This window comes from Rhizobium sp. Leaf311 (genome assembly GCF_001423445.1).
Taxonomy (GTDB): domain Bacteria; phylum Pseudomonadota; class Alphaproteobacteria; order Rhizobiales; family Rhizobiaceae; genus Agrobacterium.
The window spans coordinates 709,416-766,809 of record NZ_LMNZ01000001.1; the positions used below are offsets into that span (position 1 = coordinate 709,416).

50 protein-coding genes, 1 tRNA gene and 1 other RNA gene (1 of these 52 running past the window's edge) are annotated in these 57,394 nt (G+C 57.7%); 29 read left to right on the forward strand and 23 right to left on the reverse strand.

The window, feature by feature from the left end; genetic code table 11:
• Positions 1-5: 5 nt before the first annotated feature.
• Entirely contained in the window at positions 6-344 is a 339-nt protein-coding gene (locus ASF69_RS03350) for a hypothetical protein (RefSeq protein ID WP_062585656.1), read from the forward strand.
• Positions 345-454: 110 nt separating this feature from the next.
• Here ASF69_RS03350 and ASF69_RS03355 read toward each other — a convergent pair whose 3' ends face one another.
• Entirely contained in the window at positions 455-1,129 is a 675-nt protein-coding gene (locus ASF69_RS03355) for an SIMPL domain-containing protein (protein WP_156461984.1), read from the reverse strand.
• 350 nt (positions 1,130-1,479) lie between these two features.
• Here ASF69_RS03355 and ASF69_RS03360 point away from each other — a divergent pair.
• From ASF69_RS03360 to ASF69_RS03375, 4 genes are all read left to right on the forward strand, one after another.
• Positions 1,480-1,555: transfer RNA gene (locus tag ASF69_RS03360), tRNA-Ile, on the forward strand.
• 213 nt (positions 1,556-1,768) lie between these two features.
• Positions 1,769-2,851: a hypothetical protein gene (locus ASF69_RS03365; RefSeq protein ID WP_156461972.1), complete on the forward strand. Its 1,083-nt coding sequence runs from the start codon at positions 1,769-1,771 to the stop codon at positions 2,849-2,851.
• A 176-nt stretch (positions 2,852-3,027) separates the two neighbouring features.
• Positions 3,028-3,480, forward strand: coding sequence for a hypothetical protein (locus ASF69_RS03370; RefSeq protein WP_062585256.1), 453 nt, complete (start codon positions 3,028-3,030; stop codon positions 3,478-3,480).
• A gap of 308 nt (positions 3,481-3,788) precedes the next feature.
• The gene (locus ASF69_RS03375; RefSeq protein WP_082469621.1) at positions 3,789-4,274 is read left to right on the forward strand and encodes a dual specificity protein phosphatase family protein; all 486 of its coding nucleotides are present in this window, start codon (positions 3,789-3,791) and stop codon (positions 4,272-4,274) included.
• 28 nt (positions 4,275-4,302) lie between these two features.
• Here the strand turns inward: ASF69_RS03375 and ASF69_RS03380 are convergent, their stop codons facing one another.
• Positions 4,303-5,550: an AGE family epimerase/isomerase gene (locus ASF69_RS03380; protein WP_062585260.1), complete on the reverse strand. Its 1,248-nt coding sequence runs from the start codon at positions 5,548-5,550 to the stop codon at positions 4,303-4,305.
• Positions 5,551-5,743: 193 nt separating this feature from the next.
• On the opposite strand from ASF69_RS03380, the gene metH reads away from it, so the two are divergent.
• A complete protein-coding gene (gene metH, locus ASF69_RS03385) occupies positions 5,744-9,517 on the forward strand; it encodes a methionine synthase (protein ID WP_062585262.1) in 3,774 nt (1,257 codons plus the stop codon).
• Positions 9,518-9,645: 128 nt separating this feature from the next.
• Here the strand turns inward: metH and ASF69_RS03390 are convergent, their stop codons facing one another.
• From ASF69_RS03390 to ASF69_RS03415, 6 genes are all read right to left on the reverse strand, one after another.
• On the reverse strand, positions 9,646-10,689 hold the full coding sequence (locus ASF69_RS03390; protein ID WP_062585263.1) for a zinc-dependent alcohol dehydrogenase family protein: 1,044 nt from the start codon (positions 10,687-10,689) through the stop codon (positions 9,646-9,648).
• A gap of 82 nt (positions 10,690-10,771) precedes the next feature.
• A complete protein-coding gene (locus tag ASF69_RS03395) occupies positions 10,772-11,830 on the reverse strand; it encodes an ABC transporter ATP-binding protein (RefSeq protein ID WP_062585264.1) in 1,059 nt (352 codons plus the stop codon).
• 11 nt (positions 11,831-11,841) lie between these two features.
• Positions 11,842-12,624 carry an ABC transporter permease gene (locus tag ASF69_RS03400; RefSeq protein WP_062585266.1) on the reverse strand — a complete coding sequence of 261 codons (783 nt, stop codon included), beginning with the start codon at positions 12,622-12,624 and terminating at the stop codon, positions 11,842-11,844.
• Entirely contained in the window at positions 12,621-13,511 is an 891-nt protein-coding gene (locus ASF69_RS03405; protein WP_062585659.1) for an ABC transporter permease subunit, read from the reverse strand. The genes ASF69_RS03400 and ASF69_RS03405 overlap by 4 nt, the downstream gene beginning before the upstream one ends.
• A 93-nt stretch (positions 13,512-13,604) precedes the next feature.
• A complete protein-coding gene (locus ASF69_RS03410) occupies positions 13,605-14,711 on the reverse strand; it encodes an ABC transporter substrate-binding protein (protein WP_062585268.1) in 1,107 nt (368 codons plus the stop codon).
• A gap of 214 nt (positions 14,712-14,925) precedes the next feature.
• Entirely contained in the window at positions 14,926-15,810 is an 885-nt protein-coding gene (locus ASF69_RS03415; RefSeq protein WP_062585269.1) for a MurR/RpiR family transcriptional regulator, read from the reverse strand.
• 177 nt (positions 15,811-15,987) lie between these two features.
• Here ASF69_RS03415 and ASF69_RS03420 point away from each other — a divergent pair, with 177 nt between their 5' ends.
• The 8 genes from ASF69_RS03420 to ASF69_RS03455 all read left to right on the forward strand — a co-directional run bounded on the left by ASF69_RS03420 (position 15,988) and on the right by ASF69_RS03455 (position 25,337).
• Positions 15,988-16,749: an N-formylglutamate amidohydrolase gene (locus tag ASF69_RS03420; RefSeq protein ID WP_062585271.1), complete on the forward strand. Its 762-nt coding sequence runs from the start codon at positions 15,988-15,990 to the stop codon at positions 16,747-16,749.
• Between the two features lie 190 nt (positions 16,750-16,939).
• A complete protein-coding gene (locus tag ASF69_RS03425; RefSeq protein ID WP_062585273.1) occupies positions 16,940-18,454 on the forward strand; it encodes an amino acid permease in 1,515 nt (504 codons plus the stop codon).
• A gap of 62 nt (positions 18,455-18,516) precedes the next feature.
• Positions 18,517-19,884, forward strand: a complete 1,368-nt coding sequence (locus ASF69_RS03430; protein WP_062585274.1) for a glutamine synthetase family protein — start codon at positions 18,517-18,519, stop codon at positions 19,882-19,884.
• 32 nt (positions 19,885-19,916) lie between these two features.
• Complete coding sequence (locus ASF69_RS03435; RefSeq protein ID WP_062585276.1) at positions 19,917-21,305, forward strand: aldehyde dehydrogenase family protein; 1,389 nt, start codon at positions 19,917-19,919, stop codon at positions 21,303-21,305.
• Positions 21,302-22,447, forward strand: a complete 1,146-nt coding sequence (locus tag ASF69_RS03440) for an iron-containing alcohol dehydrogenase (protein ID WP_062585278.1) — start codon at positions 21,302-21,304, stop codon at positions 22,445-22,447. The genes ASF69_RS03435 and ASF69_RS03440 overlap by 4 nt, the downstream gene beginning before the upstream one ends.
• A 196-nt stretch (positions 22,448-22,643) precedes the next feature.
• Positions 22,644-23,357 (forward strand): ParA family protein, encoded by a 714-nt coding sequence (locus ASF69_RS03445; RefSeq protein ID WP_062585280.1) that lies wholly within the window; start codon positions 22,644-22,646, stop codon positions 23,355-23,357.
• Positions 23,358-23,441: 84 nt separating this feature from the next.
• Entirely contained in the window at positions 23,442-24,062 is a 621-nt protein-coding gene (locus ASF69_RS03450) for a TetR/AcrR family transcriptional regulator (RefSeq protein ID WP_062585661.1), read from the forward strand.
• 45 nt (positions 24,063-24,107) lie between these two features.
• Positions 24,108-25,337, forward strand: coding sequence for an MFS transporter (locus tag ASF69_RS03455; protein WP_062585663.1), 1,230 nt, complete (start codon positions 24,108-24,110; stop codon positions 25,335-25,337).
• Between the two features lie 103 nt (positions 25,338-25,440).
• Here ASF69_RS03455 and ASF69_RS03460 read toward each other — a convergent pair whose 3' ends face one another.
• Entirely contained in the window at positions 25,441-26,073 is a 633-nt protein-coding gene (locus ASF69_RS03460; protein ID WP_062585282.1) for a histidine phosphatase family protein, read from the reverse strand.
• A 121-nt stretch (positions 26,074-26,194) separates the two neighbouring features.
• Entirely contained in the window at positions 26,195-27,616 is a 1,422-nt protein-coding gene (locus ASF69_RS03465; protein ID WP_062585665.1) for a L,D-transpeptidase, read from the reverse strand.
• A 155-nt stretch (positions 27,617-27,771) separates the two neighbouring features.
• Here ASF69_RS03465 and ASF69_RS03470 point away from each other — a divergent pair, with 155 nt between their 5' ends.
• From ASF69_RS03470 to ASF69_RS03480, 3 genes are all read left to right on the forward strand, one after another.
• Complete coding sequence (locus ASF69_RS03470; protein ID WP_062585284.1) at positions 27,772-28,620, forward strand: aldose 1-epimerase family protein; 849 nt, start codon at positions 27,772-27,774, stop codon at positions 28,618-28,620.
• Between the two features lie 122 nt (positions 28,621-28,742).
• Positions 28,743-29,081, forward strand: coding sequence for a TIGR01244 family sulfur transferase (locus ASF69_RS03475; protein WP_062585667.1), 339 nt, complete (start codon positions 28,743-28,745; stop codon positions 29,079-29,081).
• Positions 29,082-29,126: 45 nt separating this feature from the next.
• The gene (locus ASF69_RS03480) at positions 29,127-29,468 is read left to right on the forward strand and encodes a RidA family protein (protein ID WP_062450148.1); all 342 of its coding nucleotides are present in this window, start codon (positions 29,127-29,129) and stop codon (positions 29,466-29,468) included.
• A gap of 116 nt (positions 29,469-29,584) precedes the next feature.
• On the opposite strand, the gene ASF69_RS03485 is transcribed toward ASF69_RS03480, so the two are convergent.
• The 6 genes from ASF69_RS03485 to ASF69_RS03510 all read right to left on the reverse strand — a co-directional run bounded on the left by ASF69_RS03485 (position 29,585) and on the right by ASF69_RS03510 (position 34,997).
• Positions 29,585-30,334: a pyridoxamine 5'-phosphate oxidase family protein gene (locus ASF69_RS03485; RefSeq protein ID WP_062585286.1), complete on the reverse strand. Its 750-nt coding sequence runs from the start codon at positions 30,332-30,334 to the stop codon at positions 29,585-29,587.
• 64 nt (positions 30,335-30,398) lie between these two features.
• Entirely contained in the window at positions 30,399-32,051 is a 1,653-nt protein-coding gene (locus ASF69_RS03490; RefSeq protein ID WP_062585288.1) for a thiamine pyrophosphate-binding protein, read from the reverse strand.
• The gene (locus ASF69_RS03495; RefSeq protein WP_062585290.1) at positions 32,048-33,253 is read right to left on the reverse strand and encodes a CaiB/BaiF CoA-transferase family protein; all 1,206 of its coding nucleotides are present in this window, start codon (positions 33,251-33,253) and stop codon (positions 32,048-32,050) included. Before ASF69_RS03495 ends, ASF69_RS03490 begins: the two co-directional genes overlap by 4 nt.
• A gap of 102 nt (positions 33,254-33,355) precedes the next feature.
• Positions 33,356-33,667 (reverse strand): hypothetical protein, encoded by a 312-nt coding sequence (locus ASF69_RS03500; protein ID WP_062585292.1) that lies wholly within the window; start codon positions 33,665-33,667, stop codon positions 33,356-33,358.
• Positions 33,668-33,678: 11 nt separating this feature from the next.
• Positions 33,679-34,002 (reverse strand): type II toxin-antitoxin system RelE/ParE family toxin, encoded by a 324-nt coding sequence (locus ASF69_RS03505; RefSeq protein ID WP_062585294.1) that lies wholly within the window; start codon positions 34,000-34,002, stop codon positions 33,679-33,681.
• Positions 34,003-34,055: 53 nt separating this feature from the next.
• On the reverse strand, positions 34,056-34,997 hold the full coding sequence (locus tag ASF69_RS03510; protein ID WP_062585295.1) for an alpha/beta hydrolase: 942 nt from the start codon (positions 34,995-34,997) through the stop codon (positions 34,056-34,058).
• Positions 34,998-35,101: 104 nt separating this feature from the next.
• Here ASF69_RS03510 and ettA point away from each other — a divergent pair, with 104 nt between their 5' ends.
• The 4 genes from ettA to metF all read left to right on the forward strand — a co-directional run bounded on the left by ettA (position 35,102) and on the right by metF (position 41,607).
• Entirely contained in the window at positions 35,102-36,751 is a 1,650-nt protein-coding gene (ettA, locus tag ASF69_RS03515; protein ID WP_062585297.1) for an energy-dependent translational throttle protein EttA, read from the forward strand.
• Between the two features lie 430 nt (positions 36,752-37,181).
• Positions 37,182-39,443, forward strand: a complete 2,262-nt coding sequence (locus ASF69_RS03520; protein WP_062585299.1) for a methyl-accepting chemotaxis protein — start codon at positions 37,182-37,184, stop codon at positions 39,441-39,443.
• A gap of 252 nt (positions 39,444-39,695) precedes the next feature.
• Positions 39,696-40,709, forward strand: coding sequence for a metalloregulator ArsR/SmtB family transcription factor (locus tag ASF69_RS03525; protein ID WP_062585301.1), 1,014 nt, complete (start codon positions 39,696-39,698; stop codon positions 40,707-40,709).
• A gap of 1 nt (position 40,710) precedes the next feature.
• Positions 40,711-41,607, forward strand: a complete 897-nt coding sequence (gene metF / locus ASF69_RS03530) for a methylenetetrahydrofolate reductase [NAD(P)H] (protein ID WP_062585303.1) — start codon at positions 40,711-40,713, stop codon at positions 41,605-41,607.
• A gap of 432 nt (positions 41,608-42,039) precedes the next feature.
• Here metF and ASF69_RS03540 read toward each other — a convergent pair whose 3' ends face one another.
• From ASF69_RS03540 to ASF69_RS03570, 7 genes are all read right to left on the reverse strand, one after another.
• A complete protein-coding gene (locus ASF69_RS03540) occupies positions 42,040-43,266 on the reverse strand; it encodes a lytic murein transglycosylase (protein ID WP_062585307.1) in 1,227 nt (408 codons plus the stop codon).
• 165 nt (positions 43,267-43,431) lie between these two features.
• Positions 43,432-44,223 carry a GH25 family lysozyme gene (locus ASF69_RS03545; RefSeq protein ID WP_062585309.1) on the reverse strand — a complete coding sequence of 264 codons (792 nt, stop codon included), beginning with the start codon at positions 44,221-44,223 and terminating at the stop codon, positions 43,432-43,434.
• A gap of 142 nt (positions 44,224-44,365) precedes the next feature.
• Positions 44,366-45,043 (reverse strand): class I SAM-dependent methyltransferase, encoded by a 678-nt coding sequence (locus ASF69_RS03550; protein WP_062585310.1) that lies wholly within the window; start codon positions 45,041-45,043, stop codon positions 44,366-44,368.
• A complete protein-coding gene (locus ASF69_RS03555) occupies positions 45,040-46,290 on the reverse strand; it encodes a DUF3419 family protein (RefSeq protein ID WP_062585311.1) in 1,251 nt (416 codons plus the stop codon). Before ASF69_RS03555 ends, ASF69_RS03550 begins: the two co-directional genes overlap by 4 nt.
• 198 nt (positions 46,291-46,488) lie before the next feature.
• The gene (locus ASF69_RS03560; RefSeq protein ID WP_062585312.1) at positions 46,489-47,613 is read right to left on the reverse strand and encodes a lytic transglycosylase domain-containing protein; all 1,125 of its coding nucleotides are present in this window, start codon (positions 47,611-47,613) and stop codon (positions 46,489-46,491) included.
• A gap of 228 nt (positions 47,614-47,841) precedes the next feature.
• Entirely contained in the window at positions 47,842-48,477 is a 636-nt protein-coding gene (locus ASF69_RS03565) for a hypothetical protein (RefSeq protein ID WP_062585314.1), read from the reverse strand.
• 173 nt (positions 48,478-48,650) lie between these two features.
• Complete coding sequence (locus tag ASF69_RS03570; RefSeq protein ID WP_062585315.1) at positions 48,651-49,862, reverse strand: pyrophosphate--fructose-6-phosphate 1-phosphotransferase; 1,212 nt, start codon at positions 49,860-49,862, stop codon at positions 48,651-48,653.
• Positions 49,863-50,182: 320 nt separating this feature from the next.
• Here ASF69_RS03570 and ASF69_RS03575 point away from each other — a divergent pair, with 320 nt between their 5' ends.
• The 8 genes from ASF69_RS03575 to rsmH form a co-directional block, all read left to right on the forward strand.
• Entirely contained in the window at positions 50,183-50,923 is a 741-nt protein-coding gene (locus ASF69_RS03575) for a DnaJ family molecular chaperone (protein ID WP_062585668.1), read from the forward strand.
• Positions 50,920-51,687, forward strand: a complete 768-nt coding sequence (locus tag ASF69_RS03580; RefSeq protein ID WP_062585316.1) for an N-acetylmuramoyl-L-alanine amidase — start codon at positions 50,920-50,922, stop codon at positions 51,685-51,687. Before ASF69_RS03575 ends, ASF69_RS03580 begins: the two co-directional genes overlap by 4 nt.
• Positions 51,688-51,932: 245 nt before the next feature.
• Positions 51,933-52,469: a lytic transglycosylase domain-containing protein gene (locus tag ASF69_RS03585; RefSeq protein WP_062585317.1), complete on the forward strand. Its 537-nt coding sequence runs from the start codon at positions 51,933-51,935 to the stop codon at positions 52,467-52,469.
• A gap of 158 nt (positions 52,470-52,627) precedes the next feature.
• The gene (locus ASF69_RS03590; protein ID WP_062585319.1) at positions 52,628-53,815 is read left to right on the forward strand and encodes an FAD-dependent oxidoreductase; all 1,188 of its coding nucleotides are present in this window, start codon (positions 52,628-52,630) and stop codon (positions 53,813-53,815) included.
• A 96-nt stretch (positions 53,816-53,911) separates the two neighbouring features.
• Positions 53,912-55,108, forward strand: coding sequence for an FAD-binding oxidoreductase (locus ASF69_RS03595; protein ID WP_062585321.1), 1,197 nt, complete (start codon positions 53,912-53,914; stop codon positions 55,106-55,108).
• A 56-nt stretch (positions 55,109-55,164) separates the two neighbouring features.
• Positions 55,165-55,566: RNase P RNA component class A (gene rnpB, locus ASF69_RS03600), an RNA gene on the forward strand.
• 394 nt (positions 55,567-55,960) lie between these two features.
• A complete protein-coding gene (gene mraZ / locus ASF69_RS03605; protein WP_062585324.1) occupies positions 55,961-56,401 on the forward strand; it encodes a division/cell wall cluster transcriptional repressor MraZ in 441 nt (146 codons plus the stop codon).
• Positions 56,402-56,415: 14 nt separating this feature from the next.
• Positions 56,416-57,394 carry the 5' portion of a 16S rRNA (cytosine(1402)-N(4))-methyltransferase RsmH gene (gene rsmH, locus ASF69_RS03610; RefSeq protein WP_062585327.1) on the forward strand. 47 nt of this gene lie beyond the right edge of the window, so the window shows 979 of its 1,026 coding nt (coding positions 1-979); it begins with the start codon at positions 56,416-56,418; the stop codon falls past the right edge of the window.

Below are 57,394 nucleotides of genomic sequence, written 5' to 3' on the forward strand. Positions count from 1 at the left end.
TGATCATGATTGGCACATTTGCAAAAGCTGGCCTTGCGGCCCTTATCGCCCTTGGCGGCATTTCTGCGACAGCTTCAACGGCTTCGGCCGGACCTGACGTTCGCTACGGCATCTACGTTCAGGACGGTTATCGCCATGGTGGTCCGGGCTGGGGTCGTCCCGGTCGTGATCGCGACCGTTGTGCTCCCTGGCTTGCAGAAGAAAAAGCCAGCCGCATGGGCCTGCGCCGGGCGCGCGTAGTAGACGTTTCCCCACGCCGCGTTGTTGTCGCCGGTTTTGACCGCCGCGGCCGTGACCGCGTCGTTTTCGCCAATGTCCGCGGCTGCCCTGTCATCCGCCGCTAACGGTAAACCAGACCGACGTCTAGAAAAATCAATCCCCTCGCCGTGGACTTGCGGCGAGGGGATTTTTGCATTCGCTGGCGCAGGCGCCGCCGGGGCGCCTGCTTAGTCTTTTATTGCTCCAGCGCGAATGTCACATTCACATTGATCTTGTAGCTGTTTTCGCCTGCTGCGACGGGAACGCTGTCAGCTTTCTCCATGGCAGCGGCGCGCATCATGGTCTGTGGCACCGGCATAGGGCGTTGCATGTTTTCGTTGATCTCCAGAATGCGGCCAAGCTTGACGCCGGCGGCTTCTGCCAATGTCTTGGCCTTGGAGATGGCGTCTGCCACCGCTGCCTTGCGGGCCTCAGTTACCGTCGCTGCCGGGTCGTCATTGGTAAAGGCTATGTCGCCGCCCTGGTTGATGCCGAGCTTTACCGAGCTGTCCATGATATCGCCAAGCTTGGCAAGATCGCGAACCCGCACGGTCAGGCCATTCGTAACCTGATAGCCGGTGATTTCTGGCGGAACGTATACGCCATCCTTGGGCTCGAACTGCTTGTAGATGGGCTGGACGGAGAAGTTGGATGTCTGCAGATCCCTGTCTGCGATGCCTGACGATTTCAACGCAGCCTGAACTTCGGTCATCGCCTTGTTGTTCTCAGCAAGAGCCGCCGCAGCCGTATCAGCCTGCTTCATGACGCTGAAAGTCAGAACAGCCATATCGGGCGCAACCGCCGCATCGCCCTCACCGGAAACACTGATGACCGGGTCCCGTCTGGCATTTTCCTGTGCTGAAGCGGCCATCGGCAAAGCCGTCAATGCCACGAAAGCGCACAAGGCCAGAGAATGGGAGCGGGTGCCTGCACCCTTTTTCGAACCACGAGAAAACAGCGAAGAAACGCCGCCTCCCGCGGCGGGGCCTTCAATTATTTCACATTTGCGGTGATTTGGCCCTGATTTTGAAGTCATTGAGTTTCCTCTTATTTAGCGTCAACGAGGCATATGTCGCAGCAGATTATGTAGCTAATGCGGCATAGTGCACAGCTCCAACGCATCGATGGCTTGTCGCCTTCAAAAAATTGCGTTAAAGCCAGTTCCGCGCCGGGTTGAACCATTGCAACCGCGCATTCCAAACAGCGTTCACGCTTCTGGAAGGGCCTGTAGCTCAATGGTTAGAGCCGGCGGCTCATAACCGCTTGGTTGGGAGTTCGAGTCTCTCCGGGCCCACCATTTATCTTGTCGGCGACTTGGTTTTTCCAGCTTTTCATGCTCTGGACGGAAAAAAGATCTCCCCGCGGACGCGAGCCTTCCTTCTTCGATGCGTAAGCTTCTCCCTCGTGTTCGAAGTGACAGCACGTCTTGGTTGAGCTAAGGCGTATGGTTCCACAGGCGCCTTACCGTGGTCGGTAGAGGTTAGATGCAAGTGTATCTAGGAGTTTCTCGATGAGTGTGATGGTTGGTAGGCGCAAGGTCCGGTCCGATGCGGTCGGGATTTTGATCGGGGTCGCCCTGGTTTCGCTCGTGGCTGTTGCCGGACGGAACATTCCGTTGCCGGGGCTCGATGGGGCATTGTTGACGTCATGGGTTGGGCAGGGTGGGCTTCCCTCGCAGCTTTCCATTCTTGCGCTGGGTGTCACGCCTATCCTTTCAGCTTTTGCACTAGGGCAGGTGATCCGCCTGCTTTTTCCCAGTACGGATGGGAGCATTAGTCTTGCCGTCTGCGAGGCTGTGCTGGCAATGTTGATTGCGGTAGGGCAAGCCTACAGCGCCGCGCGTGGTCTGGATGCCATGGGGTACCTGGGAGACCAAGGCTCTTACGACTTTTTCAGCGTTATCGCAGCTTTGGTCGGGGGAGTGGCCGTGCTGCTGTTCCTGTCGAGACAGGTGGTTTTGCCGGGGTTGCTAGCGGGATTGTGGATTTTGTGGCTTCTGCCCGCCTTCCTTGACCTTCCATCCAATATTTTGGCCAGCGTTGACATGGCAAGGACGGGTGCTGCATCCGGTACGCAGTTTTTTGAGGTGCTGCTTTTCACGATTGCTGTCGCTGCTCTGAGCGCGTTTGTCGTCATGGCGGTGTTACGCCACTACCGGCATTGGGTAGCTGGTCACACGGATGCAAAGCGCTTGTTTCCTTTGGCAATTGTCGTGTGGCCACCACTTCTGGCCGCGATTGTCGGGAGCTATCTTCTTGTCCCGCTTGCCTTGTTTGCTCCGAACGCTGTTCTGCAGAGTTCGCATATGGGCGCCTATTTCACAGGTGTGACCGCAATCCTCGTGCCGCTCCTTGTCCTTGGCTACGGGTGTCTGTTTGACAGACGCGGTCTTTCTCTGCCGTCGTCATTACTGCTGCTGATTGCCGCGACGCAGATTGTCGCCATACTCGGCACCGAGTTTGCGATAAACAAGATGCTGCTGGTGTTGCCGCTGAATGGTACCACAATTCTGGTCGCTGTGGCGGTCTGCTGCGCGCTTATCGATGCCTGTTTGTCTGCACCTCATGCGGAGCGGACCGACAATCCTGCCTGATCACAGGAAGGTGTGCAAAGTTGAGGTGGGGAGGTGTCGGCAGCCGCTGCCCGCTCAGTCTTGACGTGACGCCTTGACATGACCTCTGGCCAACCGCATCTGTGAATAGAGCGCGACTGCTGGGAGGGTATCAGCTTGAAAAGACTTTTTGGCGACATAATCAGGCCGCGCCACACATGATTGTCGGCGTTGTCCTCTCCGTAGCTTTGCTTGTCTTTCTGATCATTTACCCCAGACATTTGAAGCCGGTTGTGATTGGTTTCGCTGTTATCTGGTCTGCCACGGCTGCCTGGGTGTTGTTCGACTGGCTCCGCTCCGGCGAGAGACTTGAAGCTATCGTTGCCACAGCAGCCTATGATGCCACCTGCACCGAGGAGGGCGCTCCGCTACGGGTTACGTTCCAGAACACAAATGACGTTGCAGTTAGACGGCTGACCTACACGCTCGAGGGTTTTGAAGCGGCCTTCCGTGCCTCGGTGTCATTCGATCCTTATCAGGTCAGCGAGCGGCGGTTGGAAGCGCATGAAAGCTATGGGGCGTGTCGGCCTTTTCGGCTGCGCAACAACGAAAATGTGGACCCGAAAACGCTGGAATGGCGCGTAACGATCAATTCCGCGGAATTTGATTAATCTGACGTAAGGCCCAAAAGCGTAGTCTTTGAGGGTGGCTTCACGGTTTTTTGAAGCGCCACGGTTGATACAGAACACGCGCTTATAGGAACGGGTTTGCAGCGGCTTAAGGGGAAAGCGTACGGATTTTCCTTATTTACGACAGCGCTCTTACAACCTTGGAGCCATTGCATCGGTTGGATCGTAGTGCCATTTGAACAGCAATTCTTGAAATTTTCCAGAAGGTTTGCGTTTTGTTATCTGCGTCCAAAGTCCTGAAAATTGCCTTGCTTTGCTTCCTGGCGGTTCCCGCCACGGTCGGCGCGCACATGGGTATCAACCAGTTGACCGGCAACTTCCATGAAGTCCTGCCCGGGGAGCTTTACCGATCCGGCCAGCCGAGCGGCGCAGACATTTCCAAATATGCGCAGCAATTCGGCATCAAGACCATCATCAATCTGCGCGATGAAAAGCGTGAGAGCTGGTACAGGGAAGAGGCGGCTGCCGCCCAATCGAGCGGTGTGCAGATGATCGATTTCCCGATGAGCTCCAGCAAGAAGATGCGTCAGGATCAGGCCGAAGCGCTTGTCCGCATCATGAAGGATGCGCCCAAGCCCGTGCTGATTCATTGCGAACATGGGGCCAACCGCACAGGGCTGGCGTCCGCCATGTATGTTGGGGCCGTGGCCAACAAAAGCGAGAATGCAGCGGAATTCCAGCTGTCACCATTTTACGGCCATGTGCCGATCCGGGGCGTGGGCCGTTACGAAATGTATCAGTCCTGGGACGATTTTGAGGAAACGCTGGGCTTCTGATTAAGCCAAGCGTCTCCTACGGATGTGTTTAGAAACGTCCGCCCTTGTCGCCAATCACTTTCGTCAGGCTGCCATCTGCCGGGAAAAGCGGAATGAGGCAGGCCTGAAGCGCGTGGTAGATGTCGCCCTTGCCGGGGAAGATCGTGTTGGCGGGAACCAGATCGTCCGTCAATTCCTCATGCCAGCCGCCATTCTCATGGTCGAGGAAGCTGTTCGCAATGGTGCTCCAGACGCGCCGATAGCTGTCTTCATAGAATTCGTCAGCGGGAAGATGTTCGTTAAGGAAGTGGGCGGCACCAGCCGCTTCGCACATCGGCCACCAGAGTTTCTCGCGCTTGGCAGGCACATTGTCCCAGCCCAGCGTGTAGAAGAAACCACCTTTTTCCCTGTCCCAGCCGACCGACATTGACTGAACGAACAGCGATTTTGCGGCTGTCGGCATCCATTCGTGCTTGCGATCACCGAGAACCCAGAGCTGCAGGATGAGGCGCGCCCACTCCAGCCAGTGCCCGGGCGTTGAGCCAGACGGGCGGAACATTTCGTTGCCGCGATAATCCTTGTCCAGCACCCAGTTTTCATCGAAATGTTCCGGCACCCGGAAATCCAGCGCCGCTGCGGCTCTTCTGATGATGAGATCAGCGATGCGTTCTGCCTTCTGCAGGTATTCTCTGTCGCCAGTGGCTTCAAAAGCGGCCATCAACGCTTCGGTCAGATGCATGTTGGAATTCTGGCCGCGATAATTTTCGATAGGCGACCAGTCTCGATAGAATTCCTCATTGATCGCGCCGAATTTCTCTTCCCAGAACTTCGTTTCGATAATCTCGGTAATATCGGCAAGCATCTTGTCGGCCAGCGGATGGCCGACGCTTTTCGCCGAGGAGGCGGCGAGCAGAACAAAGGCGTGGCCATATCCCTGCTTGCTGGCATCCACCGGACCGGTTTCATCCACCTGCCAGAAATAGCCGCCATGCTCGCCGTCACGGTGGTTGTTCCACAGATAGGTCATTCCGTGGTCGATGATATCGCCGCAGCCGGGACGGCCGAGCAGATGACCGATGGAAAAGCAATGCACCATGCGCGCTGACATATGAATGCCGCGCACGGGGTTGTCGGGTTTCAGCGGCGCGCCTTGCCGGTCGAGGTCGAAAAAACCGCCTTTGGGGTTGATGGCGCGATACTGGAAGAAGTCAAACAGACCTTCTGCCTGCTTTGCCAGCCACTGGCGATGCCAGGGCAGGGTGCTCCAGCTGGTTTTAGGGTGGTCCGCCTCGGTCATTTCAACCTCCTCATGAATGCACTGCGATGAATTCTCTATATCTTTAGGTCGTAACGGTGTCATCCATAACGAAAATTTCGTACCCTTGCGGTAGAAAGTTGTAACGCCATGGCGTCGCGGCCATATATTGACATAAAGATATCTTTATGTGACTTGGATTTGCAAATCAGCAAAGAGAATGAGGAGTGTGCCGATGTTGGATAATCTGTTTGGTCCTGTAGGGGACAAGCAAGACGGCGCTGAAATTCTGAAGGCGCTTCGTGCGGCCGCGCAGGAACGTATCCTCATTCTCGATGGCGCCATGGGCACGCAGATCCAGGGGCTTGGTTTCAACGAAGACCATTTCCGGGGAGATCGCTTTCTTGGATGCGCCTGTCATCAGCAGGGCAACAATGACTTGCTGATCCTGACCCAGCCGAATGCCATTGAAGAAATCCATTATCGCTATGCCATGGCAGGGGCCGATATTCTCGAAACCAATACCTTCTCGTCCACGCGCATTGCGCAGGCTGATTACGAGATGGAAGGCGCTGTCTATGACATGAACCGCGAAGGTGCGCTGGTCGTTCGTCGTGCCGCCCAGCGCGCGGAGCGCGAGGATGGCCGTCGGCGCTTCGTGGCAGGCGCCATTGGGCCGACCAACCGCACAGCCTCCATTTCGCCAGATGTGAACAATCCCGGTTATCGCGCCGTCAGCTTCGATGATCTGCGGGTGGCCTATGGCGAACAGATCGATGGTCTGATCGACGGCGGTGCCGACCTTATCCTGATCGAAACCATTTTCGATACGCTGAACGCCAAGGCAGCGATCTTCGCCTGCGAAGAGCGTTTCGCTGCCAAGGGCATTCATCTGCCTGTGATGATTTCGGGCACGATTACCGACCTTTCGGGCCGCACGCTGTCTGGACAGACGCCGACTGCTTTCTGGAATTCCGTGCGCCACGCCAACCCCTTCACCATCGGCCTCAACTGTGCGCTGGGTGCCAGCGCGATGCGACCGCACCTTCAGGAATTGTCCGAGGTTGCCGATACATTCATCTGTGCTTACCCCAATGCGGGCCTGCCGAACGAATTTGGTCAGTACGACGAGACGCCCGATATGATGGCAGCGCAGGTGGAGGAATTCGCCCGCGAAGGTCTCGTCAACATCGTTGGCGGCTGCTGTGGTTCCACGCCGGAGCATATCCGCGCTATTGCCGATGCCGTTGCCGGCCACGCGCCGCGCAAGGTGCCGGAGCACCGCTCTTTCATGTCGCTGTCTGGCCTTGAGCCCTTCACGCTGACCAAGGACATTCCCTTCGTCAACGTGGGCGAGCGCACCAACGTCACCGGCTCTGCCAAGTTCCGCAAGCTCATCACGGCTGGCGACTATACGGCAGCACTTGCGGTTGCCCGCGATCAGGTGGAAAACGGCGCGCAGATCATCGACATCAACATGGATGAAGGCCTGATCGACAGCCAGAAGGCGATGGTCGAATTCCTCAACCTCATTGCCGCCGAGCCGGATATCGCCCGCGTGCCTGTGATGATCGATAGTTCCAAATGGGAGATCATCGAGGCTGGCCTGAAATGCGTTCAGGGCAAATCCATCGTCAACTCCATCTCGCTGAAGGAAGGCGAGGAGAAGTTTCTGGAGCAGGCGAGCCTCGTGCGCAATTATGGCGCGGCTGTCGTCGTCATGGCGTTTGATGAAGTGGGTCAGGCCGACACCTATGAGCGCAAGGTGGAAATCTGCACCCGCGCCTACAAGCTGTTGACCGAAAAGGCAGGCATTCTGCCCGAAGACATCATCTTCGACCCCAACGTCTTTGCCGTCGCCACCGGCATCGAGGAACACAATAATTACGGCGTGGATTTCATCAATGCCACCCGCACCATCCGCGAAACCATGCCGCTGGTGCATATTTCCGGCGGCGTTTCCAACCTGTCCTTCTCCTTCCGCGGCAATGAGCCGGTGCGCGAAGCCATGCACGCCGTGTTCCTTTACCACGCCATTCAGGCGGGCATGGATATGGGCATCGTCAATGCAGGCCAACTGGCTGTCTATGAAAGCATCGACCCGGAACTGCGCGAAGCCTGCGAAGACGTGGTGCTGAACCGCCGTGCCGATGGCACCGAACGGCTGCTTGAAGTGGCGGAGAAATTCCGGGGCGGTCCGGGCCGTGAAGCCAAGGTGCAGGATCTGGCCTGGCGCGAATTGCCGGTTGAAAAGCGTCTCGAACATGCGCTGGTCAACGGCATCACCGAATATATCGATGCAGACACGGAAGAAGCGCGCCTTCAGGCGGCCCGCCCGTTGCATGTCATCGAGGGACCGTTGATGGCGGGCATGAATGTCGTGGGCGATCTCTTCGGCTCCGGCAAGATGTTCCTGCCGCAGGTGGTCAAATCCGCCCGTGTCATGAAACAGGCCGTGGCCGTTCTTCTGCCCTACATGGAAGAAGAAAAGCGCCTGAACGGCGGCGACCAGCGTCAGGCCGCAGGCAAGGTGCTGATGGCGACCGTCAAGGGTGACGTGCACGATATCGGCAAGAACATTGTCGGCGTTGTTCTCGCCTGCAACAATTACGAGATCATTGATCTCGGCGTCATGGTGCCCGCCACGAAAATTCTGGAGACGGCCATTGCGGAAAAGGTCGATGTGATCGGCCTGTCCGGCCTCATCACACCATCTCTGGACGAGATGGTGCATATGGCCACCGAGATGGAGCGTCAGGGCTTCAATATTCCGCTTCTTATCGGTGGCGCGACGACCAGCCGCGTCCACACAGCGGTCAAGATCCATCCGCGTTACGAGAAGGGTCAGGCGATTTACGTCACCGATGCATCGCGTGCGGTTGGCGTGGTTTCGGCCTTGCTGTCGGAAGATCAGAAGCCAGCCTATATCGAGGGCATCAGGGCAGAATATGCCAAGGTGGCCGATGCCCATGCGCGTAATGAACGTGAAAAGCTGCGTTTGCCTTTGGCACGTGCGCGCGCCAATGCACAGAAGGTTGATTGGTCAGGATATCAGCCGGTCAAGCCGCAGTTCCTGGGCACTAAGACCTTTGAGACATACGACCTTGAGGAATTGGCCAAGTACATCGACTGGACACCATTCTTCCAGACATGGGAAATGAAGGGCCGTTACCCTGCCATTCTAGAGGATGAAAAACAGGGTGAGGCGGCGCGTCAGCTCTTTGCCGATGCACAGGCCATGCTGAAGAAAATCATTGACGAACAGTGGTTCCGCCCACGTGCCGTCATCGGCTTCTGGCCCGCCAATGCTGTCGGAGATGATATCCGCCTGTTTACCGATGAAACTCGCGCGGAAGAACTGGCAACCTTCTTCACGCTTCGCCAGCAACTGTCCAAGCGCGATGGCCGCCCCAATGTTGCGCTGTCGGATTTCGTCATGCCGCAGGATGCTGGCACCACTGACTATGTCGGCGGCTTCGTCGTCACGGCCGGTATCGAGGAAGTGGCAATCGCCGAACGCTTCGAGCGCGCCAATGACGACTACTCCTCCATTCTCGTCAAGGCCTTGGCAGACCGCTTCGCCGAAGCCTTTGCCGAGCGTATGCATGAGCGGGTGCGCAAGGAATTCTGGGGCTATGCATCCGACGAGAGCTTCGGTCCGGATGACCTGATCGGCGAGGCCTATGCCGGCATTCGCCCGGCCCCGGGATATCCGGCCCAGCCCGATCACACCGAAAAAGAAACGCTTTTCCGCCTGCTGGATGCAACGGAGCAGACGGGCGTTGTGCTGACGGAAAGCTATGCCATGTGGCCCGGCTCTTCCGTCTCCGGCCTCTATATCGGCCACCCCGAAAGCTACTATTTCGGCGTCGCCAAGGTGGAGCGCGATCAGGTTGAGGACTACGCGCAGCGTAAGGGCATGGCCGTCACGGAGATCGAACGCTGGCTGGGACCGGTGCTCAATTACGTTCCGACCGAGGCGGCGAAAGAGGTCGAGACGGCTGCCTGATACTCCACGCGAGGTCGTTACCGGTCTGATTCCGGTATGGGCCTTTAGTTATTAATATAAAAAAGAAAAAGCGCGGCTCGTTCCGCGCTTTTTTTGTTTCCAGCTGGCCAGAGGCCTCTCGCCTGACCTCACTCAAACCGGTCGATAATGCTGATGCCGCTATCGGTAAACGTGTTCATCGCGGGCAGGGCGGTGACGGCGTCTTTGAGGGTGATGTGGCGGCCGATCAGCTTCTCAGGCGAGAGCTTGCCGCTGCGGATCATGGCCAGCATGTCGTCATAGCGCCAGGCCTGCATGCCGTGGCTGCCGTAGATTTCCAGCTCGTGGGCGATGACCCGCGCCATAGGGATCTGCGGCATGGAGTGATCCGCCAACATCAACCCGACCTGCACGTGGCGGCCGCGACGGCGCAGATTGCTGATGGAGTTGCAGCAGGTCTGGGGATGGCCGAGCGCATCGACCGAAACATGCGCGCCGCCGCCGGTGATTTCGCGCACGGCCTCGCTCACATCGGCGACTTCGCGGCTGTTGATGGTGGCGGTTGCGCCCAGTTGCCGCGCCAGCGCCAGCTTGTCCTGTGCAATATCGATGGCGATGACCTGCGCGCCAAGCCCCGCGCCAATCATGATGGCGGAAAGGCCAACGCCGCCGCAGCCGTGCACGGCCAGCCATTCGCCACCCTTCAAGCGGCCTTGATCGACTACGGCGCGGAAGGATGTGGCAAAGCGGCAACCGAGGCTCGCCGCCGTATCGAAACCCATGTCTTCTGGCAGATGCACGAGGTTCTGATCTGCGTATTCGATGGCGACATATTGCGCGTAGGAACCCCAATGGGTGAAGCCGGGCTGGAACTGCGTTTCGCAAACCTGCTGGTTGCCGGAGCGGCACTCCTGGCAATGGCCACAGCCGGACACAAAGGGAACGGTGACGCGATCACCCACCTTGAACCGCATGACATTTTTGCCAACGGCTGAAATCACGCCCGCAAATTCATGGCCCGGCACATGCGGCAGCTGGATATCGGTGTCATGGCCCATCCAGCCATGCCAGTCGCTGCGGCAAAGACCCGTTGCCTTCACCTCGACCACCACGCCGCCCGGTGTCGGTTCCGGGTCCGGCAGGTTGGCTATGCGAGGTGCCTCACCGAAGGTTTCGTAAAACAGTGCGCGCATGACTATTCTCCTGAGACGGCTTGAGATCGCGTCCTTTTAGCTGGAAACGATCTAGCCGGATTTCGGAGGACGAAACAGTGCGTCACTCTGCTACAATCATCAAATCTTCTGATGCAAATTTCAGGGTGATGCGCTCGCCAATCGCTGGCGGTGTCTTGCCGGGATCATTGAACATATCGAAGGACAGCGTCGCGCCGCCCACATCCATTCGCGTGCGGATGACCGAGCCGAGGAAGTGGCTGGACGTCACGATGCCAGAAATCGCGACATCGCCGATGCTGGCTTCGCCCAGCGAACCCGCCTCGGGGCGCAGCGCCACCGTTACCTTTTCGCCATCGGCCTTGTTCAGAGGCTTCTTCAGCGAAACCTGCTGGTCGCCAATCCGAATGGTGCTGGTGGAAGCATCCACCACGGTCGCATCGATCAGGTTCAGCGTGCCGACGAAGGACGCCACGAACCGCGTTGCCGGCTTGTTGTAGATATCGAAAGGCGATCCGATCTGGTCGGCGCGTCCGGCATTCATCACCACGATGCGATCGGAAATGGTCAGCGCCTCTTCCTGATCGTGGGTCACGAAAATGGTGGTGATCCCCAGCTTGCGCTGAATGCTGCGAATTTCCTCGCGAAGCGACACGCGGATCTTGGCGTCCAGCGCCGAAAGCGGCTCGTCCAAAAGCAGAACCTGCGGCTTTGGTGCCAGCGCCCGTGCCAGCGCCACGCGCTGCTGCTGCCCGCCAGACATCTGGTAGGGGTAGCGGTCCGCCAGATGTTCGAGATGAATGATGCCGAGCATCTCCTTCACCCGTGCATCGATTTCAGCTTTCGGCTTGCCCGCTATCTTGAGGCCAAAGGCGACGTTCTCATACACATTCATGTTGGGAAACAGCGCGTAGGCCTGAAACACCATGCCGATATTGCGCTGGTTGGGCTTGAGTGTCGTCTGGTTTTTGCCGTTGATAACGATGGAGCCATCGCTCGGCGTTTCGAAACCGGCAATCATGCGCAGGATTGTGGTCTTGCCGCAGCCCGATGGTCCGAGGAAGGAGACGAATTCTCCCTGCTCGATCGCCATGTTGAAATCATGGACGACCTGCACCGAGCCGAAGGATTTTCTGATGTTCTGGAGTGTCAAAAAGCTCATAAAATAAGTCCTCAGGCCTTGGGAGGCGCGCCTTTTTGATAGCGCGAGACGAGTTGGATAAGGCCCAGGCAGCCCCATGTGATGCCGAAGGAAATAACGGCGAGCGCGGCGGGCTCATAGGCGCGGTTGGCACCCAGAAGCTGCATGTAAGGTCCGAAGGCCGGGCGGTTTAGAAGCGCTGCCATGGTGAATTCACCGATGACGATGGCAAAGGTCAAAAACGCGCCCGAGAGAACGGCGACCAGTACATTCGGCAGAATGATGCGGGCAAGAATAGTTGTCCATCCAGCGCCGAGGCTTTGCGCAGCCTCCGTCAGCGTCGTGATGTCGATGGTGCGAAGCCCGGTGTCGACCGCGCGATACATGTAGGGCAGGGCAAGGATTGTATAACCGAACATCAACAGCAGATTGGTGCCTGATGTCGTCCCCGTCAGCGGCAGCCAGCTGGAGGTGTTATAGAGCCTGATATAGCCGAAGACGATGACGATAGCGGGAATGACGAGCGGCAGCAGCGTGATGAACTCGATGACGGGGCGCAGGCCGGGCAGTTTCAGCCGCACCCAATAGGCCGTTGGTACCACAAGCACGACGCCGAAGACGATTGTGACCAGCGCCATCAGGACGGAAAAGCCGAAGGTTTCCTGAAAACGCGGATCGCTGAGAACGACGGCGTAGGCGTCGAACGAATAGACGCCGCGCCGCATCTTCAATGAAAAGTTGGTCATGCCGATGAGCGGCAGGGCGAAATAGAGCAGGCCGAACAGCAGCGCGCCCCATGCGAAGATCCGCTTCATTTCAGCCACCTTTCGCTGCGCGTGCGCATCCAGATGTAAAGCATATTGGCAATGCAGGTCACAAGGATCATGCCGAAGGCCAGCGCGTAACCGAGGTGGGGGTTGCCCAGCACGTCACCACGGATTTGCGCAAACAGCAGAATGGGCACGATGTTGAGCGACGAGCCCGTCAGCGCTATCGCCGTTGCAACAGCACCGAAGGCATTGGCAAACAGCAGCGAGAATGTGCCGAGAATGGAGGGCAGCAGAATGGGGAAGGCCACCATGCGCCAATACTGAAAGCCGCTGGCGCCCAGAATTTCGGCAGCTTCGCGCCATTCGCGCTTCAGGCCATCCAGAGCGGGCGTGATGATGAGGATCATCAGCGGGATTTGAAAGAAGAGGTAGGTAACGGTCAGGCCCCAGAAGGACAGGATGTTGAAGCCCAGAAGGCGCAGATCAAGCCCAACCTGTGTTTTCAAAAACACGGTGACGAGACCGACAGGGCCAAGTGTGGCGATGAAGGCAAAGGCCAGCGGCACGCCAGCAAATTGTGAGGCAACACCGGAGAAGGTCAAAAGCGGCGCGCGAATTCTCTCCGGCAGGCCGCCCAGCACCACGGCGGTCGCCACGCCAAAGCCGATCAGACAGCCAAGGGCTGCAGAGGCGACGCTGATCTTGATGGAAATCCAATAAGCCGAGAGAATGGAGGCGGTGAAAAGCCCCGCAATATTTTCCAGCGTGAAGCCACCTTCCGGCGTCTGAAATGCGCCGATGACGATTTTCATCGTCGGCATGATCAAAAAGAGAAGAATAAAAATAGCAAATGGCAGAACGCCCAGCCACTCCAGCTTCAGGCGACGCCCGGCTGCTGGTCGCGATGGCGCGCCACTAATGTTTGATGACATATCATGTTCCCAAACGCCGCGATCATTGCGGTCTTGTGTCTTATAGACCATCCGCCCCGCTCTTAAGAGAAACGGGGCGGATGGTTCTATGTGTTACTTGACGTTTGCGCCGACGACCTTGTCCCAACCGCCGGTGACGGCAGCCTTGTTGGCATCGACGTCTTCCAGTGTCGGGAAGACAGCCTTTTCATAGGCTGCTGCTGGTGGCAGGGCGTCCAGAAGATCCTTCGGGATCTTGTTTGCCTTTGCCATCGCGTTGAAGCGGATCGGGTGGCAGAAGCCCTTCAACCAGCCAAGCTGACCATCGTCGGAATAGAGGTGCTCCATCCACAGCTTCGCAGCATTTGGATGCGGAGCATAGGCGGAGATGCCCTGCACGTAAACGCCAGCCAGAACGCCCGAGGAAGGCACGACGACTTCTGTCGGCGGGTTGCCGTTCAGCGTCTTTGCCCACGAAAGCGCGTTATAGTCCCAAGCAACGACGATCGGGGTTGCACCCTGTGCCAGCGTACCGGCCTTGCCAATGACGGGAACGAAGTTTCCAGCCTTGTTGAGGTCAGCGAAATATTTCAGGCCAGCTTCGCCAGCAGCCTTGCCGTCCTTGGCGCCAGTGGAAAGACCGGCAGCGAGAACACCCAGAATAGCCTGGTTGGAGGCGCGTGGATCGCCAGCAAGAGCAACCTGACCGGCATATTCGGGCTTCAGAAGGTCGGCCCAATCCTTTGGCGTGTTGGTGACCAGATCCTTGTTCACGAACAGGGACATGACGCCGTAATAATCGCCGTACCAGTAGCCTTCGGCATCCTTCACATTGTCAGGAATTTCGGCCCAGGTGGAAACCTTGTAAGGCTGCAGAAGACCTTCCTTCTTGGCCTGTGGGCCGAAGGCGAGACCAACGTCGATCACGTCAGGTGCCTGTGGGCCCTTATTGTCCTTGTTGGCCTTGATGGCTTCGATTTCGTCAGCAGAGCCGGCGTCCGGGTTCAGCTCATTGACCTTGATTTCAGGATACTTGGCCTTGAAGGAGGCGATAACGTCGCCATAGCCGCACCAGTCGTGGGGCAGGGCGATGGTCGTCAACATGCCTTCCTTCTTGGCGGCAGCGATGAGTTCTTCGCTTGGGGCTGCGGAGGCAATCGCTGTCGAAGCGATGACCAAGGCTGTTGTGAGCGATAGCAGTCGGCGGCTGTGCGAGATCACGGTAGTTCTCCTCTGGTGTCTCATGCGTCTGACGACGCTGTACGTGGGTTGCATGAATGTTATGTGACGGATTTTTCCAGGTGGTTTCCCACCATCGTCATGGTCCCTGCCGTTTTCTTGCCATCATTGCGCCCTCTCGTCGCCATGATATTCGATAAACGACATAAAAAATTCCGCTTGCGCCGTTGCCGGTCTTTCCTGGCGGTACGGATTTCTAGTTTTCTCCCTTTCCCGGCTTTCTGAAAAGCCGCGTCTGTTCGAACAGGTCTTCGAGAGAGTTCATGCGCTGGCGGGTCTCGTCCCAGCCGTTGTTCTGAACTGCCTCAATGAGAGCTTCCACGACAAACAGCGTCACGACAGAGCTGTCCCACGCCGATGGTGCCTCGATGCGCACGCGAAACGTATGTTCTGCGAAGCGCGAAACAGGTGATGTCCACTGGTCGGTAAACAGGAGGATGCGCACATTGTTGTCATGCGCCACCTGCGCCAGCGTTACCATGTCCTGCTCATAGCGGCGGATATCGAACATCACGAGCACGTCGCCCGCATTCATGTTGAGCATGAATTGCGGCCAGGAACTGGAATTGGAGGACATCAGCGCCGTCTTGGGACGGATGACCTGCATATGCGTGAAAAAATATTCCGCAATCGCCCCGGTTATGCGCCCACCGACGAAATAGATGCTTCGCTTGCGGTCCGACAGAAGGGCGGCGGCATTGTCGAAGTCGGCCGTATCGAGGTCGCTCAGCGTGTCGCGCAGATTGTTGGTGATGGCATCGGCAAAGCGGTTAAGGATGTGCAGGCCCGGTGCGTTGCTGGCCCAGCGATCATGCTTGGCAATGGGGTTGGAAATGGTGGCTTCGAGTTCCTGATGCAGCCGCGCCTGAAAATCTGGGTAGCCCTTGAAGCCAAGCTTTTGCACCATGCGTGCCACGGTCGGCGTCGAAACGCCTGCATTTTCTGCAACCGTGGTGATGCTGCCGAGGCCTGAAACCGGATAATTGCCAAGAAGGCTTTCCGCCAGGCGCTTTTCCGAACGCGTCAGGCTCTCATAATGAGCCTGTATCACGTCCGAAACGGTCGCTGCCGAACTGTGCAAATTTTTCCCCTTTCCGGTCTTTTCGCCGGTCTGTTAGCGCTGATTAAGATACGGCGTGCAGACGGAGTCAATCGAAAAAATGAAGAGAAAATTTCAAAATACCGTTTGACACTTTGGGCTATGTGAAGAATTCTCTTCGGGCTGTTGGGGAGCAGCACTTGCATAGGGGATTGGGCCATGACGGTGCTTTCGCAGTTTTTCACCGGTAACGAGGCGGAGCCTGTTGCGGTGGAAAACAGCTCAGGAAAAGGCAGTGTGCTGCTTGTTTGTGAACATGCTTCGCAAACATTGCCCGCTCGTTTCGGCACATTGGGTCTGGGTAGCGATGTCCTGCAAAGCCATATCGCCTGGGATCCCGGCGCGCTGGCTGTTTCCCGACTTCTGTCTGAGAGCCTGGATGCAACGCTGGTTTATCAGCGATATTCCCGCCTGGTCTATGATTGCAATCGTCCGCCGGAATCGCCTTCGGCCATGCCTGTTGTGAGCGAAATCTATGATATTCCCGGCAATGCGGATTTAAGCGATGCGGACCGTTATGCCCGCACTTCGGCTCTTTACATTCCGTTTCATGATCGCATCAGCCAGCTGATCGCAGCGCGGGATCAAACGGTTCTAGTAACGATACACAGCTTTACGCCCGTCTATCACGGTAAGCCCCGCACGGTTGAAATAGGCATTCTGCACGATGCGGATACACGGCTGGCCGATACCATGCTGGCCCATGCAGGGGGCTCATCGTTCAAGGTCGAGCGCAACGCGCCCTATGGCCCTGAGGATGGTGTCACCCATACGCTGCGCCTGCATGCACTGCCGAGCGGGCTGTTGAACGTGATGATCGAGGTCAGAAACGACCTCATACAGGATGAAAAGGGGCAGCGCGCCGCTGCCGATTTTCTACACGGGCTTCTGGTGGCGGGGATTGCCGCTGAGGCCGAATAATTCGTTTCGCGGTGTTTGTTCGCGGAACAGGAATGGCGCTGCACCGTCAAGAATGCCGAATAATCGGCACGGGTGCAGCGTGGGAACAGCAGATGAGCATGGCGTGGTCGGGTGTTCCATCACGCCGAAACTGGGGCAAAATCGGCCATTCCGGCTGACAGCCTGTTTTTCTTGATCAGGAGAGAACGGCATAGACAGTTCATCATCAGGCGTCAGCTACAAGAAGGCTGATGCATCCTATTTCGAAAAAAGAGGGCTCTCGCGTTACGCGGGCGTCTGGTCGCTCTGGGCGCTCGGCGTCGGTGCGGTCATTTCTGGCCATTTTTCCGGCTGGAACTTCGGCTTTGCCACCGGCGGCTGGGGCGGCATGCTGGTTGCGGGCATCATCATCGCCATCATGTATCTGGGGCTCACATTTTCCATCGCGGAAATGAGCCCGGCACTGCCGCACACCGGTGCGGCCTATTCCTTTGCCCGCACGGCCATGGGCCCATGGGGCGGCTTTATCACCGGGCTTTGCGAGAACGTCGAATATGTTCTCACCCCCGCCGTCATCGTCACCTTCATCACGGCCTATGTGAACTCCATTCTGGGGCTTGATCCCGTTTATTCGCCGCTCTTATGGGTGCTGTTCTACGCCATCTTCCTCGCGCTAAACGTCTACGGGCTTGAACTATCCTTCAAGGTAACGCTGGTTATCACGCTGATATCGCTTGCTGTTCTCGTCTTCTTCTGGATCAGCGCCATCCCCAACATGGATTTCTCCCGCTGGGCGCTCAATATCGGCGTCGGCCCGGATGGTGCGGCGGTGGAACTTCCCGAAGGCAACGGCTCCTTCTTCCCCTTCGGCATCTCCGGCGTTCTGGCCACGCTGCCCTTTGCAGTCTGGCTGTTCCTCGCCATCGAGCAGCTTCCGCTGGCGGCGGAAGAATCTGTCGATCCCAAGCGCGATATGCCCAAGGGCATCATTCTCGGCATCATCACGCTGATGATTTCGGCCTTCATGATCGTGCTGCTCAACCCATCGCTGCCCGGCATCGGCGCGTTCCATCTCGGCTCGTCGTTGGAGCCGCTGCTGTATGGTTTCAAGGCTGTCTATGGTGATGGTGGCGTGGTTCTGCTTGGCTTTGTTGCTCTTACCGGCCTCATCGCGAGCTTCCACACCATCCTTTATGCGCAGGGTCGCCAGATCTACTCGCTCTCGCGGGCGGGCTATTTCCCGACGGTTCTGTCTGTCACGCACCCCAAGTTCAAGACGCCGCATGTGGCGATGCTCACAGGCGCGCTCATCGGTCTTGCCGTGATGATGATCATCTGGTTTGCGCTGGGTGCGACGGAAGGCGGCAGCATCATCGGCAGCGTGTTGCTCAACATGGCCGTGTTCGGCGCGATGTTCTCATACATCATGCAGGCCATCTCCTTCATCATGCTGCGCCGTAATCTGCCGGATATCGAGCGGCCTTTCCGCTCGCCGCTCGGCATTCCCGGCGCGGTGCTCACCATCATCATTGCCGTCATAACCTTGCTCTATCAGGTGCAGGACCCGAACTTCACCAAGGGCGTCATCTGGGTGGCGTTGTGGTTTGCCGTCGCGATTGCCTATTTCGCGCTGGTCGGCCGTCACCGCCTCATTCTTTCGCCGGAAGAGGAATTTGCGCTGGAGCACAAGCAGGCCGCACTCAATGCGGCGGCATCGAAGGCTTGAACCAACTCCAAAGGGCGACCGGCAACGGTCGCCCCATTTGAACAACAGGGAACGAAAACATCATGACGACCTACACATTCGACGAATTGAAAAAGGATGTCGCTGAGCGGCGCATAGACACGGTTCTGGCATGTGTCGTGGATATGCAGGGTCGTCTGATGGGTAAACGGTTTCAGGCTGAGTTCTTCGTGGAAAGCGCCTATGAAGAAACCCATTGCTGTAACTATCTTCTGGCAACCGATATGGAGATGGAAACCGTTCCCGGTTACAAATCCGCCGGTTGGGACAAGGGCTATGGCGATTATACGCTGAAACCAGACCTCTCCACGCTGCGGCGGGTGCCGTGGCTGGAAGGTACGGCACTTGTGCTGTGCGATGCCTATGACCACCACACCCATGCGGAAGTGGCCCATTCGCCCCGTGCCATTCTGAAAAAGCAGGTCGCACGTCTGGAGGCCATGGGCCTCAAGGCTTTCATGGCAACAGAACTGGAATTCTTCCTGTTCGACCAGAGTTTCGAGAACGCCCGTGCTGGCGGCTACCGCGATCTCAACGTCGCAAGCCCCTATAATGAGGACTACCACATCTTCCAGACCAGCAAGGAAGAAGAGGTGATGCGCGCTATCAGAAACAATCTGCAAGCCGCTGGTATTCCGATTGAAAATTCCAAGGGCGAAGCGTCTGCCGGTCAGGTTGAACTGAATGTCCGCTACGCCGATGCCCTCACCATGGCCGACCGCCACGCCATCATCAAGAATGCCTGCAAGGAAATTGCCTGGTCCAAGGGCAAGGCCGTGACCTTCCTTGCCAAGTGGAATTACGAGGCCGCGGGCAGCTCCTCCCACATCCACCAGTCGCTATGGAGCGTGGATGGCAAGACGCCCATGTTCCTTGATAAAAACGGCGAATACGGCATGTCGGATATGATGCGGCATTACGTGGCGGGGCTTCTGGCCCATGCCAGCGAAACGACCTATTTCCTGGCGCCCTATATCAACTCCTACAAGCGTTATATGGCTGGCACCTTCGCGCCGACCAAGGCCGTGTGGAGCCTGGATAACCGCACGGCGGGCTACCGCCTCTGCGGTGCCGATAGCAAGGGCATCCGCATCGAGTGTCGCATTGGCGGGTCGGATATCAATCCGCATCTTGCCATGGCGGCCTTGATTGCGGCAGGTATTGACGGCATCGAGAACAAGTTGGAACTTGAGGCCCAGTTTGAAGGCGATGCCTATGGCGGCAAGAACATCAGGGAGATTCCTAAGACGCTGCGCGATGCGACCGAACACCTCAATGGTTCAAAGATGCTGCGCAGCGCGTTCGGGGATGATGTCGTTGATCACTATGTTCGCGCCGCAAAGTGGGAGCAGGAAGAATATGACCGCCGCATCACCGATTGGGAAGTCGCGCGCGGTTTTGAACGGGCATAACAAAATTTAAAGATATAGAAAGAACCACCATCATGGTCATGATCCAGAATATTTCGCCGATCGACGGTTCGGTCTATGCCGAGCGCGAGGCGATGTCGCTGGACGCGGCACGGGCTGCCGTATCGAAAGTGCGCGCCGCGCAAAAGTCATGGGCGCGCCGCCCCTTGGAAGATCGCGTTCAGCTGGTGTTGAAAGGCGTAGCACGGCTGAATGAGATGGCCGCAGAGGTCGTGCCGGAACTGGCCCATATGATGGGCCGTCCGGTGCGCTATGGCGGTGAGTTCAAGGGCTTCAACGAACGCTCCAACTATGTCGCCTCTATTGCAGCCGATGCGCTGGCGCCTCTGGTCATCGAGGAAAGCGGCAATTTCGAGCGTCGCATCGAGCGTGAAGCCCATGGCGTCGTCTTTGTCATCGCGCCCTGGAACTACCCCTATATGACGGCCATCAACACCATTGCGCCCGCGCTTATGGCTGGCAACACGGTTGCCATCAAGCACGCCGCACAGACGCTGCTGGTGGGTGAGCGCATGGTACGCGCCTTCGTGGAAGCGGGCGTGCCTGAAGATGTGTTCATCAACCTCTTCCTCGATCACCAGACCACCTCGGCGCTGATTTCCGAAGCCCTGTTCAACTTCGTCAACTTCACCGGCTCCGTCGAGGGAGGTCGCGCCATCGAGCGTGCCGCTGCGGGCACTTTCACCGGGCTCGGTCTCGAGCTTGGCGGCAAGGACCCGGGCTATGTCATGGAAGATGCGGATCTGGATGCAGCGGTCGATACGCTGATGGACGGCGCAACGTTCAATTCCGGGCAATGCTGCTGCGGCATCGAGCGTATCTATGTCAATGAAACGCTGTATGACGCTTTCGTTGAAAAGTCCGTCGCCTGGGTTTCCAACTACAAGCTCGGCAATCCGCTTGAGCAGGAAACGACGCTGGGGCCAATGGCCAATAAGCGTTTTGCCAAGGTGGTGCGCCAGCAGGTGGCGGATGCCGTTGCCAAGGGCGCGAAGGCGCTGGTCGATCCAAAACTCTTTGCCGCAGATGATGGCGAAAGCGCCTATGTCGCGCCGCAGATCCTCGTTGATGTCGATCATTCCATGGAGTTCATGATGGAAGAAACCTTCGGCCCTGCCGTTGGCATCATGAAGGTGAAGAGTGACGACGAAGCCATCGCGCGGATGAACGACAGCAAATACGGCCTCACAGCTTCGCTGTGGACGCAGGACGCGGAAAGGGCAGGGCGCATCGGCCGCGAGATTGAAACCGGCACCGTGTTCATGAACCGTGCGGATTATCTTGACCCTGCTCTGTGCTGGACCGGCGTCAAGGAAACCGGTCGCGGCGGCTCGCTTTCGGTCATCGGCTTCCAGAACCTGACCCGTCCAAAATCCTACCATCTGAAGAAAGTCACGAAATGAATATCGTCGCAAACTGGAGCTATCCAACCCCGATCAAGATGGGACGCGGCCGCATCAAGGAACTGGCCGACGCCTGCAAGACGCTGGGCATGAAAAAGCCGTTGCTGGTCACAGACCGGGGCTTGGCCACCATGGCCATCACCGGCCACGCACTGGATATTCTGGAAGAGGCAGGCCTTGGCCGCGCTCTCTTTTCCGATGTCGATCCCAACCCCAACGAGATCAATCTTGAGGCGGGCGTGAAAGCCTTCAAGGATGGCGGCCATGATGGCGTCGTCGCTTTCGGCGGCGGTTCGGGTCTGGATCTGGGCAAGGCCGTTGCCTTCATGGCGGGCCAGACGCGCCCTGTCTGGGATTTCGAGGATATTGGTGACTGGTGGACCCGCGCCAATTCAGATGGCATTGCGCCCATCGTGGCCGTGCCCACCACCGCAGGCACAGGCTCGGAAGTGGGACGCGCCAGCGTCATCACCAATTCCAAGACGCATGTGAAGAAGATCATTTTCCACCCGAAATTCCTGCCCGGCGTCGTGATTTGCGATCCGGAGCTGACGGTTGGAATGCCGAAGGCGATCACCGTCGGCACCGGCATGGATGCCTTTGCCCATTGCCTGGAAGCCTATTCCTCGCCCTTCTTTCACCCGATGAGTGCCGGTATCGCGCTTGAAGGCATGCGTCTCGTCAAGGAATACCTGCCGCGCGCGCATAAGGACGGAACCGACATCGAAGCCCGCTCCAACATGATGGCAGCCGCTGCCATGGGCGCGGTGGCCTTCCAGAAGGGGCTCGGCGCCATTCATTCGCTCTCGCATCCGATCGGAGCGGTCTATAACACCCATCACGGCATGACCAACGCCGTCGTCATGCCCGCCGTCCTGCGCTTCAACCGTCCGGCAATTGAAGAAAAGATCGCCCGCGCCGCCGCCTATCTCGGCATCGAAGGCGGCTTTGATGGCTTCTATAATTATGTGCTGGAGCTGCGCCACGAACTGGGCGTTCCTGAAAACCTGACCGCACTCGGCATCAAGCCCGACCGCGTGGACGAGCTGGCGGCAGAAGCCATCAAGGACCCAAGCTGCGGCGGCAACCCGGTGCCTATGACGCTCGAGAATACCAAGGCGCTGTTTCTGGAGTGCTTCTGAGTTTTTTGAGCGAAGCTAAGAGCGCTCTGCCCACACAATAAAGCCTGGTCCCGCGCGGAAGCGGGGCCACAACCGGCAATAAGTTGCTCCGAATATTCTCAATTCGTTAACCATATTTGTTAACAATGAGGGTGCACCATGATAGTCGCGGTGCGTTGAAGAGCGATGAATTCAGGCTCTGCATATGGGGGGCCACATGCCAGTCATTACTTTTGCAAATACCAAGGGCGGTGCGGGAAAAACGACGGCAGTTCTGCTGCTGGCGACCGAGCTTGCCCGGACCGGTCACCGCGTAACAGTGCTGGATGCCGATCCACAATTGTGGATTTCGCGCTGGTCGGACATGTCCGGCCGCGTCCGCAATCTTTCCATCATCTCGAACGTCACCATGGCATCGCTGGAGACCCACATCCGGGAAAACCGATCCAGCACGGACTGTTTTATCATTGACCTGCCCGGTACAAAAAACCCGCTTCTAACGATGGCGCTGGGAATTTCGGACCATGTCATTATCCCGGTGCAGGGCTCCGCCATGGATGCGCGCGGCGCCGCAGAGGTGCTGGAACATATCGAATATCTGAACGCGAAAATGGGAACGACTATCGATCATTCCGTTGTTCTGACACGCGTCAATCCCATGGTCAGCACGCGCTCCATGTTGCTCGTAAAAGCCCTGTTGGCTGAGAAGAACGTTCGAGTTCTCAACACACCCATTGCAGAGCGTTCAGCTTTCCGTGACATTTTCAATGCTGGCGGCACCCTTGCCCAGCAGGATTGTCACAAGGTCAGCAATATCGACAAGGCAATGGAAAATGTTCGATGCTTCGCCGATGAGGTGATGCGCCTGATGCCTGCGCGCGTCGTGCGCTCGGGTAACATCTTTAGAATGTTCAACCGTCGCGCTGCGTAATCTTCCAACGAGAGATGACGCCCGGTCAAAAACCGGGCGTATTTTTCGCTTGATTTGGAAACGAATGTTTTCTATATCGTAGGCATGACACAGAGCCATCCCCACTCCCTGCAATCTCGCCAACGCGGACGCCCGCGTGAATTCGAAGTTGATGCAGCCATCGACCGGGCAATCGGCGTGTTTGCCGAGCGCGGCTATCACGCGACCTCCGTTGGCGATCTGACGCAGGCAACGGGGCTGACGCAGGGCAGTCTCTACAAGGCCTTCAAGGATAAGAAAGACATCTATATCGCTGCGATTGAGCGATATAAACTTGTGCAGACCCGCCGTTTCGAGGCGGCGCTGGCGCCAGCGCCAAACGGCCGCGAGAAGCTGCGGGCAGCACTCGATTTTTATGCGGATGCATCCACCGGGCAATCGGGTTCGCAGGGTTGCCTGATCGTTGGCGCTGTCGCCGATCTGGCATCTCTGGATGAAGATGTGGCGCGCGTTGTGCGTGGCTCCATGGAAGCGCGTGCGACCATTCTTGCCCGCGTGATCACGGAAGGGCAGGCGGATGGCAGCGTCAGCACCGAAATGGATGCTGTGACCTTGGCCAGAACCGCGCTTTGTATGCTTTACGGAATTCGCGTCGTCGGCAAGACAGCCCCGACGCGGGAGGAACTGGGTGCCGTGGTCGATATTGCGATGAAGCTGTTCGACTGATTTTTAAGTATTTTGGAAATGAATATTTCCAATTTGGAGATGAATATGACAGATACGGTGCTTGCCGCTGAGCCGGCGAGGGAAGAAAGCCTTCCTTCCGCAATGATCTTTCTGCTGGCGTCAGCCTGTGGACTGATTGCTGCCAACATCTATTACGCCCAGCCGCTTGCGGGGCTGATCGGCGCGGAGCTTGGCTTCTCCCCGGAAACGACGGGCCTGATCGTTACCCTGACGCAGATCGGCTACGGCCTGGGACTGCTTTTCGTGGTTCCTCTCGGCGATCTTGTTGAAAACAGGCGGCTGATTGTCACCACGGTGGCAATGGCGATCCTTGCCCTTCTCGGCGCGGCGCTCGCACCCCATGCGGGATTGTTTCTTGTCGCGGTGTTTCTGGTCGGCATCAGCTCCGTCGCGGTGCAGATGATCGTGCCGATGGCTGCGCATATGACACCAGCCGCCATGCGCGGACGCGTTGTCGGTAGCATCATGAGTGGCTTGATGGTCGGCATCATGCTGGCTCGTCCGGTGTCGAGCGTGCTTTCGGAATTCGTCACCTGGCGCGGTGTCTTCGCAATCTCTGCCGCTGTCATGGCTGTGCTGGCGGTAGTGCTGTACCGATTGATGCCACGCCGCGAACCGGACGCACGGCTTGCCTACTCCGCCCTCCTGCTTTCCATGGGCAAGCTTGCCGCCACCACGCGCTTGCTGCAAAGGCGGGCTCTGTATCAGGCCAGCATGTTTTCAGCCTTCAGCCTGTTTTGGACGGTAACGCCGCTTTACCTCAGCAGCCCGGCTTTCAATCTCTCGCAAACCGAAATCGCGCTCTTTGCGCTGGCCGGTGCTGCTGGTGCCATCGCAGCGCCAATTGCCGGACGGATGGCGGATCGCGGATGGACACGTCCCGCAACCTTTGCTGCGCTGACGGCTGGAGCGGTTTCCTTTCTCTTGACGCATATTGCGTCTGAGGGGTCGCATCTGTCGCTGGCTTTGCTGGTTATCGCGGCCATCGTGCTCGACTTTGCGGTAACGACCAATCTCGTCTTGGGTCAACGCGCCATATTCACGCTCGGTGCGGAGTTTCGAAGCCGCCTCAACGGCATCTTCATGGCAACATTCTTCATGGGTGGTGCCGCCGGTTCGGCGCTGGGTGGCTGGGCGTATGCCTACGGTCATTGGGCCGCAGCGTCCTGGCTCGGTTTTGCCCTTCCTGCGGCAGGTCTCGCCCTCTTCCTGACAGAAAGGCGGGCCGGAAAAGCCAGCATCCGTCTCGGGTAAAACGTCTTCGTCAAAAGCACGGACTGGCGCGCGAGCGCCAGTCCTGGTTTGAGCGCCGGACGCTCTTTACATGCCTACGAAAATATCAGGGTTTCGGTGACGATCAGCGGGTCAGATGGGATGCGTCGGCAAGTCCAATCACCGCCCGGCTCCGGAAAAAGTCGTCTTGACGCAAATGCGTAATGCTTCCCGATTTCGCGGGGAAGCTGACAAAGCAACAGGCTTCAATCGGTATCTTCATCCATGCAGCAATGACCATACTCAGCGTGAAGCCGTGGGTAACAATGATCTGGGCTGCGCAGGGGCGAGACACAATTGCTTCAACGCAGGGAAATATGCGGGTTGCAACGTCACGACGTGTCTCCGCACCGTCGATCCCGCAATGGTGATCCAGACGGTCATTGTCAGGCGCGGGTACGTAGCGGGCATCGAGCCACTCCTGCGGCTGTCCACCTGCTGCACCATAGCTGATTTCGCGCAAGGCTGTCGTCTCAATGACATCCAAACTCAAGCGCCGCGCAATGGCCTGCGCCGTTTGTGATGCACGGCGAAGGTCGGAGCTGTGGATCTCAACCTCTCGCTCACCCAGCACCTCCGCCAGCCGCTCGGCTGTGGCCTGCGCATCGCGCTCGCCGCGAAGGGTGAGATCGGTGTCGTACCAGCCGCCCACCTTGTTCTCTACGTGATGGATCGATTCCGTATGGGTGACGACAAAAAGCTCTTTTAAGGTTCCCATCCCGTTTCCTTTTCCGCGAAACAAGCTTTAGACGCAAAAAGGGCTCCATACAGCGACGCGACCGAATTCAACATAGAAAAAGCCCGGCGTTTCCACCGGGCTTTTGCAATTCCAAACCTGCTTATTCGGCAAATTCCACGACCACACCGGGCCTTACCATCTTGGCCAGTTCCGTTGCATCCCAGTTGGTTAGTCGGATGCATCCATGGCTGTTGGTCTTGCCGATCTTGGAGGGCTCCGGCGTTCCATGAATACCGTAGGTTGGCTTCGACAGCGCAATCCAGACAGTGCCAACAGGGCCGTTCGGTCCGGGTGGTATCTGCAGGATCTGCGTGTTTTGCCCCTGCTGGAAATTGATCTTGGGGTTGTATGTATAGCCGGGATTAAGCGCGATACGCTCCACCGTATGCGTGCCGCTAGGCGATGGCGTGTCGGACGAGCCGATGGTCGCGGGATAGGCGGCAATCAGAAGACCAGCCTGGTCATATGCAAAGACCTGCTTGATGCCCTTGTGAGCAACGATACGGGCGACCTGTCCCGTCTTGACTTCGCCAGGGCTGACAACCTTGATGATCGTGCCAGGCACGGTGAAATCGACGCCCGGGTTCAGTTCCTTCAGATAGGTTTCATCCATATGGAACCGCTCTGCCAGGGCTTCCGAGGTCGAGGTGAATGCCAGGGCAGGCAATTGTGCCTTTTCGGCATAATCATCCGGGATGGACGCGACGTAAGGCCCAGCCGCATCCGCTGCGGTGATGGTATAGTCAACGATTGCCATGCCGCCGGTGTTGCGCAGGCGCTCGAGAATATCGTCCGTGTTGTTCGGGTCCAGGCGTTCGCCGGTCATTTCCTGCCAGGCTGCAATCGCCTTGTTGACGTTGTCACCCATCTTGCCATCGATCACGCCCGGTGAAATGCCCTCGCGATCCAGAAAGACCTGCAAGGCGACGATTTCCTGACGCGACCGGTTGACCGGCGCCGTCACGGGCTGATTGCGTTCGATGAGATGGTCTGGCTGCGGCACGGCAGCAACGCTGCTCTCGCCCGGCATCGGCTGGTTCAGCGGCGCACTTTCGACGGCACCCGGGCGTGCGACAGAGCCGGTATAGACGTCCGGTTCACTGCCATCGCCTCTAAATTCGCGATAGTCCTGCACATTGCCATCGCCCCTGTAGCCATAATCGCGCTGAGGTTCGCGATACTGGCCGCCGGGTGCTGGCGGGTAGTAGGTTTCGTTCTGATTATAGTAGGGATCGCGATACGGATCCTGCTGCTGCGCCTGACGCCGTGGCGTTGCCCCGCGCGGCATCTCGGTTGCCACCAGATTGCCATAACGATCATAGTAAACAGTGCGGCCCATCCGGTCGCGGCTGATGACGATGTCACCGCTTTCGGGCATGAATTCGAGCACCCGCCCGTCTGGAGAGACGAGCATTGGCTGTTCACGGTAAACCTGCCCCTGCTGTGCATTGGCTTGAGTTGAAGCCATGAAGGGCGTTGCCGCAACTGCGAGGCAGAACACTGCGTTAATAAAAAGTTTCACGATTCGGCGATCCCATGGGTTCTTGCCCAACACACACACGTTAATCTTGACCCTATTGTGAAAAAGATGAATTCGGGGTTAACGCAATCTTAATTTCCTGACGTCGCGATAGCTTTTGCGTGATCGTTACGTCGACAGGGCAGCGAGGAGTAACCATGCGCGCTTTCCATTCCGGGCTTTCGCCTGTCATCCACCTTGACGAAACATCCGTCCTCGACATCGGCGCATGTGTCGTTGGTGGTGTCGATCTTTCTCCCGGTCGCGCCATACCTGACGATGGTGATCCCCGTATCGATCATTCCCTGGAGGGGTTTCTATTTACATGTGGCCCAGACCACATTCGTCATCCCCAACCGATTGCTGGCAATGCCGAGGGCAAGAAATATCCGCTTCACGGTTCTTTCTCATCACATCCGGCAGAGATCATTGATTGGGTTTGCTCTGATGATAATGCGCGCGCCACCGCAAGGGTTCCAGTCACGCTGGCAGATGGGGGCACGGCCCTTCTGGAGCGGGAATGGCGGATCGACGGATCAACGGGAGAAGTGCAACTGCACGACCGGGTGACCAACACCAGCGACCACGCGCAGCCCGTCTTCCACATGTATCACATGAATGTCGGTGCATGGTTGCTCGATGACGGTGTCCGGCTTTCCGGTGCAATGTTCCAGGAGGGCGGTTTTGGCTGGCGCTTCGGGGATGAGCCGGGAAGCGTTTTCTGCGTGCAGGCTGCGCAGGAGAATGAAGGCGGGCAGGAATGGGCGGAAATGTCCCTCGGCCCGATTGCTGCTGTGGGCGGAAAGACGCTGAAAGTCGCATTCCGCACCGATACGCTGCCCTATCTGCAGATGTGGCGAAACCAGCAGGCACCGGCCAACGTGGTGGGGATAGAGCCCGTATCGCACCGCTGGGTGGACCGCGCCGAGCTCGAGAAATCGGGCGAATTCAACATGCTCCAGCCGGGCGAAAGCCGGACCTATGCGTTGCGCTTCCGCTTTGTCTGAAACGGCAGCAAATTGGAAAGCCGTATCATTGACGCACCGGGTTTAACCCCTTACACCGGTTTCGGATTTAAGCACGACACAGCTTTCAAGGGCCATATGTGTCGGGAATGGAGGGTATGAAGATGGATATCAGGCGTATCGACGACGAATATTCCGTAACCGGCCAGATCAGCGTTGCCGACCTCGACGAGATCAAGGCGATGGGCTTCAAATCCGTTGTTTGCCACCGTCCGGATGGTGAAGAGGACGGCCAGCCGCTGTTTGCAGACATTGCCGAACGCGCGCAGGAACTGGGCATCGCCGTTGCGCATGTGCCGGTTGGCCGGTTTGGCGTGGATGCTGATGCCGTCACCGGCATGGTGGATGCGCTGGACGAATTGCAGCGACCGATGCTAGGCTATTGCCGCTCCGGCGCGCGCTCCACAGCCATTTACGAAAAGACCCACCACCTTCGCGGCTGAAGGTGGGCGTACTACCAAATTCTACGTCATGAACAGGAGTTTAGCATGAGCATCAAGCGTATCGAACCCGGCAAGCGCATGAGCGGCGCAGTCGTTCACGGCAACACCGTTTACCTCGCTGGCCAGGTTGGCGAAGGAACATCGGTAACCGAACAGAGCAAGTCTGCGCTGGCTGAAGTCGATCGCCTTCTGGCTCTCGCCGGATCGGACAAGTCCAAGGTGCTCCAGACCATCATCTACCTCTCCGACATGTCCACATTCGGCGAAATGAATGCCGTATGGGAAGGCTGGATCGACCCCGCCAACCCGCCAGCCCGCGCCACCAGCGAAGCAGCACTCGCTACGCCGGACTACAAGGTCGAGTTCATTGTGACAGCCGCTATCTAAGTGGTTTCTATCGTGATGAGAAAGCCGGTCCTTTTGGGCCGGCTTTTTTGTTTTGTGTTGATGTTGCTGGGGGGTACGCCCACAAACCTTTCTTAATTTTCAATCCCTTGGCGCCCTCAGCTCGAAAGCTGATTCAACGCCTTGCCAAACTGATTCATATCAACCACGCGCTCATCGAACCAAAGCCGCGCAAGATCGCTGGCCGAGGTCAGGTTGATGCCGTCAGGGTCTATCGAGGTGATTTTCCATGCGCCGGTTTTCTTGCCCGCCAGTGCGGCGAGCTTTGAGGCTTCGCCCCTGATGGCGTTGAGGCGGGTGATTTCTGTTTCCGCTGCTGTCATCAATTCGTCTGCGCCGGATAGATCGGTGCGTAGATCAGCTGGCGTAATGTTGCTGGCGTTGCGGGCCGGGCCGCCATTGATCTGCACGCCTTCCACCGTGAGGCGGTAAAGTTGTGTATCGGGCAGGGCGAGGTAGAGCTTGGCCTTGGGGTAGCGGGCGATATAGCGCGCCTTGGCAAGCGGCGCGTCTTCAGCGCCCATCAATTCGGCTGTTCCAACAAGCGTCAGTCTCGGCAGCGTCAGGGCGTCTCCCTTGGAGAAAGCGGCCAGAACCAGCGAGATGCGCGCATCCGCCTCGATGTTGCGGGCATGGAGTGCCAAGCGGGCGGTGAAGAAGAAGGGCGTTCCATCCGGCTCGATGGCGATGTTGGTGGCGGTGTTGTAGGGGTAGCCGCTTTCAGGATCGAGCGTGGCAAGGCCTGCGACGCGGCAGGTGTGCAGCACATCGCGGGCCACGCGGATGGCCTCGAAGGGTGCACCGGCGGAAGGTTCGATTTTTGCGCCACGTGGGGTAATTGCTGCCATGATGCTCTCCGTCTTCTAGCCAGAACGGTTTACATCATGGCAGAGCTATTTCCATTGTCAGATATCAGTTGCCTTCGCGAATTTGCGTCAGCGTGCGGGCAGGGGTGATGGCCTCAGGGTCGAGCTTGATCTCGATGATCGCAGGCTTGCCACTGGCGCGGGCGCGCTCATAGGCCGGGCCGAAATCTTCCGTCTTCTCCACAATCTCGCCGTGGCCGCCATAGGCCTTGGCAAAGGCCACGAAGTCCGGATTGACGAGATCTGTGGCGCTGACGCGACCGGGATATTCCCGCTCCTGATGCATGCGGATGGTGCCATAGGTGCCGTTATTGACGAGAACGGTGATGATGGGCAGGCCGTAACGCACAGCGGTGATGAATTCCTGACCGTGCATCATAAAGCAGCCATCGCCCGCAAAGCAGACCACTTCGCGCTGCGGAAACAGATGCTTGGCGGCGACTGCGGCTGGCAGGCCATAACCCATGGAGCCGGATGTGGGGGCCGACTGCGTGTTGAAGCGGCGGAAGCGGTGGAAGCGGTGCACCCATGTGGCGTAATTGCCAGCGCCATTGGTGAAGATCGTATCTTCCGGCACGTTGGCTTCGATCCAGTCCATGATCGGTCCCATCTGCACCGGGCCGGGGCCGGTCTTTGGTGGGGTGGACCATGTGCGATAGGTCGCGTGCATTGCCGCTGTGCGCTCTGACCAGACAGGGTTTTCAGGCGCTTCCAGGGTGACAAGTGCTTCGACGAATTCGCCGGGGGCGGCACAAATGGCAAGGTCTGGCCGGTAGACACGGCCAAGCTCTTCGGCCTGCGGGAAGACATGCACCAGCGTCTGCGACGGGTAGGGTATGTCGAGCAGCGTATAGCCGGATGAGGGCATTTCCGACAGGCGGCCACCCAGCAGAATGATGAGATCCGATTGCTTGATTTCTTTTGAGAGCGCCGGATTGATGCCGATGCCGACATCGCCCGCATAGGACGGGCTCAGGTGATCAAACAGCATCTGGCGGCGGAAGGAGCAGCCGACCGGCAGCTTGAAACGTTCCGCAAAGGTCTTGAATTGCGCAACGGATTGTTCCGTCCAGCGTGTGCCGCCGAGGATGACCATGGGGCGCTGCGCACCCGCCAGCAGCTCGGCAAGCTTTGCCATTTGCTGCGGGCCGGGGTGGTTTTCGACGGGCGTGTAGGGCTTGGCTTCCGCTGCATCGACCAGTTCCACCAGCATATCTTCCGGCAGGCTGAGCACAACGGGGCCGGGGCGGCCTGAGGTGGCGACGGCGAAGGCGCGGGTTACGAATTCGGGAATGCGGCGGGCATCATCGATTTCACCGACCCATTTGGCGAATTCGGTAAAGGCGCGGCGATATTCGACTTCCTGAAAGGCTTCGCGCTCACGCGCATCGCGCTGGACCTGACCAATGAACAGGATCATCGGGATGGAATCCTGCATGGCGATGTGCAGACCGGCAGACGCATTGGTGGCGCCGGGGCCGCGTGTGACCATGCAGATGCCGGGTTCGCCGGTCAGCCGACCCCAGGTGTCGGCCATCATGGCAGCGCCACCTTCCTGGCGGCAGACCACGGTTTCGATGCCGCTTTCGTACAGCGCATCCAGCACCGCCAGATAGCTTTCGCCGGGCACGCAGGCCACGCGGGAAACGCCATTGGCTTTCAGGGCTTCGACAATCAATTGTCCGCCGGTTCTCTTCATGGCGTCAAATTCCTTTCAATCTCGATCAACTCGGCCAGCACTTCCTGCTGATGCTCGCCAAGGCGAGGGCTCGGGCGGTTATAATGTAAGGGTGTTTCAGACAGAACGATGGGTGTGCGCACGCCGGGAATGACGGTGCCGTCGGCGGCTTCAAGATCAACACGCAGGCCGCGCGCCTCAACCTGCGGATCGGCAAACATTTCCTCGATGGAGTTGATCGGCCCGGCGGGGACGGCATTGCTTTCGCAGGCGGTCAGAAGATCGCGCTTCAGCCATTTCAGCGTCTCGGTGGAAACGAGCTGCCGGACCTCGACCTTGTGGGCGACGCGGGCCTTGTTGGTGGCGTATCTCTCATCATCGGCAACAGTTTCGATGCCGAGGATCTTGCACAGGCGGCGGAATTGCCCGTCATTGCCAACGGCCAGAATGAGGAAGCCATCGGCGGTGGGCACGACCTCGTAAGGTGAAATATTGGGGTGGGCATTGCCCAGCCGCACCGGTGCCTTGCCTGAAATGAGGTAATTCATGTTCTGGTTGGCAAGGACAGCCGATTGCACATCCAGAAGCGCCATATCCACATGCTGGCCCTGACCCGTTCGCATCGCGTGGATGAGTGCCGCCTGAATGGCTGTGACGGAATAGATGCCGGTAAAGATATCGGCCACCGCCACGCCCGCCTTCATCGGCTGGCCATCCGGCTCGCCGGTGATGGACATGAAGCCGGACATGCCTTGCACGATGTAATCATAACCGGCGAAATCGGCGTAAGGCCCGGTCTGGCCAAAGCCGGTAATCGAGCAATAGATGAGCTTGGGGTTCAGCGCCCGCAGGCTCTGGTAATCCAGCCCGTATTTCTCCAGCCCGCCGCGCTTGAAATTCTCGATGACGACATCGGCGGTCTTGACCAGACGGCGCACGGTCTCGCGGCCTTCGTCGGTTTTCAGATCGACGGTGATGGAGCGTTTGCCACGGTTGGTGGAGTGGTAATAGGCGGCGGACAAGTTATCGCCATCCTTGCTCTCCACAAAGGGCGGCCCCCATGCGCGCGTATCGTCTCCGCCATCAGGGCTTTCCACCTTGATGACGTCAGCCCCCATATCCGCCAGCATCTGACCTGCCCAAGGGCCTGCCAGAACGCGGGCAAGCTCAATCACACGAATGCCTGCAAGCGGCGGCTGTTTTTTGCTGGAAATCTCTGCCATGTCTTTCTCACATTTTCAGAAATCTATAGCGGGGCTAACTTCTGCGTGCATGTGAAATAATCTCATGGCCTTATTCCGTTTCAGCAATGAAACAAGGGGTGCTTAAGAGTGCGAGGCACCTTCTGAAATCGGCTGGATGGCGAGTCGCAGGCCCATCGTCCGCAAAATGGCGCTGAGCCCCCGCAATTCCGGATTACCTGTCGCCGAAAGTGTTCTGTAAAGCTGGGTGGGGTTAAGGTTCGCTTGCTTCGCAACGTGAGGCACACCGCCAAAGGCGTTGGCCATTTGCCGCAGAGTAACCATCAACTCGCCCTGATCGCCATCCGCCAGGATTGCATCCAGAGTGGCGGCTGCCAGAGCAGGGTCATCTCTAAAGACATCGGCCATGGCATCGTCATGACTGCGATCTTTCATCGAGTAGCTCCTTAGTCCGTTCGATTTTGCCAATCCCGCCAGAATGCACAGGCGCGGTCTATATCGGTGTTCTGGGTCTTTTTGCTTCCGCCGCAAAGCAGCAACATGACGACCTTGCCCGCCCGGGCGTAATAAACCCTGTATCCGGGACCAACATCAATGCGTAGCTCATGCACGCCGTCGCGCAGAGGCTTGAAGTCTCCAAAATTACCCTGCTCCAGACGATTGAGGCGTCTGATGATGGCGATCTTGGCCTGCATGTCGCGCAGATCACCAAGCCATGAGGCAATCGGATCTGCGCCATCAATCGTCACATAATGTCTGATCTCAAACATAATTATCTTCGTTTAAAAACGATTATGCAAATGATTTTTACAGTATGATGTCTTCACATCGATGAAGCCGTCACCTTGCGCGTCCACTCTGCGAAGTCCGCAGCCGGGACTTCCCAGCCGATTTCGTTCAGGGTTTCGTGGCGCATTCCGGGGTAGATGCGGTCTGTGACGTCAGTGAAGCCTGCGGAGCGGAACTGTTGCGCGAGCCAGCGGATTTCGCGGCCATTATTGGTGGCGGCGTCTTCATCTCCGCTGACGAGCAGGAGCGGCAGGTGCCGTGGGAGCCGGGCCAGAAGTTTGGGCCCGCGATAGGACATATAAAACACATCCTGCCAGAGCGAAACGCTGGCTTCGAACTGGCAGAGCGGATCTTCGACATAGGCATCGACGGCAGCCTTGTCGTGGCTTAGCCAATCGGCAGAGGTGCGTTTTTCCGGCATCTTGCTGTTCCAGATGCGGAAGGTGGCTTTGGGAAGAATGCCGCTCGGTACGTCCGAACCTTTCAGCATCTTTTCGATCCTCAAAATGACTTGCGCCACTCGCCCCATAAAGCCGGTGTTGAGGTTGGAGTTCCAGATTGAAAGGCCGTCAAATGCGTCGGGGTGGCTGACCGCTGTGTTGAGAGCGATAAGCCCGCCCATGGAATGACCAAAGAGAATGATGGGCAGGCCCGGGTGACGCTCTGCCGCCATGTGCCGCATGGCCATCAAATCTGCCATCACCTTCGAAGCCCCATCCTTCCATGCAAACCGCCCCAACGGCGCATCATCGGCCCGGGTGCGGCCATGGCCGCGATGGTCATGCGCATAGACCTCGAAACCCTGTTGGGACATCACCTGCGCGAAGCGACGGTAGCGACCCGCATGTTCGACAAGACCATGGCAGATCATAAGGACGCCGCGTTGCGTTCCTTTCGCGGCTTCATGCCGATAGGCGAGAGAGGCGCCTGTCGGGCTTTCAAGCCGGTTGATCGCACTAAACATGATATCGTCCATCGGTGTCTCCGGTGCTTGCTTATTCTTGGTTGGAGGTTGCTCCAAAGCCTCATTTACCCTACATAGCGGCAACTTTCCCAAACTGACGTGGAGCATTCGCTACAATGGCACGCCAATTCATCTATCACATGTCGGGGCTGAACAAGTCTTACGGCGCCAAGAAGATACTCGAGAACGTAAGCCTGTCCTTCTACCCGGATGCCAAGATCGGTATTCTCGGTCCAAACGGTGCCGGTAAGTCCACCGTGCTGCGCATTATTGCCGGTCAGGACAAGGAGTTCTCCGGTGAGGCGTGGCTGGCCGAAGGCGCCACCGTTGGCTACCTGGAACAGGAGCCGCATCTCGATCCCGCCAAGAACGCGTTCGAGAACGTCATGGAAGGCGTTGCGGACAAGCAGGCAGTTCTCGATCGCTATAACGAATTGATGATGAACTACTCCGACGAGACCGCCGACGAAGGCGCGAAGCTCCAGGACATCATCGACAGCCAGAACCTGTGGGATCTGGAGCAGCAGGTCGAAATGGCGATGGAAGCACTTCGCTGCCCGCCGAAGGATTCCGACGTAACCGTCTTGTCGGGTGGTGAGCGCCGCCGTATTGCGCTGTGCCGTCTTCTGCTGTCGCAGCCCGATCTTTTGCTGCTCGACGAACCGACCAACCATCTTGATGCCGAAACCATCGCATGGCTTGAAAAGCACCTGCGCGATTACCCCGGCGCCGTGATGATGATTACCCACGATAGATACTTCTTGGACAACGTGACCGGCTGGATTCTCGAACTCGACCGTGGCCGTGGCATTCCTTACGAAGGCAACTATTCTGCTTACCTGACGGCCAAGGCCAAGCGTATGCAGCAGGAAGCCCGCGAAGAAGCCGGTCGCCAGAAGTCCCTGTCTCGCGAGCAGGAATGGATTGCTTCCAGCCCCAAAGCCCGTCAGGCGAAATCGAAGGCCCGTATCAAGGCCTACGAACAGCTGGTGGATGCCGCTGAAAACATCCGTCCCGGCGATGCGCAGATCATCATTCCGGTCTCCGAGCGTCTGGGTCAGGTCGTTATCGAGCTGGAGGGAATCACCAAGGGCTTCGAAGGCCGCACCCTCATCAACGATCTGTCGATCAAGCTGCCGCCAGGCGGTATTGTCGGCATCATCGGTCCGAACGGTGCGGGCAAGTCCACGCTGTTCAAGATGATTACCGGTCAGGAAAAGCCGGATGCGGGCTCCATCCGTGTCGGTGATACGGTCCACCTCGGTTACGTCGACCAGAGCCGCGATGCACTGGATGGCAACAAGACCGTTTGGGAAGAAATCTCCGGCGGTGCTGAAATCATCAAGCTCGGCAAGTTCGACATGAACTCGCGCGCCTATTGCGGTGCCTTCAACTTCAAGGGTGGCGACCAGCAGCAGAAGGTTGGTAACCTCTCAGGCGGTCAGCGTAACCGCGTCCATCTGGCAAAGATGCTGAAGGCGGGCGGCAACGTTCTGCTCCTCGACGAACCGACCAACGACCTTGATACCGAAACGCTCGGCGCACTGGAAACGGCGCTGGAAAACTTTGCCGGCTGCGCGATCATCATCAGCCACGATCGCATGTTCCTTGACCGTCTTGCCACGCATATCCTTGCCTTTGAAGGTGATGGTCATGTGGAGTGGTTCGAAGGAAACTTCGAGGATTACGAACAGGACAAGATCCGCCGTCTCGGCGCCGATGCCCTCAACCCGGGCAGCCAGGCATATAAGCGCCTGACACGCTAATCTGCCGGGAATAACTGCAATCAAGAAGCCGCCGCATCAAATTGATGCGGCGGCTTTTCTTTTGCGCAGGATTATACTGATTGATAATTATCAATAATCGGAACTCCGGAGTAATGCGGTAAATCTATCGAAGCAATGGGCGGCGGGCGCGGGGCGAGATAGACAATTCGACAGTCTCTTCTAGCCGAGAGGACGAGATTGGCGAGATAGATTAAGCGTCCTAAATCTTCCGCTCTTGTGTAGTTTTGAGATAAAGCAATCTCTTTGTTTACTATTTCATGGTTATTTAAATTCGATTTTGAGCCTTTCTTTCAGAGGGTGGAGGGTGGGCAAGAGTATCTGGATTCTGTCGTAAAAAATTCATTTTTACTTGTAATTCCATGCGTTTGGCGCAGTCCAAACGTCATGACGACATTCATCGGGGGGATCGATGTCAAAATTTTTCAGCAGTATTTCTTTTCGCGCCTTGTTGAGCGTGCTGGTCATCGTTCCATTGCTTGCGGCTGTTCTGTTCGGAGCGATGCTGAGCTGGAACGCATATTCCAGCTACATTTTAACCGCGAATGCCGTGACACTGGAGCGGCTGGCGCGTTCTGGCGGAGAGTTGCAGCTGGCGATGCCGCTGGAGGGCGCGGCCCCGCCCGAGCGCCGTCCAGCGATGCGGCAAGCCTCCAACGAGGCCTATCGGACCGTTGTCGATGCCTATCAGGCGACAGTTGAGGCCGGTTATAACGATGCCACACTCGCGCAAATCAAGGCGGCACTGGATGAGCGTTTTGCTCGTCTTTCTGAATTCCGCGCCAAGGTCGATGCCGGGGAAAGTGATCCCATGCTGCCTCTGAAATATCTTCAACCGATGTCTGCGGCAGGACTGGACATCGCCGGACGCGCGGCCAACCTCGTGGCCGATCTGGAGCTGGCGCGTGGCATTCAGGGTTATTACGCCTTCCTGCAGGTCAATGATGGACACCTGGTCGCCAATCGTATTGGTCAGCAATATTGGAAGAAGGGAACGCTCACACATGATGAAGTGATGCGTTATGCCAACAGCATGGCGCCCGCCCGTCAGCAAAGCAAAATTCTACGCGAGCTCAATCCGCCATCGATTGTCAGCCTCTATGATGCGTTCTGGCAGGGGCCTGAGGGCCTCCATATTCAGAAGAGCTTTAGTGCGATGGATGCGAACGTGACCACAACCGTGGCGCCGGGTGACCTGGATGCGTGGAGCGCGGCGATGGTCAAACGCCGCGACTATGTCGGTGGATTGTTGAGAGATACGGCCGAAAATCTGAAAATGATGGCTCAAAAGAAGCTGGATGCTGCCTGGCGGCAATTGACGTTACTGCTTATTTTGCTCGGCCTGTTTGCCGCTTTCGCAATTGTGGTTTCTGTTTCCGTAGCGCGCACTCTTTCCTCTGCGATCCGGTCGATTTCGCTGCGAATGACGAGCCTTGCGGAGGGTGATCGTGAGAGCGCCATTCCCTATACGGAGCGCCGGGACGAGATTGGCAACATGGCGCAGTCTGTCGAGATCTTCCGTCAGGCTGCAGTGCGCAACGCGCAGCTTGAGGCGGAGAGCGGTGAGGCGCGCATTCGTGCAGAAGCCGAGCGGGTGGAAATGCAGAAGCGCGCGGAAGCGGAAGCCGAAGCGCGGCTTGACGAGACGACCCGTACCTTCGCAGCTAATCTTCGTCGGCTCGCTGCAGGTGATATGCTGTGCGAGATCGAAATGCCAATGACAGCGCAGTTCGAGGCGCTTCGCTCGGACTTCAACACCTCGGTGCGCCAGCTGCGTGAAACATTGCTGAGTGTGGACCGCTCCGTTTCGACGGTGGCTAGCGGGTCTCATGAGATTTCGAGTGCCTCCGACAACTTGGCCAAGCGCACCGAGCAGCAGGCGGCTTCTCTGGAGCAGACCGCGGCGGCTTTGGAGGAGATCACGTCGAACGTCGTCGCTACTTCGAAGCGCACCGCCGAAGCGCGCGACATCGTGCGTGATGCGCGGTCACGGGCTGACCAATCCGGTGTGGTGGTTCGCAATGCGGTCGCCGCAATGGAGCGTATCGAGGGTGCTTCACGACAGATCACACAGATCATCTCCGTCATTGATGAGATTGCTTTCCAGACGAACCTTCTTGCATTGAACGCTGGCGTTGAAGCGGCCCGTGCGGGGGAGGCGGGCAAGGGCTTTGCGGTTGTTGCGCAGGAGGTGCGTGAGCTGGCGCAGCGTTCAGCCAATGCGGCCAAGGAGATCAAGGCGCTGATCAGCAATTCGGAGGCAGCAGTTTCCGAAGGCGTGAAGCTGGTGGACGAAACAGGCGAGGGGCTCACGGAAATCGAGAAACTGGTGCAGATCGTCAATTCGCACATGGATGCCATCGCCACCGCTGCGCAGGAGCAGTCTTCCGGTCTCGCGGAGGTGAATACGGCGGTGAACCACATGGACCAGGCCACACAACAGAATGCCGCCATGGTGGAGGAAATGAACGCCGCGGGTGCGTCGCTTGCCCAGGAAAGCGCTGGACTTAACGCGGTTCTGTCGCATTTCCAGCTTGGTAGCTCGAAGGGGAGCATAGCGGAAACCAACCGCCCGGTACCCCATCATTCGTCTTCCGCCCCAGCAAGGCGTGCTGCTCCGGTGGCGCGCGGCAACGCGGCCGTGGCCGTCTCGGCGGATTGGCAGGAGTTCTAGGTCATATCCGCTCATTTGGCGGGTTCTCGCCCTTGGCAAGCAGATTGTCCGACGCAGCGGTTATCACGTCGCGTCGGATAGTGTACGTCATCGCACATAATTGCCGTAGACAAGGGTCCTTCTTGCTGCACTTTGGCTCATATTGAGAAATGCAGGTGTTGTTTTTCTCTCAACATCTCTGCAGCCCATCTTGCATATCCAGCTCAATCGTATAAAGATATCTTTATATGTTGATTGGATTGAGGTGTGGTGTTGGCTCTAGGGCTCGATAATCTTGTGGGGCTGTTAAAAGCGGCGGGTGAGCCGACGCGGTTCCGTCTGCTTGCTCTTTTGTCTGCGGGTGACCTGACGGTGACGGATCTCACCGAAATTCTCGGCCAATCCCAACCTCGCATTTCCCGCCATTTAAAACTTCTGGCCGAGGAAGACCTGATCGATCGATATCAGGAGGGTGCCTGGGCATACTTCCGTTTGAAGCAGGATGGCAAGGGCGCAGAGGTCATAAAACAGCTTCTGTCCGTGGCGTCTTCGACAGATGCCGTGTTACTGCGTGACTATGAGCGCCTGTCTGGCGTCAAGCGTGTGCGTGCCGAGCGCGCACAGGACTATTTCAGCCGCAACGCCTCTGCCTGGGATGAACTTCGCCGTCTGCATGTCAGCGATGATGCCGTCGAAGGCGCGTTGTTGAAGCTTATCGGCACCACTCCGGTGGATTCGATGCTGGATCTCGGAACGGGAACGGGCCGAATTCTTCAGTTGCTGAGCGGCATCTATCGCCGCGCCATCGGTGTCGATGCCAGCCGTGACATGCTTGCCGTTGCGCGCGCCAATCTGGACAAGGCTGGCGTTGCCCACGCATCCGTGCGCCATGGCGATATCCTGAACCTGCCTCTGGAAGGGCAGGATTTCGATCTGGTGGTCGTCCATCAGGTTCTGCATTTCCTTGACCAGCCGGAGATGGCTCTTGCCGAGGCTGCGCGCATGTTGCGCCCCAATGGCCGTCTTGTGGTGATCGATCTGGCGCCACATTCGCTTGAATATCTACGCGAGGAGCACGCCCATGTTCGATTGGGCTTCTCGCATCAAACCATGGAAGAGTGGCTGAAAAAGGCAGGACTCAATCCGGAACAGGCAGTCGATCTGCACTCCGGCAACGCATCCGCCCAGTCGCTTGACGTAACAATTTGGGTCGCACGCGATCCACGCCTGCTGATCGCCGGCGAGGAGCCGATTGAGGCACCGCTTCTATCCGCTGGGAGGGCATAATATGACGACAACCGAGGCAGGCCATCACACAACGGGAAACTTCAAGCTTTCCTTTGAATTCTTTCCGCCCAAGAATCCTGACATGGACGTCCAGCTTTGGGAAACGGTCGAGGAACTCTCGCGCTGGAACCCGGATTTCGTTTCGGTGACCTATGGCGCAGGCGGAACGACCAAGGCGCCTACCTTGCAGGCCGTCGAGCGCATGATTTCCGTGGCGCAACTGCCGACCGCATCGCACCTGACCTGCGTTGATGCCAGCAAGCAGGAAGTGCACGATGTAGTGCGCGAATTGCGCGAGGCGGGCGTCAAGCACTTCGTGGCACTGAGAGGCGATCCTTCGACTGGTATTGGCACGGATTACAAGCCACACCCCAAAGGCTATGAAAATGCTGCTGCCCTCGTGCGTGGACTACGCGAAATCGCGGACTTCGAAATTTCCGTATCCGCCTATCCCGAAAAACACCCGCAGAGCGAAAGCCTTGCCGTCGATATTGATATGCTCAAGCGCAAGGCGGACAATGGCGCCACTCGCGCCCTGACGCAGTTCTTCTTCGACAACGATATTTTCGAACGCTACATGGAGCGCGTCACCAAGGCAGGGATTACGATCCCCGTGGTGCCCGGCATCATGCCGATCCAGAACCTTACGCAGTTGAAGCGTTTTGCAGGGCGTTGCGGCACAAGCATTCCGGCGTTCCTGGATGAGCGTTTCGCTGGCGCCGATGAAGATCCCGTCGCGCGTGCGAGGATTGCTGCGGATGTCGCAGCAGAGCAGATTGCCGATTTGCAGAAGCGCGGCGTCAATGAATTTCACCTATATACGATGAACCGCTCTGCGCTCGTCAACGCCGTGCTGGAAAATGTTGGGTACAGGCCGGCACGCAAATCGGCTGCTTGAAGCTGACGATTGCTGGCATATGAGAATGGAAAAAGCGCAGGTTACGAGACCTGCGCTTTTTTAATGGCTTATGAAGATCAACTCGTTTGGATGTTCGCGATACCCAATGCGCGTCAGATGAAAAGCATCACTCCGACGAACGCAAACGCCACACCCACTGCCAAGGCATTAAGAGAATTTGTAAGTCCCATGCTCTGCCTCCATTCGTTGACAGTAATCATTATGACCGTTTTGTGTCTCATGAAAAGCGAATTTTATATTGCGCTGCAAACGAAAAGGGCAATGATTTCCGATGCTTTGGCATCAAGGCTTTGAAAAACAACTTATATTACACTTTGAAACGCTCGGTGCAAAACGTAAAAAAAAGTAAACGGCCGTGGTTAATGCCACGGCCGTTCTGTCATTTTGATGCAAAGGCTGTGATTGCGAGTCTTACAGGGCGTCCAGCAGTTCACGTGTTGGCCAGCCATCTGCTGGCAGGCCGAGGCGCTGCTGTTCTCGCTGAACGGCGATGCGTGTGCCTGATCCGAGGATGCCGTCGATCTTGCCGACATCATGCGTCTTGGCATCGAGCTTTGCCTGAAGCTCCTTCATGGCCGCATCATCGAGGCCCGGATCGGGGTTCCCCTTGTTGTAGACCGGAGCGCCCATGAAGCGTGTGGCGAAATAGGCAGCGGACGTCGTGTAGATGAAGGACTGGTTCCATTCCAGATAGATATTGAAGTTGGGGTAGGTGATGAAGGTTGGACCCTTGCGGCCTTGCGGCATGATGAGGGCTGCGGGCAGGGTGGCAAAGTTCTTGTTGCCGTCACGTGGGGCAACGCCAAGGTTGAACCAGTCACCAGCTGTCATCGTGCCGCCAAGGCCCGACTTTTCCCATGGCAGATTTTCAGGAACGGAGACTTCCTGAATCCAGGGCTCGCCCTTTTTGAAGCCGAGATGCTGGATGAACTTGGCTGCCGTGAGGATAGCGTCCGGTGCGCTGGACTTGACGTTGATGTGGCCATCACCATCACCATCAACGCCGAAAGCGATGATATCCTTCGGCAGCATCTGCACCTGGCCGATTTCGCCAGCCCAGGCGCCGGTGTTGGTTGCAGGATCGAGATCGCCGTGCTGAACCATTTCCGTCAGGGCAATGAGCTGCGGACGAAACAGTTCCGGGCGGCGGCAATCATGCGCAAGCGTTACAAGCGCGTTGCGGGTGTTGAAATCACCCTGAACGGCGCCGAAATCCGTCTCCATCGCCCAGAAGGCAGCGATCACGCCTGCGGGTACACCAAACTCGTCTTCCGCACGCTTGAAGGCGGCAGAATATTCCTGCAGCTTCTTGCGGCCCAGATCGAGGCGGCCCTGGCTGACTGTGCGCTGGGAAAATTCCAGGAAAGTCTGGCGGAAGACGCCCTGCGCGCGGTCGCGGGAGAGAACCTTCTGGTCGATCTGCGCGCCGGAGAGCGCCTTGTCCACGGCGTCGGCAGAGATACCCTTGCCGACAGCTTCAGTTTTTACGCCTTCGAGGAAGCTTGCAAGGTCACCACCGCAGGCAACCTGCTTCGGCTCATCCGGTGAAGGCATGGGCGTTACGGCCAATGCGGATCCGCAAGACAAAGTGAAAAGGGTGGCAGCGAGTGCGAAGCTGCGTGTCGAGAAGCTGAGCATCAGAATTCCTCAAATGAACGAATGACCCTGCGTTCCGCAAGCTTTGTGGCGGAAGCGTGGGCAGACGTGGGAAAAGCGTAACCAGTCCGTTTGTTTCCAAAGGCGAGCGATTATTTCGCAGCACATCTGCCGGATTTCAAGGAAAAATCAAGCCCTGAACGAGCCTCAGCCTTTCGGCGAGCCGGCCGATGCAACCCAGCTGCGCCAGTTCTTTTCCGTGCCGGCAAAAACGTTGATATCTGTCGGCGTGCCGATGCCGGGAACGACGCCGGTGCCGGTATACTGCCAGAACGCCCACTGACGATCGCTATAGATCTGCGCCGGGTGAGCAGCGACGGATCGAACCCAGAAATTGTAGCTCTTGAACTGACCGACCAGATTGTCACGGTGGAAATCGACGCTGGTGTAGATGATCGGTCGCTTGCCATAATGCGTTTCGATGCGGCTGAGGAAACGCTGGATTTCCGCACGCACGACATCCGGCGCGGGGCGTGTCTTACAGGTGGGGGAGGCAGGGTTCCATTCAACATCCAGCACCGGCGGCAGCTTCATCGATTCCTTCGGGACATTACGAATGAACCAGTCGGCCTGGGCATCTGCCGGTGCGCAGAAATAGTAGAAATGGTAGGGCGCGTGCGGCACGCCCGCCGCCGCTGCCTGCCGCCAATATTCATCGAAGCGCGAATCGACGCGATCCGTTCCTTCCGTTGCCTTGATGAAGGCAAAGGACACACCGGATTTGCGAACAGTCGGCCAGTCGATATCGCCATTCCACTTGGACACGTCGATGCCATGAACGTCGTGCTTGTGGGGAGAGCGCGTGCCGAAATCCTGCGGGTCGTTGTCCTTGAAGCGAGGCTTGGCGACGGACGCGGTTTCAAGAAAATCGTAGCTGGTGGATGTGCAGCCGCTCAACAACAGAACGGTCGAAAAGAGTGCCGGAAGTAGCCGCTGCATGTTGATCCCAGTGAAATGAATGACGTCCCCGCTCCAGACATGACGAAGCGGCGTAATCTCCTGTTTACCATAACAGGGTAAACAAGCCGTTATGGCAATAGGCCTACGGAAATTCATTGGTGCAGCGGCTGGGGCGTCGGCTCTAGACTTTCGGCAGGGTCAGAACCGCCCGCCAGGCATAGCCTCGGGCGATCGGCTGGAATTCCAGTGAGGCATTATAGCTGCCAGCCAGGGCCTGTAGCACATACTTCATGTTGGCGCGCGGCGTGACGTGAAACTTCGCCAGCCATGCCTGTAGCATGGTGCGGAACCAGCGAGGCAGCTCTTCCTGTTGGCCGAAATCAACGATGTGCAACGAGCCTCCCGGCGCCAGCGAGAGGATGGCGCGTTCCACCGCCTTTTCCCAATCCGGTATCATCGATACGGCATAGGAAATCATGACCCTGTCGAAGCCTTCGGCGCGGCCAAATTCGCTAAGGCGGAAGGTTGTAGCGTCGGAAACGCGGAGAACAGGCCGCTCGCGATGGCCTGCGAAGTTTTCGGCTGCCGTGGTCAGCATCTCGGATGAAATGTCGAGGCCGTAGAGCTTGGCGGTTGGAAAGAGCTTTGAGGCGCGCAGAAGATTGCGCCCCGTGCCGCAGCCCACTTCCAGCAGGCTGCCGCCCGTCGGTACATCGAGCCTGTCGATGGTCGTGTCACGTCCCAGCAGGTAATATTTGCGCGTGATGTCGTAGATATGCCGCTGGTGGCGATACATGCGGTCCATCAGGTTCGCGTGGCCGGTATCGCCGAGGCCGATATTCTCGCCGATGCTCTTCATGCCTGTGCCCTCTGGTAAATATGGAAGCCGCCATAGATCGCAGAGCGATCGCGGGCATTCAGCTCTTGCGACCGTTCCGCCAGATAGCACCACTGGGCGCGGATGTCGGGCGAGAGACGGCCTTCGATCACGCTCTTTTCTGCGGCTGTGCGGAAAATCACGCGTGCGTCGGGTGCTGCCGTGCGGCTGATCTGCGACCAGAGTTCATTGATCTGCGTATCGCTCATCCAGTCCTGCGCATCGAGCAGAACGTAACGATCGACGCTCGATGCGGGCTTGGCAGCCAGAAGTTCCGTGAAGGTGGCGTGATGAACGTGGACCCGCGAGGCATTGTCACGAATGGCCTGGTAGTAATCATTGCGCAGGTAGTCGGGCAGATTGCCTTCCTGAGCCTGCGGGTAGCGACGCGCAAAAGCCTGCCATGCGAAGTAATTATCCTTGAGCGGAAAGTCGCAGGCGAGCTTTTCAAGGCGCTGGCGCAGCACCGGCGCGATGGTGTTGCCATCCGAAAGGCTGGCGAGTTCGTCATATTGCCGGGGAGGGATGCCAAGACCGAAAAGCGAGCTCTTGCGCTTCGTAAGCCAGCGAATCATTGGCTTGTCGAACAGCGGCGCAACCTTCTGGTCAAAGAACTGGCGCTGCTCGTCCAGCGAACGCGTCTTGGCCATCTCCTGAAGCTTGACGCCGTGCAGGCGGGCCAGAGCATGGCCAGCGCCGATGAAGCGGCCCAGAAGCCCTGTGCGGTAAATATTGCGATTGAACACGGAGATGCGGCGACGTCCTGTCAACGTGCGCTTTGACCAGTAGGCACGCGTCTGCGGATCGAGGTGCGGCGCGATGAAGCGGTCATAGCCATCGCTGTTGGAGCGTACATTGGCCACACCGAACTGTCGGACAACATCGCCATGATTTGGCAGGTGACGGAAGGCGGCGAGTTTCAGCTTGTTGAGGGCGATGTGGTGCGGGTTGAGGTCCACAACGTCAATCCGCGCCGGGTTGCGGGAAAGATAGGCCAGAACATTGCAGCCACCCGAACCGATGGTGACGATGCTGTGCCCGTCCCGCAGTTCCATCGCCTGCATGTCGACATCCGGATCTTCCCAGATTTGCGGATAGACCAGACCCGAAAACAAAACGCCGAACAGACGCTCGGACATGCCGCTTGTGGACAGGGCCTTGTGCTGAAGCAGCGCGTTCTTGAGTTTAAGGTTTTTACTGAAACCGGTTTTCGGCGCGACACCCGTCATATGATTCCACCTCTCGTTCGGTTGAGAGGCGTTTACCGGCATGACGCAACAGTTTGATGACGGGTTAACGGCGGCTTCATCTTGCCGTCATAACGGCTCCGGCTGGGAGCAGGCACACACACGTCTGAGCACAATCAAGGCTCTGATCGCGCCAGAATTAAACCAGAACCGGGATGGTGAAGCGAGTTGGAGTGCCGCTTACTTGCGAAGGACGTGCAGCATTCCACGGCGCTTTGCGTCGTAGTAGTAGCCACGCGCATAAAGGCGAACCGCATTGTCACGGTTGTTGTCCGCCACCAGCCAGGCGCCGCGCAGATACTTCACCGCATATTTCAGATTGGTTTCGGCATCGAAAAGGCCGGATGCGGGGCCATCGAAGCCCATGGAGCGGGCGGTTGCATGCTTGATCTGCATCAGGCCGAAGTGACCGCCATTGAATGCGCCGGGATTGTAGCGGCTTTCGCGCTGCACGACACGGTGGACCAGATCTTCCGGCACATCATACATCGTCGCATATTTGGTAATCAGTCCGCTCAGCTTCTGACGGCCAGCCATGACCGAACCATCGGTGGTGATGCCTTCGCGGGTGCTGATCGCAGCAAGGGCTGCGTTTTGCGGAGCGGATGCATAGGCAAGCATGGCACCCTGCGGTTTTGGAACCGGGATTACGCTTTGCTGCTTCATCATTTCTTCGGTCAGCGGAATGGGTGCTGCCGAAGGGGTGCCCGGTGCGCTTGGTGCTGGCGGGAACCCGCCCTTCAACGCAACGACCTGCGGAAGTGCTGCCGCAGAGGTGCTTGTCTGGTGGGCCACAGCGGCGACTGCCGGTGCCGTGGCGGCTGGCGCTGCAAGCGCAACCTGCTGGGCGGGCGCCTGGGGCTGTATCTGTGCGTCAATGGCGGCAGCAGCTGCTGCGGCCGCAATCTCGGAAGCGGGGGGAAGGGCTACACGCCCACCCTTGACGGCAACTGCCGAAGCCATGGTCGGGCCAGCAACCTGTGCTGCTGTAGCGGTCGATGCCACGGTTGCGCCTGCCGGTGAGACGGTTGCGCCAGCAGGGGCGGCGGCTGTGCCAGCTTGCGTTGCTGCGATTTGGGCAGTTTGGGCGGCCGTGGCTTCACCGGAGTTCGCTGTTGCAGGGGTCTGTGTTGGCGTGGCGGTCACGTCGGGAGATGGTTGGGTTGTGGCAGCGAGTTTCGGCTGTTGAATATCGGCTTTTGATGCGACTTCGACGCTTGTGCACCCCGCCAAGCTCAGTGCAAGGCCCATGGTTGATGACACAAGTAGAGCCGATGTTCGGCGAGAACTGCCAGGAAATTTCATGCTGCCGCCCTTGAGTGCGCCTGTCGCTCGTTACCCCCGTTTCAAGCGAAGCAGGCAGTCCCTATCCGGCGATCATTAACCTATCGTAAGGATTCCGGCAAGCGGCGACTTGTTGCTGCCGCACGTCGGCAGACGTGAGGAGCCGACCAAGCTCGCCTCATGCCTTTAGAAACAACGAGATAGGATGGTAAATTTGACATTCACCGCGATAGCAGAAGCTGTGGGTTTTCAGGCGGCGATCCGTCTGTATCCAGCGGTAACCGCGCGGCCAGCAATGAAGTGCGTTCTCTTCGGATTGCGCTGCTTTTTGCTGGTGGACATGCGCCGCACGGACGACAGCGTAACCTGAGCGAAGACGGCTTGAGCGGTGAGGCTTGCAAAAGCGATCAGCAGCACAACAGCCTGCATCTGCGATACCATTTCAACGACGTCACGCGTGCCGTTCACAAACTGTATGAGGAAGGCAACGAAAAAGCCGAAATAGCGCAGTCGAAGGGAGGCGACACTGAAGCAATCGGAAAATGTGCTGCCGAAATTCCTGCCGCGGAGATTGTCGTTGTCGGCATTGGCCTCGCGGGCCGCAGGGGTAGCAATCGTCCACAGACTGAAAAGCATGAGCCATCCCGTGCCCGCCCATTGGGCAATATACAGAACGGCAGAGGGAAGAAACTCCGCGCCCGCCACGATGATGGATGCGGCGGTGACCGTTGTGACAATGCCTGATGTCGCGCCCATGACGGCAGCGACCAGAGCTTTCTTGCCACGTATGGAGGAATAGCTCGCAACTTTGAAGGAGATAGGCGAGGGCAGCGCGAAAAGTACGGCACAGGCTATGCAAAACACTAGCCAGACTTGTGCGGACATATGCGTTCCTCCTTGCCCTCCCGACTTCATTTTCTTTGAACTTACAGCATCGACCCAGAAACCGAAACGGATTTCTGGGTCTTGTGTTCATAACGTCGAGAGCGGTGTGTTTGCGCCACAGTCTGCAGGCTTAGCCCGATATTGCGGCACAAAGATGCGTAACCGTTTTAAGGTTACGCTGCCTTGTAGGGCTGGCCGATATGATCCATGACCTCACCGAACCACTTGGCCGAGAGGTCGAAATGCTTTCCGCCCTTGATGCGCGGGAACTCGATGGTGCGCAGCTTGCCGCCCTGATCCTCGTCATGGCCGGTAACGCCGGATACCTTATTCAGTGCGCTTTCCACGGCCAGATCAACCATGCTCTGAATGAGTCGCAGATCCTCGCCATTGGCCGGTGCGGAGCGGGCATAATAACCGGACTTCTGCACCATGGTCCGCTCGGCACCGATAAGGCCGGCAAATTGCTTCTGGAACCAGCCGCCGACATTGATCGTGTCGATCTTGACGTGCCCGAATGCGTCGCGCTTGATCGTGTCGCCTGCAGCTTCTCGCTCGGCAACGATGGAATCAAGGCCTGCGCCTTCGGAAACGAAGAGTGTGACAAAACCGGTCTTGTCCATGATCTTCTTGAGGCGCTCGGCTTCGGCATGGATGTCGAAGGCCATTTCAGGCAAATAAAGCCCGTCGATGCTCTTGAGCTGCTCGCCCATCAGCAGGCCCTCGACATATTCATTGCCCTTGGTCTTCTGGATGTAAGCGCGGGCGGTAGCGGCGGTCAGCCAGCCGCAATGGCGGCCCATGACCTCATGGATAACGAAGGTCTTTGGCGCAGCGCTTTGCTCGTTGCTGACATTGTCGAAGAAGTTCGCACCGACCTCGGCTGCCGTCCAGGCGCCCAGAGACTGCTTGATCGGAACGACGTCATTGTCGACGGTCTTGGGAAGACCGACAACCGTCAGATCATAGCCATTTGCACCCAAATAGGCGGCAAGATCCGCTGCTGTCGTATTGGTGTCATCCCCACCGATAGTGTGAAGAATGGTGACGCCGTCCTTTGCCAGACGATCTGCTGCCACCTGAAGCGGGTTCTGGCCTTCCTTGACCAGGCCGCGCTTGGCGCAATCGGCTGCGTTGGTCAATTTCACGCGGCTGTTGCCGATTGGAGATCCGCCATAACGATGCAGAAGGGGCGCTTTCTCACGCATGGCGGCGGTGATTTCAACGCTATCGCCCAAAAGCACGCCCTGATAGCCCGAGCGATAAGCCACGATGTCGATGTCAGGCGCAATGTCGCTGTAACGTTCGATCAATCCGCCCACGGCGGAAGAGAGGCAGGGCGCGAGACCGCCTGCGGTCAACATTGCGACTTTCTGTTTAGCCATCGTGGCTCTCCTTCGTGTTCATTCCAGATGTGGTGGTGGCAAATGGATGCGTGAGAGAATGTGGCATGTAAAGTGAATTTCTCAAGAAATTCGGGCATTTCGCGCCAATTTTCAAAGCGATTGAACGAGTTGGGCGATATAATCGTTTCAATCGCTCATGCGATCTTCCCGGCATTGCGAGCCTGTGGAAAACCGTTCTGAAAGGGCAGGCGGCAGCGGCTGTCGATGTGTGCAAATCTCATTCGAAGATGAATAAAAGTTAATGACATGCGACCTTTATGTATATTGCAATCAGCCAGCGGGCCCGTATGCTTGAGATCATGATGTACGATTTCGCCTGTTTGCAACTTTCATCGCTGTGGGAACGGCTGCTCGGCGCAATCGGCGACGCAGCAGGCAACGTGCTTGGACGCGTCATAGAAGCAGTGCGGACGGTGTTCGAGGGTGACCCGGAAACACGCCGTCAGGTATCGTTTTCCGTCGCAATCATCGCGCTTTCCGCAAAGATGGCCAAGGCCGATGGCATGGTCAATGATGCAGAGGTGAAGGCCTTCCGCCAGATATTCGATTTCCCGGAAGAGGAAGCACGTAACGTTGCGCGGCTTTATAACCTCGCGCGGCAGGATGTGGCTGGTTACGAGGCCTATGCGGAACGTCTTGCTGGCTTGTGCGGTTCTGGTGAAAAGAACTGCGAGATGCTGGAAAGCGTTATCGACGGTCTGTTCCATATCGCCAAGGCGGATGGCCTGATCCACGAGCGCGAAATGGCGTTTCTAGGCCGAATCGCTGAAATTTTCAGAATCACCGAAGATCACTTCGAAACGATCATGGCGCGCCATGTTCACACTGATGGTCGCGACCCTTACCGCGTTCTCGGTGTTTCGCCTTCCGATGACTTTTCCGACATTCGCAAGCGGTATCGCCTGCTCGTGGCGGAGCATCATCCTGACAAGCTTATTGCCCGCGGCGTTCCCATGGAATTGCACGCCGCCGCAAATGAGCGTATGGCGGCACTCAACGCCGCCTATGCGGCAATTGAGAAAGAACGCCGCGTCGCATGAGTGATTTTCCAGCGGATTATGCGGGCGCTTCCGTTGTGCCTTCGCCCAACCATGGCGAACGCGTGGACGTTGCAGCGCCTGACACGATCATCCTTCATTACACCGGCATGGGCAGCGCAGACGCTGCTCTGGAATGGTTGTGCAACCCGCAAAGTCAGGTTTCCAGCCATTATTTCGTTTTTGAAGACGGACGTGTGATCCAGCTCGTGCCAGAAAGCCGCCGTGCCTGGCACGCCGGCAAAAGCCTATGGGCTGGCGCAGAAGACATAAATTCCCGTTCCATCGGCATCGAGATCGCCAATGCAGGGCATCCCGCTGGGCTTCCTCCTTTTCCGGAGCCACAGATTTCGGCGGTCATTGAATTGTGTCGCGATTGCGGCGCACGGTGGTCGATTGCCCCCGAACGCGTGCTTGGCCACTCCGATATCGCACCCATTCGCAAGATCGATCCGGGCGAGCGGTTCCCTTGGGACACCCTGTCGCACAACGGTGTCGGGCACTGGGTTTCGCCCACGCCGGTCGGCGGTGGACGGTTCTTTCAGCGTGGAGACAGTGGGCAGCCGGTAGAGGCCTTGCAGTCGATGCTGTCTCTCTATGGCTACGGCATTGAAATAACGGGTATTTATTGTGAGAAAACGGAGGGTGCGGTGGCTGCCTTCCAGCGGCATTTCCGGCCCGCTCTGGTAGATGGTATCGCGGATGTTTCTACCATCGATACTTTGCACCGTCTGATTTCGAGCCTGCCGAAATTTCGGAGCGCTTGAACGCGTTTTTCAGAAAAACGTTCCCCTTGAAACAGGTTTCGCGATCGTTTTTTCTGCCTTGCCACAGTAAATCCTTATTGGGCCCCTTTATAAGCCTCACCAAACCGCGACGTGTTTCAGTTTGAGACAGAAGTCGCCAATATCAATGATGAGGACTTGAGACGGATCGTTCCAATGGACTATCCGAGTGGCTCTGCGTTGCAGATTGTGCCCGAAGTCTTCGTGTCCGGAGACACATAATACTGATGAGAAGAGTAATTGTTGCTGTTTCGGCTTGTCTTGCCATGCTCGCCGCGCAGAGTGGATTTGTTTTTGCCAAGGATGAAGTGAAAACCAAGACCGTCACCCTGGAAACCTACATTCGCAAGCCGGGCTATCCTATCCCCGAAAAGTCGCTTCCAACAAATCTCGAGAGTGATTATTCCAACCTTATCGTGAAATATGCCAAGCGTTACGGCGTTCCAACCAATCTGGCCCATGCGGTGATTTCGGTTGAAAGCCGGTTCAACCCCAAGGCCCGGGGAAGCGCCGGTGAAGTCGGTCTCATGCAGATCAAGCCTGCAACAGCGCGCATGATGGGCTACAAGGGCACGACAAAGGCGCTCTATGATCCCGAAACAAATATCCGCTGGGGAATGCAATATCTGGCGACCGCTCACCAATTGGGCGGCGGGCAGATCTGCAGCACGATTCTGCGCTATAATGCGGGCCATGGTGCCACGCGCATGAACCCTGTCTCCAAGCGCTATTGCGGCAAGGTCCAGGCTCTGTTGCAGAGCTGATGATCGTCAGAGAAATCTGCTTTTTCCCTTCCGCCAAAACTTGTTGAATGAAACCAGTGGACGGGCGCTGGCGTGAGGTTAAAAAGAGGGCTTCACAGCCTGGGGGCAGCGGGTAGCTTTCCCGTAAGCCGCAGGCACGAACATCAGGGGCTGGCTGCATGGCGGACTTCAAATATATCGTCGTTGGTGCGGGCATGATGGGGGCTGCCGCAGCACGGCATCTCTCCGCGCAAACCGATGGTGTTGCCTTGATCGGCCCGGCAGAGCCGCATGATCGGAAGGCTCACCACGGTGTCTTCTCCAGCCACTACGATGAGGCCCGAATCACACGCGGCTTTGACGGGGACCCCGTATGGGCAGAGCTGGCGAAACGATCCATCGCGCGTTACGGCGAGATCGAAGCCAGAAGCGGGGTCCGCTTCTATCACGAGGTGGGTTGCCTGTTTGTCGGAAACGGTAAAGGGCTGGGCGGTGATTACGTGGCGGGAGCCATGCGCGAGAAGGATCGCCTTGCGCTTGATATCGAGCTCTATGACAACGCCGCGCTGAAGCCCCGTTTTCCGATGTTTGCATTGCCTGACGATCACGACGGCTGGTTTGAGCCACGCAATGCTGGTTACGTCAATCCGCGCGCACTTGTGCGGGCGCAGGTCTCGCTTGCCGAAAGCCAGGGCGCGGCACTCATCCGCGAGACGGTGACGCGGGTTCATGACACGGCAGCGGGCGTTGAAATCAAAACACATGAGGGCCGGCGCTATACGGGCGAAAAGGTCATCGTCGCTGCCGGTGGTTTTACCAATATGGCAGATCTTCTGCCCGCAAAGGTGGATATGGCCGCAACGGGAAGGACAATTGCCTTCTTTGAGCTGGACGAGCGCAAGCAGCAAGCGTTTTCGGCCATGCCTTCCACCATCGTGCTGGCGGAAAATGCCGATGATATCGTCTACATCCTGCCGCCGGTCCGATATCCGGATGGGAAGGTCTATCTGAAAATCGGCGGTGAGAGCGAGAAGGGCCGGTTGAACACGCTGGGTGAAGCGGTTTCCTGGTTTCACTCGGATGGTACCGGCAGCGAAGTGGAGTTCCTCGTCCGTCGCGCAATCGACATCATGCCGGAGCTTTCGGGATGCCCGGTTACCTCAGGCTCCTGCGTCGCTTCCATCACCCGCACCGGTTACCCCTATGTGGGCTACACGCAGTCTTCCAACATCGCAGTGCTGACCGGGGGCAACTTCGTTTCAGCAAAATCTTCCGATGAAATCGGCCGATTGGGTGCGGTCCTGTTGCTGGACGGGCAACTGACGGAAGCTGATTTCGCCGCTCAAATGGCGCCGGTTTTCATCTGAGTGGGAGCTGGCCTGTGAAAATATTGCCGGCCCTCTGGCGGTGATTGAGCAAGTGGCTACAAATTGTTGCAACGGAAAAAGAAAAGTCGTTCGGTCATGGCAAGGCAGTTCAAATATATCATTGTTGGGGCAGGCATGATGGGGGCATCTGCTGCCCGCCATTTGGCTGGAACCGGTGACGCCATTGCCGTCATCGGTCCGCGTGAGCCGGGCGATATTCCCAGCCATACCGGCGTTTTCGGCAGCCATTACGATGCCGCCCGCATCACGCGCACCATTGATGGCAACGCTGACTGGGCGCGTCTGGCCAACCGTTCGATTGCACGCTACGCCGAAATCGAACGCCAAAGCGACGTCAGATTCTACCACGAGGTCGGCTGCCTCATTGTCGGCAAGAAACGCGGCACCGGATCGGCCTACATCGAGAATGTGTGCGCTGCCGCCGAAACGTTGGGCGTCGAAACGGAGATTCTGGATGATGCGGCGCTTGGTGCCCGCTTTCCCTATTTCGCGTTTGAGCAAGAGTGCGAGGGCGTTTTCGAAGCGCGCAACGCCGGATACGTCAATCCAAGGGAACTGGTGCGCGCGCAGCTCGCCGCAGCTGAGAGGAAGGGCGTTACACGCATCGACGACATCGTCTCCAGCGTGCGGGAAGAGGGCGGAGTCGCCACCGTCATGACTGCGTCCGGCCACAGCTACACCGCGGAAAAAGTGCTTGTTGCCGCGGGCGGCTTTTCCATTGCAGAGGGGCTTTTGCCGCAGGCGCTGCAGATGCAGGTCTTCGCTCGCACCGTTGCCTTTTTCGAAATTCCCGAGAGCGACCTCGACCACTATGCAGGTATGCCATCGCTGATCTACGAGCCGTCTGATCCTTGCAAGCATATCTATCTTCTGCCGCCTGTGCGGTATCCGGATGGCAAGTTCTATCTGAAGATCGGCGGCGAGCCTGTTGATGTTGCGCTGGGTAGCGACCCGGAGATCCGCGCGTGGTTCCGCTCAGGTGGAAATGCCCAGGTACGTGACAATTTCGCCGACATTATCCAGACGCTCATCCCATCGATCGACAGGACCAGGATTTCCATGGCTGCCTGCGTCACGTCCTATACGCCCAGCGGATTTCCGGCGATTGGTTACACGACTTCGCCCGGCATTGCGGTGCTGACGGGCGGATGTGGTGCTGCTGCAAAAAGCTGCGACGAGATCGGCAGGCTGGGTGCGCAGCTTCTCATCCACGGACAGCTTGTCGAGGATAGCTACGAGACCGATTTCGCGCCGCTTTTCTGCACGGAATAAGACGTTTGCGGATTTTCCGTTGGCATTCGCCGCTGAACCCGTCTAAGGAGCCCGTGCCAGTTGGCCGGGCAGCCGCGCTTTACCAATGTCGAAAGACGGTAGGGTGAGGAAAGTCCGGGCTCCACAAAAACACGGTGCCGGATAACGTCCGGCGGGGGCGACCCTAGGGAAAGTGCCGCAGAGAGTAGACCGCCACTTTTATAGTGGTAAGGGTGAAAGGGTGGGGTAAGAGCCCACCGCGCCGCTGGTAACAGGGGTGGCAAGGTAAACCCCACCGGGAGCAAGACCGAATAGGGATAACGCGGGATGCGCGCAAGCGTATCTACAGCCGGTTTTTGGGCGAGTTATCCGGGTGGGTTGCGAGAGGCGGTGTGCAAATGCCGTCCCAGATGAATGGCTGCCACGTTCCGGGTCAAACCGGGGCCATACAGAACCCGGCTTACAGGCCAACTGGCAAATTCCTTTTTCTTTCAAACGTTGATGCGGGTCGATTGGCTCGCGTAAGCGTTTGTTTTTCTTTATTTAATTAGATTTGATTGATGATTTTTAATTGTCTTGGCGCAAGTGCTTGAATGAACACGGTAAACCATTCGTTAAACTTAACGGGATATGAATATTCGATCCGAGGCCGGCATCGTGCGGGCTTCTCCCATTGACGCCCAAAGTGTCCCATGGTATCCCAAATGCACACCACAAAGGGTCGTGTTTTTGACCCGCAATCTCTGAAACGGAGAGGCCTGAAAAGGTCCGATGGGCATTATGTCCTGCCGGTCAGCGAGATGTCGTGCGTAACGGTGTTGCCAGTTGGTGCCGGTTTTTGTTCGGCGCCAGGCAGTTTTGGCGAGTTTGGCAATGGGTCGCTTTTTATCGAACGTGACGAACAGGATCGACGCCAAGGGGCGCGTTTCGGTTCCGTCCCTGTTTCGTTCGGTCCTGATGGAGCGCGGCATTCAGGAGCTTTATTGTCTCCAGGATTTCGCATTTCCAGCGATCAGCGTCGGCGGGCCGGACTTGCTGGAGCGATACGAGCGGCAGATCGCATCCATGGATGCTTTTTCGCCGGAAGCGAACGCGATGTCGCTGCTGGTTCACGGTGGCGGCGTTTTCATGAAGCTCGACGGGGAAGGGCGCTTGATGGTCACGGATTTTATCCGGGAGTTTACGGCCATCAGCACGGAAGTCACCTTTGTCGGTCGGGCGGATCATTTTCAGTTGTGGCAGCCGGAAGCGTTTCACGAGGCGCAGACGGCAGCAAGAACGGGGCGCGGTTTTTCTGCTGTTCGCCCCGGATAGGACGGGGAAACGGAATGGCGGCGAATTCTGGCGGACGATCTTCTGATGCCGGTGGCGGACCGGTTCGCCACATTCCGGTTCTTCTCCGTGAGGTCCTGACCGCGCTCGAGCCAGCGCCAGGCAAACTCATTCTCGATGGCACATTCGGCGCAGGCGGGTATACGCAAGCTATTCTCGACCAGGGTGCCGATGTCATAGCTTTGGACCGTGATCCCACTGCAATTGCAGGCGGGCAGGGCATGGTCGCCGCAAATGGCGGACGCCTTTCACTGATCCAGTCGAAGTTCTCAAATCTCGCCTCCCATGCGCCAGCGCAAGGGCTGGATGGCGTGGTGCTGGATATCGGCGTTTCCTCCATGCAGATCGACGAGGCCGAGCGTGGCTTCTCCTTCCAGAAGAATGGCCCTTTGGACATGCGCATGTCGGCCTCTGGCGTTTCTGCGGCAGATGTCGTCAACCGCGCCAAGGTGTCGGACCTCATCCGCATTTTTGGATTTCTCGGCGAAGAAAAGCAGCCGGGCCGCATTGCCCGCGCCATCGAAAAGAAGCGCGCGGAAGAGCCGTTTCGCACCACGCGCGACCTAGCCGGGCTGATTGAAATCGTCACCCCACGCAAGGCCAAGGATAAGATCCATCCGGCAACGCGAGTGTTTCAGGCGCTGCGCGTCTTCGTCAATGATGAGCTGGGAGAGCTGGCGCAGGCGCTGTTTGCCGCCGAGCAGGCCTTGAAGCCCGGCGGTCGCCTTGTGGTGGTAACGTTCCACTCGTTGGAAGACCGCATCGTCAAGAAATATTTTGCTGACCGCTCAGACCGCGCCGCAGGCTCGCGCCACATGCCGATGGTTGCGGCAAAATCGGCCATTTTCGATGCCCTTGGCAAGCCGATGATTGCAGCAAGTGAAGAGGAGGCGGAGGTCAATCCGCGCGCCCGTTCGGCCAAGCTGCGTGCCGGTATCAGAACACAAGCCCCGGCTCGCCCGGCGGATTTTTCCA

What these genes read in the sequence shown, in the direction of transcription:
- ASF69_RS03350 (WP_062585656.1), top strand. Translation starts at nt 6, where the DNA reads ATGATTGGCACATTTGCAAAAGCTGGCCTTGCGGCCCTTATCGCCCTT.
- ASF69_RS03355 (WP_156461984.1), bottom strand. Translation starts at nt 1,129, where the DNA reads ATGGCCGCTTCAGCACAGGAAAATGCCAGACGGGACCCGGTCATCAGT.
- ASF69_RS03365 (WP_156461972.1), top strand. Translation starts at nt 1,769, where the DNA reads ATGAGTGTGATGGTTGGTAGGCGCAAGGTCCGGTCCGATGCGGTCGGG.
- ASF69_RS03370 (WP_062585256.1), top strand. Translation starts at nt 3,028, where the DNA reads ATGATTGTCGGCGTTGTCCTCTCCGTAGCTTTGCTTGTCTTTCTGATC.
- ASF69_RS03375 (WP_082469621.1), top strand. Translation starts at nt 3,789, where the DNA reads ATGGGTATCAACCAGTTGACCGGCAACTTCCATGAAGTCCTGCCCGGG.
- ASF69_RS03380 (WP_062585260.1), bottom strand. Translation starts at nt 5,550, where the DNA reads ATGACCGAGGCGGACCACCCTAAAACCAGCTGGAGCACCCTGCCCTGG.
- metH (WP_062585262.1), top strand. Translation starts at nt 5,744, where the DNA reads ATGTTGGATAATCTGTTTGGTCCTGTAGGGGACAAGCAAGACGGCGCT.
- ASF69_RS03390 (WP_062585263.1), bottom strand. Translation starts at nt 10,689, where the DNA reads ATGCGCGCACTGTTTTACGAAACCTTCGGTGAGGCACCTCGCATAGCC.
- ASF69_RS03395 (WP_062585264.1), bottom strand. Translation starts at nt 11,830, where the DNA reads ATGAGCTTTTTGACACTCCAGAACATCAGAAAATCCTTCGGCTCGGTG.
- ASF69_RS03400 (WP_062585266.1), bottom strand. Translation starts at nt 12,624, where the DNA reads ATGAAGCGGATCTTCGCATGGGGCGCGCTGCTGTTCGGCCTGCTCTAT.
- ASF69_RS03405 (WP_062585659.1), bottom strand. Translation starts at nt 13,511, where the DNA reads ATGTCATCAAACATTAGTGGCGCGCCATCGCGACCAGCAGCCGGGCGT.
- ASF69_RS03420 (WP_062585271.1), top strand. Translation starts at nt 15,988, where the DNA reads ATGACGGTGCTTTCGCAGTTTTTCACCGGTAACGAGGCGGAGCCTGTT.
- ASF69_RS03430 (WP_062585274.1), top strand. Translation starts at nt 18,517, where the DNA reads ATGACGACCTACACATTCGACGAATTGAAAAAGGATGTCGCTGAGCGG.
- ASF69_RS03435 (WP_062585276.1), top strand. Translation starts at nt 19,917, where the DNA reads ATGGTCATGATCCAGAATATTTCGCCGATCGACGGTTCGGTCTATGCC.
- ASF69_RS03440 (WP_062585278.1), top strand. Translation starts at nt 21,302, where the DNA reads ATGAATATCGTCGCAAACTGGAGCTATCCAACCCCGATCAAGATGGGA.
- ASF69_RS03445 (WP_062585280.1), top strand. Translation starts at nt 22,644, where the DNA reads ATGCCAGTCATTACTTTTGCAAATACCAAGGGCGGTGCGGGAAAAACG.
- ASF69_RS03450 (WP_062585661.1), top strand. Translation starts at nt 23,442, where the DNA reads ATGACACAGAGCCATCCCCACTCCCTGCAATCTCGCCAACGCGGACGC.
- ASF69_RS03455 (WP_062585663.1), top strand. Translation starts at nt 24,108, where the DNA reads ATGACAGATACGGTGCTTGCCGCTGAGCCGGCGAGGGAAGAAAGCCTT.
- ASF69_RS03460 (WP_062585282.1), bottom strand. Translation starts at nt 26,073, where the DNA reads ATGGGAACCTTAAAAGAGCTTTTTGTCGTCACCCATACGGAATCGATC.
- ASF69_RS03470 (WP_062585284.1), top strand. Translation starts at nt 27,772, where the DNA reads ATGCGCGCTTTCCATTCCGGGCTTTCGCCTGTCATCCACCTTGACGAA.
- ASF69_RS03475 (WP_062585667.1), top strand. Translation starts at nt 28,743, where the DNA reads ATGGATATCAGGCGTATCGACGACGAATATTCCGTAACCGGCCAGATC.
- ASF69_RS03480 (WP_062450148.1), top strand. Translation starts at nt 29,127, where the DNA reads ATGAGCATCAAGCGTATCGAACCCGGCAAGCGCATGAGCGGCGCAGTC.
- ASF69_RS03485 (WP_062585286.1), bottom strand. Translation starts at nt 30,334, where the DNA reads ATGGCAGCAATTACCCCACGTGGCGCAAAAATCGAACCTTCCGCCGGT.
- ASF69_RS03490 (WP_062585288.1), bottom strand. Translation starts at nt 32,051, where the DNA reads ATGAAGAGAACCGGCGGACAATTGATTGTCGAAGCCCTGAAAGCCAAT.
- ASF69_RS03495 (WP_062585290.1), bottom strand. Translation starts at nt 33,253, where the DNA reads ATGGCAGAGATTTCCAGCAAAAAACAGCCGCCGCTTGCAGGCATTCGT.
- ASF69_RS03500 (WP_062585292.1), bottom strand. Translation starts at nt 33,667, where the DNA reads ATGAAAGATCGCAGTCATGACGATGCCATGGCCGATGTCTTTAGAGAT.
- ASF69_RS03505 (WP_062585294.1), bottom strand. Translation starts at nt 34,002, where the DNA reads ATGTTTGAGATCAGACATTATGTGACGATTGATGGCGCAGATCCGATT.
- ASF69_RS03510 (WP_062585295.1), bottom strand. Translation starts at nt 34,997, where the DNA reads ATGGACGATATCATGTTTAGTGCGATCAACCGGCTTGAAAGCCCGACA.
- ettA (WP_062585297.1), top strand. Translation starts at nt 35,102, where the DNA reads ATGGCACGCCAATTCATCTATCACATGTCGGGGCTGAACAAGTCTTAC.
- ASF69_RS03520 (WP_062585299.1), top strand. Translation starts at nt 37,182, where the DNA reads ATGTCAAAATTTTTCAGCAGTATTTCTTTTCGCGCCTTGTTGAGCGTG.
- metF (WP_062585303.1), top strand. Translation starts at nt 40,711, where the DNA reads ATGACGACAACCGAGGCAGGCCATCACACAACGGGAAACTTCAAGCTT.
- ASF69_RS03540 (WP_062585307.1), bottom strand. Translation starts at nt 43,266, where the DNA reads ATGCTCAGCTTCTCGACACGCAGCTTCGCACTCGCTGCCACCCTTTTC.
- ASF69_RS03545 (WP_062585309.1), bottom strand. Translation starts at nt 44,223, where the DNA reads ATGCAGCGGCTACTTCCGGCACTCTTTTCGACCGTTCTGTTGTTGAGC.
- ASF69_RS03550 (WP_062585310.1), bottom strand. Translation starts at nt 45,043, where the DNA reads ATGAAGAGCATCGGCGAGAATATCGGCCTCGGCGATACCGGCCACGCG.
- ASF69_RS03555 (WP_062585311.1), bottom strand. Translation starts at nt 46,290, where the DNA reads ATGACGGGTGTCGCGCCGAAAACCGGTTTCAGTAAAAACCTTAAACTC.
- ASF69_RS03560 (WP_062585312.1), bottom strand. Translation starts at nt 47,613, where the DNA reads ATGAAATTTCCTGGCAGTTCTCGCCGAACATCGGCTCTACTTGTGTCA.
- ASF69_RS03565 (WP_062585314.1), bottom strand. Translation starts at nt 48,477, where the DNA reads ATGTCCGCACAAGTCTGGCTAGTGTTTTGCATAGCCTGTGCCGTACTT.
- ASF69_RS03570 (WP_062585315.1), bottom strand. Translation starts at nt 49,862, where the DNA reads ATGGCTAAACAGAAAGTCGCAATGTTGACCGCAGGCGGTCTCGCGCCC.
- ASF69_RS03575 (WP_062585668.1), top strand. Translation starts at nt 50,183, where the DNA reads ATGATGTACGATTTCGCCTGTTTGCAACTTTCATCGCTGTGGGAACGG.
- ASF69_RS03580 (WP_062585316.1), top strand. Translation starts at nt 50,920, where the DNA reads ATGAGTGATTTTCCAGCGGATTATGCGGGCGCTTCCGTTGTGCCTTCG.
- ASF69_RS03585 (WP_062585317.1), top strand. Translation starts at nt 51,933, where the DNA reads ATGAGAAGAGTAATTGTTGCTGTTTCGGCTTGTCTTGCCATGCTCGCC.
- ASF69_RS03590 (WP_062585319.1), top strand. Translation starts at nt 52,628, where the DNA reads ATGGCGGACTTCAAATATATCGTCGTTGGTGCGGGCATGATGGGGGCT.
- ASF69_RS03595 (WP_062585321.1), top strand. Translation starts at nt 53,912, where the DNA reads ATGGCAAGGCAGTTCAAATATATCATTGTTGGGGCAGGCATGATGGGG.
- mraZ (WP_062585324.1), top strand. Translation starts at nt 55,961, where the DNA reads ATGGGTCGCTTTTTATCGAACGTGACGAACAGGATCGACGCCAAGGGG.